Below are 50,351 nucleotides of genomic sequence, written 5' to 3'. Positions count from 1 at the left end.
TTTATCTAATATTTTGATAAAAATTATTATACGTAAATTGTTATACAAAAAAAGAACAGGTATGTATTTGTAAACATACTCTGTTCCATAATTATAATATTTATTTCTTAACTTAATGACATTGCTAGATTTAGCTTCTATTTTTTATTACGAAAAATTATTGACAATATGAATAAATTGGAATATTATATCAGTATACGATATATCGGAGGGCGATATAACATTCACCAATGAAGGGGATGACCTGAAATAAATGAAAGATGCTAAAAAATATATTCCTTTAACAGAAGCTACATACTATATACTTTTGTCCTTAGTAGAGACTATGCATGGTTATGGCATAATGCAAAGGGTTGAGGAGATGACAAATAGTCAGGTTAAACTTGGACCAGGAACTTTATATGGAGCCATAAGTAAGTTAGTTAAGGAAGAGATAATAGTAGAAGTAATTAATGAATTTGATTCTAGACGAAAAAGCTATTCACTGACTGAGCTCGGGAAAGAGATAGTTAAATTAGAGCATAAAAGAATTGAATTACTTTATGAAAATGGCAAAAGAGTAGTATCTGGACTATAGCATTCATTATGGAGGTTAAGATGGTAGATATAAACAAATATATTAAAAAGTTTAAAATTTTCTTTGTGTGGCAGCATGAAGAAGAAGAAAAATGGTTAAGGGAAATGAGCTTAAGAGGGTATGAGTTGGTAGACGCGAGATTATTCATATTTACATTTAGAGTGTGCGAACCGAAGGATGTTGTATATAAGCTTGATTACAGAAGATTAAGCAGATACGAAGAGGATAATTATCTTACAATATTTGCAGAATCTGATTGGGAGTATGTAACAGGATGCATGAATTGGTTCTATTTCAAAAATGAAAACTATAATGAAGATAATATGGAAATTTTTAATGATGAAGAATCAAAGGCTGAAATGGTGAGCCGTGTCCAAAAGCTAATAGGATTAATTACTGTTTCAGAGCTATGTATGCTTGCATCAATAATAAGAAGCGCCAAAGAAAGTCCCGCGTTAGCAACTTTTTGGGCATTGTTAATGATGCTTTTAACTTATGGAAATATAAAGATGTTTCTTAAGCATAGAGCTTTACGCAAAAGATTTTAATTAGGGAGAGATGATATATGTTAGAGGTTAAGGAACTTACAAAAGAGTTCAAGAAAACAAAGGCTGTAAGCAAGATTAGTTTTACTGTGAATCCAGGTGAGATAGTAGGACTTTTAGGTGAGAATGGTGCTGGTAAGACAACTACTATGAGAATGGTATCTACTCTACTAAAAGCTACAAACGGTACTGTGCTAGTAAACAGTTTCGATATAAATAAAGAACCAGATAAGGTTAGAAAAGAGATAGGCATATTGTTTGGTGGAGATGTAGGTCTTTACGACAGATTAACAGCAAGAGAAAATATGTCCTACTTTGCTAATCTTTATGGATTTAGTAAAGAAGAGGCTGATAAAAGAATTAATGAATTAGCTGAAGAACTTGATATGAAAGAGTATATAGACAAAAGAGTTAGTAAGTTTTCTAGAGGAATGAAACAAAAGGTGTCTATTGCTAGATCCATTGTCCACTCACCATCAGTTATGTTGTTTGATGAACCTACAACTGGTTTGGATGTAAGAGCTACTAGGATAATTCATAACTTTATAAAAAAGTGTAAGAGAGAAAATAAGACAATACTTTTTTCAAGCCATTCCATGAGAGAAGTTGAAAAGCTATGTGATAGAGTAGTTATAATAAATAAAGGCCAATTAGTTGAAGAAGGAACTATAGAAGAATTAAAGAAAAAGTATAATAATGATGACTTAGAAGAAGTTTTTGTAGATCTTATAGGAGGTGAAAAGGATGAATAACTTTTTAACTATATATAAAAAAGAATTAATAGATATTTTTAGAGACAGAAAAACAATTATATTCAGTATTCTTCTGCCTATATTGATCTACCCAGTTATGTTTGGATTAGTTAACTATATGATGAAGGATATGCAAAGTGATATTGAAAAGAAATTAGATCTTGGAATTAGAGGAAATAAGGATTCCGCTATAGTAAGCGTACTTAAGGAGCAGAAAAATATTACCCTTCACTATGATGATAATTTGGATGATAAGCTTAAAAAGGGAAATGTATCACTTATAATAGATATACCTAATGAGTTTGATAAAAATATTAATGATTTTAAGCCAACAACTTTAAAGCTTATATATGATAAAGATTCAAATAAATCATCTATGGCAGCTAGCAGTATAAGAGCCATTTTTGATAGTTATTATAAATCAATAGTGAATGCACGAGTAGAAAGTAAAGGCTTAGATAAGGATTTCTTAAATCCTTTTGATATACAGCAAGTTACGGCTGAAAATGTAAAAGATTCAGATCAGGGCTTGGGATCTATGATGATAGGAATGCTTCCAACCTTCATAATAATATTTATGCTTACACCTACTTTAACTATAGCTGCGGACTTTATTGCAGGAGAAAAGGAAAGAGGAACTTTTGAACCACTGCTTTCAACTTCAGTAAGTAGAATGTCTATAATGTGGGGAAAACTAGCTACCCTTGCTACAGTATCTATAATAGCTTTAGTTGCTAGTATGATAGCAATGGGAGGATCTTTAAAGTATAACTTTAAGCTAGGAAGTGCATTAAATGTTACTCCTAAAGCTTTAGTTTTAATAGGGATATTCTCTGTATTCATACTCATATCAATATGTGCTGTAGAGATGGCTGTAAGCATATATGCTAAATCTATAAAAGAGGCGAACTCGTTTCTAGGTGGGATAACAGCTCCAGTATTTATATTGTCGTATATACCATTTATGATGGATGCAAAAACTGTTAAATGGATGTATTTTAATATACCTATAGTAAATGTAGTAGTTCTGATGAAAGAATTCTTAGTTGGTATATTCAACACTCAGCATATATTAGTAGTAGCTGCTTGGCATGTGGTTTATATCATTTTATCAATTCTTTTTGTAAAGATAATGTTCTCAAGAGAAGAAGTTATATTTAGAAGTTAATAAAGAATTGCGATATAGAAACTTAATTTGTACTTGCTCTAAAATCCCGACTTCTGAGGATTTTAGGGTATGTATATATTGCTTTTATTAAAAAGTTTGAGCTGAATTTTATATTAGCTCAAACTTTTTTGTTTAATTAAAATATGATTTATTAGTTAATCAAGGCCTTTAAGACCTTTGTTTAAAGTCTGAGTCAAAGATAAAATAATTACTACTATACCTAAGGTGAAGAATAATACTTTAATTGAAACTGCAGATGAAATCATACCAAAGATAAATGAACCTAATGGTGTAGCACAAAGCATTAGCGCATTCATAATAGAAGCAACTCGAGAAAGATATTCTCTATCTATTTTAGTAAATAGAGATATTTGTAGAGGCATGTTAACCAAAATAGCGCCTAAGCCTAAAAAGAAACTATTGATAGCTAATGACGGGTATAGTAAGTAGGCTGGAAGATGACCTAAGAGAGCGAAGATGGAGTAGGTTAATCCTACTATTGCAGTACCTGATAAAAGCATTAATCTTCCGCCTATCTTCTCTTTAATCTTAGGTATAAACAATACACCTAATGACATAGCTATAAGTATAGGAACCTCCATAAATGAAAGTACTTCTGAACCTCTGTTTAGAACATCCTTTGCATAAGGCGCTTGAAAAGCATTAAATGGCGTCATTAAAACATTAACCAGTGCTCCAAAGATACATATGCTTAGTACAAAACTATCTTTAACTACATAAGAAAAACCTTCTTTTAAATCATTAAGATAAACTTTAGGGCTATTATCTGTGTTTTTCTTTAGGTAATCAGTATACTTTAAAGTTAAAACTATAAATCCACAAATAAAAAATGTGCCTGCGTCTATTAGTATTGCTCCACCAACCCCTAGTATAGCGATAAATAACGGAGCAGCGGTAAGACCTATGATTTGAAGTGTGTTGGTTAAGGACGAACTAAGTGAAGTGCCTACATTAAATTTTTCTTTTGGGAGTATTAGTGGAGAGGCAGCAGTTGATGCTGGACCTCTAAAAGCTTCAAAAGATGAGTTGAAAAATGTAACTACATAAAGATGCCAAGCTCTGAGATTTCCAGTAATAAAAAGTAAAGCAATTAAAGATACGCAGAGGCCTCTGCCTAAGTCGCAGATAGCCATTACATGTTTCTTTTTAAAATAGTTTGATGCTACGCCAGAAACCATGCCAAATAATAAATTAGGTAAACCATTTACTGCAAAAAGAGCAGCTACGAGTGCTGTAGACCCTGTTACTTGGTATACAAGCCATGAGAATGCAATTGTATCTATTCCGTCACCAAATCTGGATACACTGTTGGCAATGGTGTTTTTTAAAAATTGTTTTTCTGTAAGTAAGTCTTTATAACCTATCTTAATTTTTTCTTCTTGTAAAGGGGTGTTTGTGTTTTGTTCCATTTACGTCTCCTTTCAATATAGGATTTTATTTAATTTTTAATGATTAGTTATGAAAAATAATAAATTAGATGTAAGGTGATAAGTCTTTTTATTAACAATTTAATAACTAATTATTAAAATTATATTAAAAATGGAATAATAATGCAAATTATATATATAACTAGTATTAGCTCAGAATATTACTATGTACATTCAAATTACTTTGTTCTATACTTATTTGGTGATAAAGGTTTAAAAATATAAGTATGTAACGGTTTGTTACAACATTTTGCTTTATATGTAGGACAAGCTGTGAAGTGTATAATCAAAAGTAAAATATTTATTAAATTTTATATATGTAATTAAAATGTAATTAAACCTAAATGTTACTTTGGTATATTTAAAAAGTTGGATTCTTATGATGAAAGGATTTGTGTTATGGATAAGATAAAAAAGAGGAAGAAAAAGAAGTTTTCATATAAGAAGTTTTTATTGTTTATTGTTTATATAATAGGGTTTATGGCTATAACTTCACCTATATTACTGTTATTTGGACCATATAGTGACCTTAGAAAGATGGTTCTAGGGACGGTATTAGCCACAAGGCATAGTTATCTAATAACTAAGTTTATACCAGAGGCTACTATCAATGAAATGATGGATAAAACAGACACTGCTGTTTCAGCCATGAAGGAAGATACAAGTTTAATAAAGATAAATAACACCTCTGGAAATGATATAACAAGGTATGATTTTCATACAGACAAATATGATGGATATATGCTAGAAGTAAAAAACCCTAAGAAGGTTAAAGTAGCTATGACCAAGTATTTAGGTAAAGTTGGAGAAAAAACTAGTGAGCTTGCAAAAGATCATAATGCTATTGCAGCTATTAACGGTGGTGCATTTAGTGATCAAACACCAGATGGTAAGCTGTATGAAGGAACAGGGGCAGTACCTGGAGGATTTGTAATTTCTGAAGGTAAGGTAATATATCCAACAGAAAATATAGATTATAAAGCTTCTATAAGCACAATTGCAATAACTAAAAATGGTGTGCTTCTGGTTGGAAGTTATAGTATAAATGATTTAAAAAGCCTTAATGTAAATGAAGCCATGTGCTTTGATAAAGTTCCGCTTATAGTTAATGGTGAAAGACAAATTAAAGCTAAAAATAAACTTGAAGATGGATTTAATCCTAGAACTGCTATAGGGCAGAAAAAGGATGGAACCATATTGCTTTTGGTTATAGATGGAAGAAAAAGTGTTAGCAAAATAGGAGCAACCTTATATGACGTTCAAGAGATAATGATGTCTAGAGGCGCTGTAAATGCTGGAAAGCTTGATGGTGGATACTCAAGTACTATGTACTATGATGGAGAAGTTATCAACTCACCTAATGTTTGGTCTGGTGAGAGAAAGGTAGCCACAGCTTTCTATGTGGAGAAATAGGTGATTGATTATGAAGAAATTTAGAGTATTTTTACTATGGACTGCTATTGCCCTGGTAATACAAAATGGAGTGTTTTTATATTTCGAAAAGGTATATCTTGGTGGAGACACTACTGTTAAGGCTGAAAAGGTAGAAAAGAAGAAAGTCAGTAATATGAAAGATATAAATATTCCTAGTGACGCTAAAGATATTAAGATGTCTCATAATGGAACATATATTGCCTTTATGGAAGATGGAGTCTTAAAGGTAGGGGATAGGACTAAAGGAGATATAAAGACTGTTAAGGTAGAAGAAAATATGGAAGTTAATTATGCTAAATGGGTAACTGATGGAGATTTTCTCATAATAGCTGAAAAAACCAAATCTTCTAAAAGTAAACCTTATATAGATATCCATAAATACGATGTATCTAGAGATGAAAAGGTAGAGCTTACTGACTTGGATCTGAAGAAAGATATAATTAATTTGTCTAGCAGTAAGGATAATGTTGAAGATATGGCATTTGCAACTTCTTCTAACGTAATGTATTTTAAAATAGGAAAATCATCTAATAGATCTGATATATATAAAATAAATGTTATGTCTCAATTAGAAAAGGTTAAAACCAATCTTGTGGGAATAGGTGCAATAGATATTGATCCAGTTAATGCGAATTTGCTTTATGAGCAAACTAATATGGTAAAGCTTAATACAGGTACTAAGCAAACTAAGATTAAGAATTTAAGTGAAGGTATTATATTAGGACATAATGATAATTCGGTTTTCATAGGTAAGGGAAAGTCAGATGAAATACAAGAGATAATCTATGGAGATGCAGATAAAGCAGTAAGCACCTGGGAAAAGATAAAATTAGATAATAAAGTGAGCAAGAAAGATATATTCATAACTGCTGGAGGCAGAGTGTTTATAAAAGATTCTAATAAAACCTTAACTGATGCTGTTACTAAAAAGACTATAAAGTATGAAGGTACGTTATTGGATGTAAATGATAAAGGTATACTTTGTAGTGTTGATGGCCAATCAAAAGTAATAGAAATAGAATAAACAATAAAACATGTCCATAGAAAAGGAGTTTTTCCATGGACATGTTTTATTGTTTTTAGCAAGTTATAGCATTGTATTATTTAGTTAATATTAGTTGAGTTTAAAGTTAAACAACTAATCCATCCTTCATAACTATCTTCTTAGAAGAGAATTCTGAAACCTTTGAGTCATGTGTAACAACTATAATAGTTTTACCTTCTTTTTCACTTAATTCTTTTAGAAGATTCATTATAATTTCGCCATTTTCCTGATCTAGAGACCCGGTTGGTTCATCACCAAGAATAATCTTACTTTCTTGGACTAATGATCTTGCTATAGCAACTCTTTGTTGCTGACCACCCGAAATCTGAGATACCTTTTTATCTTTTTTATCAAGTATGTCAAGCTTGGACAATATATTCAGTGCTTTTTCTTTCATCTTCTTCTTTGATATACTTCTTATCATAAGAGGTAGCATAACATTATCTATAACAGTAAGATTGTTAATTAGTGCGAAGTTTTGAAATATAAAAGATATCTGCTCATTTCTAGTGGTAGCAAGCTCATTAAAACTTAACTTACTAGTAGGTTTATCAGCAAGCAGATACTCACCATCAGTTGGCTTATCTATGCACCCTATTATATTTAGCAAAGTGCTTTTTCCACAACCAGACGGCCCCATTATTGATAGGAAGTCGCCTTCTTCTATGGTTAGATTTATTCCCTTTAGGGCATTAACAGAGACTTCTCCACTGCCATAAGTCTTATTTATATTTTCAAGTTTAATTATACTCATTCCCTGAAACCTCCTATAAGATCAATTGGATTTGACTTTTTCAATGTCAAGTTAGTTAATAGGGATGTTACTACAAATATTACGATAAGTGGGAATATAGGATAAAGGATATTATAAATCGTAAAAGTGTTTGACAGTCCGCTAACTATAAAGTTTTCATTTAATTTCAGCGATAAAACTATTCCTGATAAGTAGGAAAGTATTGATAGTAATAAATATTGTAAAGAATAAATTAAAGTTAATTTTCTTGTATTTACTCCTAGAGATAATAATACACCAAGCTCTTGCTTTTTATCAGTCACAAGGGCTAGTATAGAGCTTAATAAACCTATGAGGCAGAAAACTAATATAATAGCATCTTTTATTGTCTCATACATGATTCGTGGTTTTATTTCATTTATAAATTCAGACAAATCATCATCATAAGATTTTGCATTAATAAATAGATTAAGTTCCTTGCCTTTAGATATGATTTCGTTCTTAGTCTTTTGATCATTACTATTCTTTAGGATTACTACAAGATTGTTTATTTCCAATGTTATATCCGTTGCAAGTTTTTCTTGTGATGAATCTTTTGATGAACCCTTTATGGAAGCAAGCTTAGTAAAGTCTGTGTCCGGATTATAATCTATTAATGCTGTATCAAGACTTTTTTTATTAAGGGTAAAATAGGAGAATTCATTTGTCAACAGCATATTATCCTTCTTTAAAAATCCAATTATCTTATATTTTATTTTAAGAGCTTTACCGGTGGAAAATCCCTCTATTGTGTCATTTAACTTATAAAACTGTTTAAAAGAATATCCAGCTATAACTGGAATTGTTGGTTCATAACTCAAGGTAGCCCCGTTTTTTATATACTCGTTTATAAAATTATCATAGTTTTTATAATCCTCATTATTATAAGTTCTGCCCTCTGATATTGAACTTGAGAGAAAATCAAGATAGTCTTTATTAATACTATATATAGGAACAGAATCGTTATGTTCATTATTTTTCTTAGAATCCTTGTGAAAAACTTCATCGAACTCTTTGCTAGGACTATTAAATTTTACATCAGCTTCATAAGACCTAAGGATTTTATCTACATTTGGATTTTTATAGATATAATTATGAAATTCTAGTTTTTCGTCAAATTTTTTGTTTGTATTTTCCATAAGTTCTGCAGTATCAATGTTGATTGATACTACCTTTGAAGGATCAACAATATGCTTTAGGGTGCTGGAGGTTATGTTTTTTATAAATATCATAGAATATAAATTTACACTAGATATAACAAATAGAGTTATTTGTATATATAAAAATAAAAATAAAATCCATCTGCTTTTCATACTTTTTAAGGAAAAATTAAATAAATTCATAAATTACCTCCTAAGCTCAGAGGCTAAATTAGCTCTTAATATATATATATAATTTATCACTAAACATAAGGTTAGCAGAGCAGTTGAGAAAATCACACCTGTACAAAAGTTTTCATATTTAAATTTTATGCTAATTGATAATACTTGAGATAGTAACTCCTCTGTTGCTAGGTTGATGAAAATAGCAGCTATAAAAGCTGGAACAATGATGAATAGTAAGCTCAGCGATAAAATAAGCAATAAGTGTTTTTTCTTATAACCTAAAAGAACTAAGACTGAGAATTGTTTACGATTCTTTCTACACCAATTATAGGTGAAGTTGATTATATTAGTTATTGAAATAATAATTAACAAAGCTATAGAAGTAAGGAAGGTTCGTTTTGAATATAGAATTTCGTTCAAACTGGTTGTCTTATAACTGCCCAAAATAGAGCTGTTACTATAATCACTATTGAAGTAATTTTTAGCTCTTAGAGCTTCTTCTTTTGAGGCGTTTTTATTAAAAAACAGGTAATCGATATTTGGAATCTTTTGTTTTTGTAATGATGCTGGAATAGCTTTCATTGGTACTAATACTGAACCATTCCAATAAGAATTAGTATCTCTTCCTATATACCCGACAACTCTATATTTTTGACCTTCAATTTCTAAAAAGTCCTCGTTGCTACTTCTAATTATCAAATCTTTAAGATTATAACCTACTAAAGCTACCTTTGAAGAGTTAATAATGTCATCTCTACTGAAGAGTCTGCCAGAGAATAAAGGCAGTGATTTTAAATTAATATTATCGTTAAATGTTATACCTGCTAAAAACATTCTTTTATTATTGTTAATAAGAGAAAACTCTCCTGATACTATTGGACAATTAGCATTCTGTTTTAGGTAATCTAATACAGTTGATGTCTCGATAGGTTTATTAAAGTGAATACTTATCTTATCAGATTCTTCTGATAATGAAGCTTTGTCCATCTCGGATTTATAGAAGAAGTTAACATATTCAACACCGATGGAAAAGGATAGTATTGCGATAAGTATGCTAATACTTAATAAAAAGGTATTTATGTATGAATTAAAAATATTTTTCAGTGTTAGATTTATCATAAAATATCCTTTCTTAAGTTATCAGCAGCTATTTTATTTTTCATAAAAATCATCCTTTCATCATAAAATGGTTTTAAATTGTAATCGTATTTGTAATTATAAGGTAAATGCAAAGAAAAGAAAAATATTCCCATGATTGTTAATGGAAAACAGATTGTTTTTTTACATATATACTTACATATTCTAACAAATACATACCATATTAATCTAAAAGTAACTTTTTTTAACACAAGCCGATAATTGTGTTGATATATATAAAATAATAAAAGATTTTATAAATTATTTTTTAAAATAAAAACAAATGGTTTATAAAAGATATCTTATCTAAATAAACCATTTGTTTTTATCGGGTATAGTATTATTTTTGAAGTCCAAGCATATCTTCTGTTCTTTCGCTCATATATCTATAGGCATCACTAATTCCTTGATTATAGAACTCAGAAGATAACTCTTCAACGAAAAAATCTAGTACTGCAGAGGCAGCTAGGTTTCCTATTTCCTCGTCTCTCTCGTTATAGAAAAATTCTTGTATGGATGAAATCATTGACTCTCTTTTTTCTTTACTTAGTGTAATCTTTTTTTCTTTTCTCAAAGTTGCGATCTCCTTTAATAATAAAAATATATTCTATATTATCCTTTTAAATAGCCCATAAAATGAAGATTAGAGGGCTATATGTATCTAAAATGTAGTTTTATTGCTAATAAGTTTTAATTAGATCTGTATATAATTATAAGATATTGATTATTATAGAAGCAATAAAAGATTATTATGCTATGATTAATATTTTATTATAACTTGAATATTGAATTCTAATATGTTAAGATTATGGAAATTAAGTTTGGAGATAATGATTTATGATTAATATAAGTTTTAATTCACAAGTAAAACTACATTACCATAGATAGAAGACTTGTTCTTGGTTAAAAAAACCACAGATACAGGTCTAATCTTGTTGAGGATTTTGTATCTATGGTGATTGAGGGATAAATAGTACACCCACCTAGGTATAAATCCTTAGTGGGTGTTTTTGTTTTCCAAATAAATGATATTAACAGGAGGAGAAGAAATGGAGAAAAATTTTGTTAAACCATCAATATTACCTGGATTTATGGAGCTTACTCCAAAGGATCAAATTGATTTTAATTTTATGATGGACACTATAAAGAAAAATTATGAGAAATATGGATTTGCACCAATGGATACGCCAATTATGGAGAAAAGTGAAGTTTTACTTGCTAAAGGTGGAGGAGATACAGAAAAGCAAATATATAGATTTAATAAAGGGGATACTGACATATCCTTACGCTTTGATCTAACAGTTCCTTTCGCTAGATTTGTGGCACAACACATGGGTGAGTTAAACTTTCCTTTTAGAAGATATCAGATAGGTAAGGTTTATAGGGGAGAGAGAAATCAGAAGGGAAGATTTAGAGAATTCTATCAATGTGATATAGATATAATAGGCAATGGAAAGTTAAGTATAGTTAATGATGCTGAGATTCCAGCAGTTATATACTCCATATTTAAAGAATTAGGTTTTGAAAACTTTAAGATAAGAATAAATAACAGGAAGATATTAAATGGTTTCTTTAGCTCTCTAGGAATAGCCGAGGCTGGTGATGTTCTAAGAGTAATAGATAAGCTAGATAAAATTGGAGAAGAAAGTGTCAGAAGTGAACTTTTAAATACTCTAGATGAAGATCAAGTTGCTTCAATAATGGAATTTATAATGCTTTCAGGAAATAACAATGAACTGATTAATTCTTTAGAGCAACTTGGTGTAGAAGATGAAGTATTCTTAGATGGAGTTAAGGAACTAAAGGCAGTAATAGAATATATAGGCTATTTTGGTGTTCCAGAAAAAAATTATATAATTGATTTAAAAATTGCAAGAGGGTTAGATTATTATACTGGAACGGTATATGAAACTATACTAGATGATTATCCTTCCATTGGTTCCGTGTGTTCAGGAGGTAGATATGAAAATCTAGCAGAGTACTACACAAATCAGAAGCTTCCTGGAGTTGGCATATCCATTGGTTTAACTAGGCTATTCTATCAGCTAAGAGAAGCAAACCTATTTAAATCTAAAGGTAGAGAAACTTTTTGTGATGTTATCATAATACCTATGAATGAGGAGTTGAATTACAGCTTAGAAACAGCAAATAAGCTAAGAGCAGCTGGTATAATAACTCAAGTATATTTTGAGGGAGGAAAGCTTCAGAAGAAGATGAACTATGCAAATAAATTAGGGATTCCTTATGTAATATTAATAGGTGATGATGAGATAAAGGATAATGTATTGACTGTAAAATCAATGCTTTCAGGAGAGCAAGATAAAAAGTCTGTTGATGAAGTTATAAAGGCTTTAAGGAAGTAAAAAATATATGATGTAAATAGAAAAATTCTTATGTTTATATAATTATAAGATGTTAAAAAGATAAATTTATAAGAATTTATAGTGTTTCTGCGGGTTTACACGATTTATAAAACTTTTTATGTAAGTTATTCAAAAAAATAGTTGAATAAATTTATATGCTTGAGTATAATATATAAAAAAATATAAAAAAGGCTATGAGTAGAAAGAGTAAAGATATATTTCTTTTTAAGAGAGCTTCTGGTTGGTGTGAAGAAGCAAAGAATTTATTTTGAATACATCTATGAGCTGAACACCAAATCCTTGTAAGGTAGTAGGCTGTTTTCCCTATCCTGCGCAGGTTATAGCGCTAGAGTATCATGTTGTTAACATCGTACTCGAAAAGGTTATTGTCGTAAGGCATTAATAAATTGAGGTGGTACCGCGAAGTTTATACTCTCGCCCTCTAGAGAAATCTAGATGGCGGGAGTTTTTTTGTTTATTAACTAATATTATAAAGTTATTCTGCAGGTAACTTTATAAACGGCTTAATTAAACTGAGCTTTCATGCTTAAGTATAACTAGCTTTATCTAATATGAAACTTCAGTTGTAGTGAAATATCAGTATTAGGGTCTGATTCGAATAGATAAAAAACAGCTAAATAAATTTAAATTTAGGAGGTGAAGTTAAGTAAAAGTTACGTCTTTTTATAATAAGCAATAAGTTTTTAACTGAAAGAAAGACCTAATTTTTAAAACTTAACTTGATTAATATGATTAATATAGAAGAGCAAATAAAAATAATTTCCAAAGGTGCAGACGAGATTATAAGCTTAGTTGACTTGAGACAAAAGCTAGAAAAGTCAATAAAGGAAGATACACCATTAGTGATTAAACTTGGACTTGATCCATCAGCTCCAGATATACATCTTGGGCATGCAGTTGTGTTAAGAAAGATAAGGCAGATGCAGGAGCTTGGGCATGAAGCTGTTATAGTTTTAGGGGATTTTACAGGAATGATAGGTGATCCAACTGGAAAATCAAAAACCAGAAAGCAACTTTCTAAAGAGCAAGTTATAGAAAATGCTAAAACTTACGCAGAGCAAATATTTAAGATATTGGACAAAGAAAAGACGAAAGTTAGGTTTAATAGCGAATGGCTTTCAAAGCTACACTTTGAAGATGTATTAAATCTAGCGGCAAAATCGACAGTGGCTAGAATGCTTGAAAGAGATGATTTTAAAAAGAGATTTGAAAGTAATCAAAGTATTTCAATTCATGAATTTTTCTACCCTTTAATGCAAGCTTATGATTCTGTAAGCTTAAGGGCAGATATTGAGCTAGGTGGTACAGATCAAAGATTTAATATACTGATGGGTAGAACACTTCAAAGAGATTTTGATATAGAAAGTCAGGTTGCTATATTTATGCCTTTACTTGAAGGTGTAGATGGAAAAGAAAAGATGAGCAAAAGTTTAGGAAATTATATCGGTATAAATGAAAGTGCTAAAGATATATTTGGAAAGACTATGTCTATACCAGATGAAAATATCGTTAAATACTTTGAATTAACTACTGATATACATCCAGATAAAATTGATGAAATTAGAAGAGAATTAAATAGCGGTAAGGTAAACCCTAGAGACGTTAAGGTAAGCTTGGCTAAGGAGTTAGTTAGATTGTACCATGGAGAAAAAGCTGCTGAGCAAGAGGAGCAAGAATTCATAAATATATTTCAGAAAAAAAGTATTCCTAAAGATATAGAGGAACTTCAAGTAGATGCTGAATTGTTAGATAAAGATTTAATCTCGGTTTTATTTGAAAAAGGCTTATGTAAGAGTAAGAATGAGGCTAAAAGGCTTATAACTGGTGGCGGAGTAAAGATAAATGGAGAGAAGATTGTTAATCACTTAGAGGTTTCATTAAGTGATGAGGATATAATTCAAATAGGAAAGTTAAGATTTGTTAAAGTAAAACTTATATAATATTTACTTGAGTATAGGGGATAATTAATCATAAAACTTATATTTTTAATGAGGGTATATGGACAATGTTATTATTCTAAAAGAATAGGAAGGTATATTTAAATGTTATATGCTTTAGAATAAGGGTATCTACTTTAAATATAACTTAAAGATATAATTCTAATTGAACCAATGGGAGAGAATCATGAGAATAAACAAAGCTTTTTATGCAAGAGATGCAATAACAGTATCTAAAGAACTTTTAGGCAAAGTTTTAGTAAGGAAAGTAGGAGAAACATTTTTAAGGGGAATAATAGTTGAAACTGAAGCTTATATCGGTGCTATAGATAAGGCCTCACATGCATATGGCGGCAAAATGACAGAGAGAGTTAAACCGCTATATGGACCTCCTGGAATTGTATATGTTTTTTCTATATATGGGATGTACCATTGTTTTAATATAATAACGAAAGAAGAAGGAACTGCAGAAGGTGTACTCATAAGAGCAATAGAACCTATAGATGGTGTGGAAGAAATGGCTAAAAGAAGATTTGATAAAACAATCGATTCCCTAACTAATGCTCAAATGAAGGCTCTTACCAATGGTCCATCAAAGCTATGTATTGCTTTTGCAATAAATAAACAAGACAACTGGATAGATATGACTGAAAGTGAAGAGCTATATTTAGAAGAGCCATCAGATAATAAGAATATATCAGATGAAGACATTGTTGAAACTACTAGAATAGGTATAGATTATGCAGAAGAAGCTGTGCATTTTCCTTGGAGATTTTATATCAAGGATAATAAGTGGGTTTCTAAAAAGTAAGGTTTATCTATATATCTAAGTGAATCAAAAAGATAGATTAAAAATATAAATATGCTGGTGATTATATGAGTCCTATAATTATTTTTGATAAGAGAACAGGATATATTTTCTACTGTGAAGGTATAGAAGATATGGAATGGATATTTGTTTAAAGATGTACCAATTCAATCCGAAATCTATTTTTAAAACTCTCACGGGTTCTGGTGAGAGAATTTAAAAATAATAAATTTTATTATGAATTGGTACATCTAAAGATGAACCACTTCGAACCGCAATCTATTTTTAAAACTCTCACGGTTTCTAGTGAGAGAATTTAAAAATAATAAGTTTCATTACGAAGTGGTTCATCTATATAAAAGCTAGAGTTTAATTTGCATATCTGTGAATAATAAAAAATTAAAACTTATAAGGAGAAGAAATTATATTCTTCTCCTTGATAACTATTTAATAGCATATAAATGTATCTATTCTTCTTATGTCTATTCCGAAATAAACCCATCTATAGAACATCCATCTCCATCCGGAAACTGAGTATCGATCTACTGATGTTAGGTAAGCCCAATAAGATCGCCCGTTGTTTTGCCATATATAAGTGTATTTAAATAGGCAAGGACGAATGGAAATTGGACTCACTGCTTTTGTAGTTCCGCCTCCAATTTGAGGTCCACCAAAGGCTTGAGGTCCTTGAGAATACTGGGATCCTGCAAGAACTTTAGCTTTAGGATCGTTTTTTGAAGGATTAAATGAAGGAGGAGGGGCCATAGGTGGTGTATTTACTGGAGCAGGAGGTGGTGTTGGCCTGTCAGAAGGGCCTCTCATATCCTCTTCTAAGCTCTCATATATTGGAGCATAAGTAAAACTAACATCTACTTCATATTCTCCAACCTCATCTACATCACTTCCGTCATCATAAAATCTAAAGTGACTATTTGGATTGAAGTACTCGTTATTAAAGAAATCCATCTTGATCTCCCTTTAAAAATTTATCTCTTTATAAGAATATGAAATTTACACCACTTAAGTTACAAAATATGTAATATAAGCTTAGAAAAATAAAATTCAGCTAAATTTAAGTAAAGGCTACAATTTCTTTATATCAGTCCATTCTTATTTTAAAAATCATCACTGGTTCTTGTGAGAGAATTTAAAGATAATAAGTATTGATTTTATTATAAGGGCAAAGTATAATTTAAGTTAAGTAAAACGGTTAACTTCTTTTAAAAGATATGGATTTATTTTAGAAGGAGTGTATATTAGTGATAGAAAAAAAGTATTTAGAAAATGATTTTAATATTGTTAGTGTTGGCGCAGATATGCCTTATGACACTTATAATGCAGATGATGAAGATGAAAGCAAAGTAAAGACTAATGGTACTATTATCGGTCCGAAGACTACTTGGACAACCCAAGAAGCAGAGGCTTTTGGGAGAAGAGCAGTAAAATTAGACGCTGAAGGTCAATATGTTCAAATAACTTTGCAGGAACCTGCTAGTGGACTAGTTGTTAGGTTTTGCATACCTGATGCAGAAGAGGGAAATGGAATTGATGCTGGGATAAGTTTGTACATTAATGAAAATGCTTATAAAGATGTAATGTTGACATCAAGATATAGTTGGATGTATGGCGAGTACCATTCTCATAAAGAAACAGATACTATGAAGGTGAGATGGTCTAAAAATCCTAAGTTAGGAAACCCGCATAGATACTACGATGAAGTTCGTATAAAATTGGATAAAGTATACCCAGCTGGAACTATGATTAAGTTCCAGAGAAACAAAGATGATTATAATTTCCATCGTGCTAGATATATTATTATCGACTTCGTTGAAGCTGAAGTTATTCCAGAGCCACTTGATATGCCAGAAGGGTTTCTTTCAATAACTGAATTTGGAGCTGGTGACCAGGTTGATTGCATGGAAGCTATAAATGCTTGTATTCAGGCTGTATACAATTCTGATGGAAGGTATAAAGGTCTTTGGATACCAGAAGGAGAGTTTAATTTCAACATTGGGCGTAGAGGAGCAGGAGATGTAGAGGGTACTAGGATATTTTTAGATAAAGGAATAACTATCAAGGGCGCTGGGATGTGGCACTCAATATTGCAGGGCAGTTTTGCTAGTATTTATATAAGATCAGGAAATTGTCACATATCTGATTTTTCAATTATAGGTAATGAGACAATTAGAGATGATTATAATGGAATAGCAGGAATAGAGGGCATAGGGACAAATACTCTAATTGAAAATATATGGATAGAGCATACTAAGGTAGGTTTTTGGTTTTCTGATAGAACTGATGGAGTTCATATTAGGGGCTGTAGAATAAGAAATGTATGGGCAGATGGAATTAACTTGCATAGAGGAACCTCTAATTCCATAGTGGAACACTGCAATTTTAGAAATTCAGGCGATGACTCAATGGCTATGTGGTCTGATACTTATGCTGATGTAAATAACACCTATCAGTACAATACTATTCAAACTCCTTGCTTGGCCAATGGAATCGCTATATATGGCGGAAGAGATATTAAGTTATTGAATAATTTAATTTATGATACTGTAGATAACGGAGCAGGTATTTCTTTTGGAACAGACTTTAATCCGCCTGAAATTAGTGGGACTTTCTTGATTAAGGGAAATAGATTAGTGAGATGCGGCTCATATCAGCATGATTTTCACTACGAGGTAGGAGCTCTATGGAGTCTTTGGAAATTTGGTGCTAAGAAAGATGTTAAGGTTATAATAGAGGATAATAAAATAGAGGATAGCGTGTATTCAGCATTATTTATTTCTTGTAATGATAATGATAGCGTTGGAGCTGAACTAATATATTCATCAAATAACATCAGTAATCCTGGTACACACATGGTTCATATATCTAAATGGGCAATAGGTTCTGCTAAGTTTGTTAATAATCAAGCAACAGAGCTAAAGCTTGAAGCCTTTAAGAATGAAGGGGATTTTCAAGTTGAAGCTGAAAATAATAATTGGAAATAAGCTATAATAAAGCCCCCTGTTTTTAAACAGGGGGCAATTTCACTATACTTAGATTTTACTTTACCAGCTGTTACCTGTTCCTGATACTGTAAAACTTGATGAAGTATTTAAGAACTTTCCAGAAGGAGCTCCAGTAACTGTGTTGTTGTTAAAGATTGAAGATCCTGTAGCTGAGCCTCTTATATAAACTCCATAAGTTGCAGAGTTATTAATTGTATTTGAAGTGTATTTTACAGTTATTCCAGGGGCTGGTTCTTCTATAAAAATTCCTGAATAAGTACTGTCTTGAATTATATTATTGGATACATTAATTGTAAGGTTTTGTGCCTTTCCGCTGTTGCCAGTCCAATATGCCCAAATTGCACCTATTTCATATCCATAATCCTTGTGATAAGAACCACACCTTACAAGTTTGTTGTCGTGAACATCTAAAGTTCCTGTCATTGATGGAGGATTGAAATTAGTTCCATAAGATATTCCTGATCCATTTACTAATGTATCAGTTACTAAGTTATTAAATACTTTGTTATCCTTTCCTCCATAGATTGCAATATTGTTTGCTAAAGCAGGAAGTTGAACAGTGTTATAGCTAAAGGTATTGTTTGTATCAAGATAAGTGTCTGACCACATTGCTAAGCCATCATCACCAGAACCTCTTACAGAATTATTAGTTACAACAGTATTTGATGTACCATAGTGAAGATTTATACCATCTGCCCAGACGTCTCTTACTCTGCATCCAGAGATTGTAGCGGAAGTTGTTTGATTTGTAAGCCAAAAGCCTACTTTAGTGTGCTCAATCCATAAGTTGCTCAAGTTTGAGTTTGTACCATTACCTTCAACACCAGAAACTCCGTTATAGTCATCTCTTATTACATCATTTGCACTTATCATAAAATCTGATAGAGTAACATTACCGCCTCTTAGGTATATACCAGCAAAATTACCTTTAAGTGAAGAGTACCACATTCCAGCACCTTTCATAGAAACACCACTGTCTAAGTATAGCCTTGTACCAGAGCCGTCGTATCCAGCGCCTTTAGTTCCGTTGTTTAGATTAAAAGTTCCTGCAGGAATCCATACTCCTTTGTAGGTTCCACCTGAATTTTTTACTGCATTAATACAATTATTTATTGCAGTAGTATCATCTGCACCATCATTTGCTACAGCACCATAAGCTGTGATTGAAAGATAATTTGATGGCTGGGTTAAAGCTGAAGGTATAGCTTCAGTTTCAATTAAGTCTATAGTAACATTTGCAGTTGAACTGAAGTTTAAGTTTGATGAATTTCTTTGAAATTTAAGAACAGTTCCTGCTGGGTATTCTTTATCTAAAGTTACTGAAACTTCATCATATAACTTATGAGGAGTTGTTGGTGTAGCAGTTGGATTGTTAGACCAACGAATCTGTCCTCCCTCACTTCCCCAGTTTCCATAGTTCCAGATATACTTGGAAGTTAGACTAACATCCTTAAGTAAAGTTCCGTTTAAGTATAAACTTATAGCAGAGTCAATACCTGTGCCTGAGGAGTTATCTGGGATAGAATATCTCACCACAACCCCTTTTGCTGGTTTTGATAGAGTTATCTGAACATACTGTCCAGCAGATGTAAGCTGAACAGCTTTTCTACCAGAAGCTTCTGCAGCTATATTTCCAAAAGTAGTAGAAGGTCCTATCAAGTTTCCGGAATAGTTTGATGCTTCGGCCTCATAAGTATCATACGGCATTGTTGCGCCATATGTGCCGTTGCTAGGTGGATTTGTAGGATCAGTTGGGTTGGTGGTTCCTAAGTTTGAACCGTATGCTTCAAATTCTGAAACTTGCCCTCCAGTAGAGCCACTATTTGATGTAAAGCTTAATCTTACATATCTTGTAGATTTTGAAGTAAACTTTATAGTAACAATATTACTTGAAGTTGGATTAAAAGTGTAAGTTGCAGAGGCTGCAAGAGTAGTATAGCTTGAATTATCTGTACTTCCCAAAATTGAAAGGGTTTGTGTTCTTGATCCCCAAGAAGTAGGAAGCTTAAGAACTACTGTATCTACGTTAAGAGCACTTCCAAGGTCTACAGTAAGATTGTTTGGGTACGAGTTTGCCGCGCCTTCATAGTAAGTAGAAACATTTCCGTCATTAGCATAGTTTGCAGGGAAACCAGAATAGGAGTTATTAGCTGTTATTGACTTGTTTAATGTAAGGTTTGTACCTGAAGGAGGAGTATCTTGAGTAACGCTGCTGACTGTTAAATTATCTATATTCACATTTCCAGAATCAGTTGTATCAAATTTATATGCAACAGTATTATTCCCAGAGTTAAGCGTTACAGTTTCAACTTCAGTATTCCAAGTATCCCAGTTTGAAGTTGCTGCAAGTGAGATTTGCTTTTGTTTTGTGCCATTTAAATATAGGCTTAGAGTTTTAGTTGAGCCAGTACCATTAGCGTATTTTAAAGCTAATGTATAACTGCCTGCAGAAGAAGCATTTACAGTAAATTGGGTAGATGCAACTCCTTTATTTGTATCGGTATATCCACCTACAAAGCCGCTTCCCGTATATCCAGTATGGTCTGTTGCTTTAGTAGTTCCTCCTGATAATGTAGCTGATTCGGCTTCATAGATTTGTGAAGCTGCTAGTACTTTTACACCTAATGAAATCTGAGAAATAAAGAATGATAGAAATAGAACTACAGTGAAGAATTTGTTAGCTTTTAATCTTTTAAACAATATATATACCTCCATATATTTAATTAATTTGCTAAGAGATACAGTAATTAAAGATACTTATAAAAGCTTCACCTTCCTCTCGTTGATTTTTTGTATTTAACCATAATAAATATTTTTAACTTCATGTAAATTACTATAGTCTTAGCAATTCAGGACTACTTTGTAATAGGATATTGATTTTATTTACCATTAAAACGTATACATAAATGCGCTTAATATTTATAGAGTCCCTATCCAACCATTAATTTGTATATGTCTAAAAAGCCACATAAAACGAGGTTTTATAACAAGTAACAATTAGGTTTTTATATAGGGTTCCAACTTAAGTTTTCGTAATGGAACCCTATAGGAACTCTTTATAGGACTTCTAACTCAAATATTAAGTTATACATGTCCGATAATCCCCAGAAGTCACGATTATCGAACAAGTATAACTTAAGTTTCGATATATGAATCCTTTAGCAAATATTAACGGTGGGCTATAAGCAACTTATTTAAAGATTTAGATTAATCTATATAAACGGCATTCATAAGGATTAAGTCTTATAGAAGAAATATTGTGATCAGAAATATCATAATTTGATAATAAAAGTTCACAGTTTTCAAATTCTATATCTTCAGGTAATAGGTAGTCAGTTTCTTCACCAAAGAAATTGGCTATTATTAAGAATTTTGAATCTTCGAGAGTTCTCATATATGAGTAAACATTCTTATCTTCTCTATGTATTTCATTAAAATCACCATATATAAGAGCTAAGTTAGACTTTCTTAAGGATATAAGCTGTTTATAGAAATTTAATATCGAACTTGCATCTTCAATTTGTTTTTTTACGTTTATCTCTTTATAGTTTGAATTTACATTAATCCACGGTGTTTCAACGGTAAAGCCACTATTTGAACTTTTATCCCATTGCATTGGGGTTCTTGAATTATCGCGGGAAGTATTACGTAATCCTAATAAATAGTTTTCTTCACTTACCAATCCGGATTCTACAAAATCTTTATATTTATTAAATACTTGAATATCTCTATAATCTTCTAATTTGAATTCCCAAGCATTAGTCATTCCAATTTCGTCACCATAATATATAAAAGGAGTACCTTTTTGTGTGAATTGAAGTAGGGCAAGCATTTTTGCAGACTCTTTCCAATAAGCAGTATCATCACCTAAACGAGATACTGTTCTCGTACTGTCGTGATTTGAGTAGAATAAAGGACACCAACCCTCCGACTCATCGCGCATTTGCCAACCACTTATTATCTTTTTAAAATAGGCTAAGTCAACAGAACCTTTTTCCCAAGGATCTTTACCAAGACCAATTCCATTTATATCAAAGTGGAAGGTCATATCTAATTCGTTTCTATCTAAACCTGTATAAAGATAGGCGTTGTGAAAACTTATATTGCCTGTTTCTCCGATTATTACGTGATTTTTATCTTTAAATAAACTGTTTCGTATATCTTTAATGATTTCATGTCCCTCAGGAAGGTTTTGTATGAATGACATAAAGTCACCATAAACTTGTCCTTTGTTTATAGGGCCATCTGGGAAGGTCAAGTCCTTTGCAAGATGATTTATAGCATCAAATCTAAAACCATCCACTCCTTTATCAACCCAAAACTTAATCATATCTTTAATCTCTTCTCTAACCTTTTCATTTTTCCAGTTAAGATCTGGTTGCTCTTTAGAGAAGATGTGCAGATAATATTCATCTGTTGTTTCATCGTATTCCCAAGCGCTTCCGCCAAAGAATGAACCCCAGTTATTAACCGGTTTACCATTCTTGCCAGGGTGCCATATATAATAGTCTCTGTATGGGTTGTCTTTAGACTTACGACTTTCTTGGAACCATGGATGTAGATGAGAAGTATGATTTATTACCATATCGAGGATGAGTTTCATATCGCGTTTATGAAGTTCGCTTACAAGATTATAAAAATCGTTAATAGTACCGAACTCGTCCATGATATCCCTAAAATCACTTATATCGTATCCGTTATCGTAGTTTGGAGACTTATTTATTGGGTTAAGATAGAGTATATTAACACCGAGATCTTTAAGATAATCTAATTTTTCAATTATTCCATGGATATCACCAATACCATCTTTATTAGAATCTTTAAAACTTCTAACATACACCTGGTAGGCTATTCCCTCTTTCCACCACTGTCTATCCATTATGCATCACTCCTTTTATAACAAATAATTAAACTATTCAGTAAAACGGTTAACTATTCAGCTATATATTACACCGGTTTGTAAACATAGTCAATGAGTAAAATCGTTATTTAATAGAGTGAAAAGATATAAAAACAACTTTTAATATAATCAATAAAAAATGAGTGAGTATATATCGAAATTTGGAGTAATATGTGGTATAATAGTGATGTAAATGTTGTCAGAGTATAAAAATGATTTGAATAAATTATTCCATAAATGAGAAAAATATTTTGAATTTATTTTTCAAAACACATTGACAAACTATTTTTGCCAAACTATAATCAAAATATAAGTTAACCGATTAACAAAGGAGTGGCGATGAGAGGCAAAATAACAATAAGAGATGTAGCAGAATATGCAGGAGTTTCAGTAGCTACAGTATCAAATGTAATAAACAATATTAGTAAAGCATCTGAAGAAACTAAAGCAAGAGTATTAAAAGCTATTGAAGAAATAGGGTATCAACCAGATTATACAGCACGTACTTTAGCTAAAGGAAGATCTAATCTTATAGGGATTATGCTTCCTATAACTGAAAAAGGAGATGAACCAGGAATATTATTAAGAAACAATCCTTTCTTCAGTGAACTAGTTAGCGGAATAGAGTATGTAGCTAGAAAAAATGGTTACGATATCCTTATGTCCGGCATAGAAACAGATCAAAAGATAAAGAAATGGATAAACAGACGAAGCCTTGACGGATTAATATTACTAGGAATACATCCTAAGTCATTTTATGATGAAATGAAGAATAACAAGCTTCCTATTGTATTGGTTGATAGCTATGATAAGCACCCAAAGGCTTTTCATAGGATAATGGTTGATGATGAAGGTGGCGGATATATGGCCACAAAGCATTTGTTAGATTTAGGTCATAGAAATATAGTATTTGCAACAGGTAATGTACATAATAGCGGAGTTAACTTAAAAAGATTCGAAGGTTATAAAAGAGCTTTGAGTGAAGCTGGAATAGAATTTCGAGAAGAACTTGTTATTGAAGATCATGTCACCTCAAATGGTGGCTATGAAATAGGTAAGAAGATAATGGATATGGGTAAGAAGGTTACAGCTGTATTTGCGGTAGCTGATATACTTGCCTTTGGTATTATAAAAGCTTTCACTATTAATAAGAAAAGAGTACCAGAAGATTACTCTATTATAGGCTTCGATGATATAAAATCATGTGAATATGTCACACCAGGGTTAACTACAATAAAACAGGATATATTTAAAAAAGGAATGGCAGCAGCAAAAGCACTAATTGACGATATAGAATCTGGAATGTTATGTGATGATTGCATAATACACTCAACTGAACTTATTATAAGAGAGTCTACAAAAAAAATAAAATAAAACATTAATACAGTTAATCGGTTAATTAAATGAGTTTTATTTTTTAACAGGTTAACCGCTTAACAAAAACATATATGACAAAGTTAATTTACAGTGCGAAGAGGTTTTGAAATGTATAAAGGAATAACTAATTTTGGACTTGGTAGGTTCTGTGCTGTATTTTCGGCTACTGAGGAACTAAGTGATGGTTTTTGCAGAGGAATACAACATTTTTTTTCAAAAAATTATAATAATGACTTAATTAGAATGGCTACTACAGTAAACTGCTTTAACCGTGATGGCAAAAGAACAATAGAGTATGCCAATATATCATATGATGGAGATTGTGCACCTAGTTTAATTAAAGTAGATAAAGAAGGCTCAGAGTATATCTATGATGTGTATACCAAATATGAGGCTTCTTATGAAATTGAAAGAACAACAAGTGCATATCCTACGGTTGATGCAATTGTATTAGAAGAAATACTAGAGAATAATAGCTTGGATGATATTAGTTTTGAACAATATGCATATGTATTTTTTAATCATGCTAGTGGACAAGTAGACGTTAGGTATAACGAGATAAATAATTGTGTCATATGGACCAATAAAGCAACTTATCAAAAGCTTGTTATCGCACTTCATGAGGTTAAACCTGATACTTTGTATTTATCTAAAGAAGCTAAAGCAACAGCAGTAAATACAATTCAGAAGATACTAAAAGGTTCAACTTCTGACCGATATCACTTGAGCGGAGAAGATGGGTTATCAATGGCTCTAGGCCAAATGATACATTTAACTTCAAAAGAAAAGAAGATCTTTAAGTGGTACGTAATACCATGTGAAAATGATCAAGAAGGGATTGAGGTACTGGAGCAACTGAGAAAAAGCGATTCTAGGAGTATTGCAGAACAGCTCCATCAGGAGTTTTTTAATAAAGGAAATGTAAAGGACTTCACTGATGAATTTGTAGAAACAGCATACCTTAGAAATCTTCTGTCCATTAAGGCGGTAACGATGGATGGATTTGTTCCAGCAGATATTGTAGGACACTACTACAGTGGTTTGGGCACTCCAACAATGTATATAAGAGATTCGCTTATGGTAGCTAGAGCCTTTCTTTACGGTGGATACTTTGATGAATGTAAATCCATAATTAATTATATAAAGAAAAGACCTAGAAAAGATCGAGGAGAGTTTTACCAAAGATATGATGCAAACGGTAATCCGGCCGAAGGATTAAATAATGATGTTAATCATCAGTTAGATTCTTTAGGATATTATCTCAGCATGATATATCAATATTACATGAAAACTGATGAGGTTCTAACAAACCTTGAAGATATAGAGGATATAGTAAATTGTATTGAAGTAAATCAGACTTATATGGGGCTTATTGGACCTGAGGGAGGAGTCAATGAAGGTGTATACGGACAAGCATATATAGTATCAACTAACATGTTTATCTCAGGTGGATTATACCATATCAGCAAATTCCTCAACTTAGCTGTACAAAAAGGCATCTATAAGAATACAGATGATGTCAATCAGTTAATTGATAATATAGAAAGAATTGTGAAAGAAATAGAAAAGGGTATAGATTTTATGTGGAATACTGAAAAGGGTTACTATAACTATGGGTACTCTGCCACCAGTGAAAGCATAATAGAAAGATACGATACACCTCAATATTTTTCAGTCTTATTTGGTTATCCAAATACTGAAAAACTGGTTGAAAATAATGAATACCTTATTAATAAGGCAATGTTCTTTGAAGATGGTATAGGTTATTCACAACAAAGTTATCACCACGGTCCGTGGATATTTAATACAGCGGCCTGTGCACAATATAACCTTTTAATTGGTAAGCACAAGCAATATTTAAATAAACTTAACTGGATACTAAAACATCTTAATAATTACTATTTAGCTCCAGAAGCAATTCACGCTGAGGATGAAGATGTTTGTTTTAACAATCCATTAACTTGGGCCTGTGCTGAAGTAGTTGCTACAATTGCCTTAAAAGGCTTTTGATAAAAATTAATACTTAGGGGGGTTTATTAATGAGAAGTAAAAAGTTTATTACTATGTTAATTACAGCAGCGGTAACGATGAGTATTTTTGCTGGCTGTGGAAAGAGTAACACAACAACTGGAAAGAAAGAAACTAAAAATGAGCAAGTAACAATAAGGATTTGGCATCCATATGCGAATGCAGAGGAAACTGAATTTAAGAAGATTGTCAAAGATTTTGAAACCAAACATCCAAATATAAAAACAGAGGTGCTTGCTATACCGTTTGATCAATTAGCTGATAAGTCAAAACTTGCATTCAGTAGCCATGATGCACCTGATGTATTATTTGGTGTTCATGATGGTATAGGTAACTATGCTGAAATGGGTGCTCTTGAACCAATGGATCAATATGTAGATGATATGAGCAGCAGATTTATGGATAGCGCAGTAGAAGCTACTAAATATAAAGGTGCTTCTTTAGCAGCACCAATATCAGTTGAAGGTCCAGTATTAATATACAACAAAGATCTTGTAAAGACTCCACCAAAGTCATTAGATGAACTAGTATCAGTTGCAAAGCAAAATACCAAGGATGGTAAGTATGGTCTAGTTTTTGAGTACACTAATTTCTACTATGCATATGGATTACTAACAGCATTTGGAGGAGATGTATTCAAGGATAGAAACAATGAAGCAGCTAAGCCAAATCTTAATACTCCAGAAGCAGTAAAGACATTAGATTTCATAAGAAAGATTAAGAATGAAGATAAGATTGTTCCAGCTCAAATAGACTACCAAACAGAAATGGCATTATTTACAGAAGGAAAAGCAGCATTTATGCTCAATGGACCATGGTGCTTTGGTGATTTAGAAGCTGCTAATTCAAAGGTAAAAGGTAACTGGGGAGTAGCTTCATTGCCAGATGGAGCAAAACAAGCTAGCCCATACATGGGAGTTAAAGTAGTTTATATACCAAAGGATGCAAAACATAAGGATGAAGCAGGAGAATTTATTAAATATGTAACATCAACAGAAGTTATGACTGAGTTAAATAAGACTGTAGGATGGGTACCTGCTAATAAGAACGTAGATGTATCTGCAGACTTTAAAGCAAAGGGAGTTCAAGAACAAGCTAAAAAGGCTTATGCAATACCATCTATTCCAGAAATGGGTAAGGTATGGGATCCAATGAAGGATGCTCTTACAAAGGCAGTAACTACAAATGACGATACTAAGAAGATAATGGATGACGTACAAGCTAAGGTACAAAAGGAAATTCAAACTTTACACGGTAACTAGTTTAGTAATTAGATTTAAACAGTGGTTTCAGAGTGATGATATATTACTCTGAAACCATCATAAATTTATAACACGAGGTAGAAATATGAAGGGAAATGTGGTAACTACATCAGAAACTAAAGTTCAAGACAAAGTTTATACAAAGATATCGATGTGGAAAAAGATGAAGAAAAATAAAACAGCATATTATTTTATTCTGCCATCGATGCTAATAATTTTGTTATTATCTCTAGGACCAATTATATATGGTATAGGTTTATCCTTCACAAATTATAATATTTATACTGAAGGAGAAATGAGTAAACAAGCTTCCTTTAAAAAGGATGTTGAGAAAAAGGAAAATGAGATTAAAAATGAGGCTGACGCTACAAAGAAGGTCAAGCTAGAGCAAAAGCTAAAATCATTTGAAGACAGTCAAATAAAGATGCTAAATAATGAAAAGCTCGATCAATTAAAGAAATATTACAATAATTATAAAGATGAAAATAATATTGAAGCAATGAAAAAGGTTCAAAAAGATATAGATTCAGTAGATAAAAATATCAAAGCTGGAACACTCTACGAACCATTACAGTTTGTTGGAGTATCTAATTACATCAAAGCAATTAAAGCTGATTCTGAATTTATGACAGTGCTATTAAGAACTGTTGTATGGACAGTTATCAACTTAGCATTACAAGTTTTTACGGGCGTATTTGTTGCAATACTAATTCATAGAAAATCAATTAAGTTAAAGAAAGTTATGAGAGGTATATTGATATTGCCATGGATAATGCCACAGCTTATATCTTGTTTAGTATGGAAAGCAATGTTTAATACCGAATTTGGATTTATAAATTTTATGGCCACTAAGATAGTAGACATATTTAAGCCAGGGGCAACTGTAGGTATAACTTGGCTTCAGACACCTACTTTAGCATTTATAGCAGTTATAATCGTTAATGTATGGATTGGTATACCGTTCATAACAATGTCAGCTACAAGCGCCCTTCAATCAATTCCAGAAGAACTATATGAAGCTGGCACAATGGATGGTTGTAATGCGTTTAATAGTTTGAGATATATAACTATACCTCTATTAAAAACTGCATTAGTACCAGCTATTTTAATGGGAACGATATGGACATTCAACTGCTTCAATGTGCCATATTTGATAACAGAACAAGGATCCAACACTCCTGTATTCTTAGTATCAAACTATATGTTTAAATCAATGCGTACAGGTTCGTACAATATAGCATCAGCATATTCAGTAATAGTATTCTTAATATTATTGGTAGTAACAATAATCAACATAAGAACTTCAAAAACTTTAGAGGAGGTGTAGTGATGAAGAGCAAACATAAAAGAAAAGTTCTACTTACTGACGTTTCGATATACGCTTTTTTAGCAATATTTATAGTTATAACCATGATACCAGCATGGTGGATTCTGAGTTTATCCTTAGAAAATGGTTCAGGTATAGTATCAACCCAGGTTCATTTACTTCCGAAACATTTTACTTTAGATAACTATAAAACAGTACTTGGCAATGCGGATTTCTTAATGTGGGCTAAAAACAGTTTAATCTTCTCAGGTGGATCAACTATAGCAGCTCTTTTTATCGCTGTGCTTGCGGCATATGGATTTTCAAGATTTTCTTTCCCTGGGAAGAAATTCGGTATGCTTATGTTCATAATATTTATGATGTTGCCAATGACAGCAGCTCTATTACCTCAATATCTATTAATGCAAAAACTAAGATTGACTAATACCTATATCGGAATGATATTGATGTATACCGCAGGAGCACAAACCTTTGCTATTTGGAACCTGAAAGGCTTTTTTGATACAATTCCTAGAGATTTAGATGAAGCGGCAACAGTAGATGGAGCAAGCAGATGGAGGATATTCACGGATATTATTATACCTCTTTCAAAACCAGCTATTGCTGTAACAACAGTAATAATATTTCTAGGACCTTGGACAGATTTTGCAGGAATATTTATGTTTATATCTGATCCTGATAAATACACTTTAGCTATGGGGTTATCAAAGTGGGGCTCTGACTTCAGATCAACTCCTTGGCCGATATTCGCTGCAAGCTCATTTATAGTAGCTGGTCCAATAACAGCACTTTATATGTTATTACAGCTAGGTGTTAAAAATGGATTAACTGTTGGTGCAGTTAAGGGCTAGCATAAGAATATAGGTTGAAAGCATATTTCTACTTGAAAGAAATCCCCAGTAAATTCTGGGGAATTTTTATTATATAAACACAAGCTGAGTTTAAATACTTTTTAGGAGGGAAAATACGATGAGTTGGACTTTAAAAGAAAGTGATTTTAATAGAGAAAACTCCATTACTAATGGGAACAAGTTCATAATAGGAAATGGCTACATGGGGTACAGAGGGACCCTTGAAGAGTATACAAAGGAAGATTTAGCTGCATGTAATTTATCTGGTCTTTATGATCAAGTTGAAGGAAAATGGAGAGAAACAGTAAATGCTCCAAATGGGCTTTTCACACGTTTATACTGTAATGGTGAATTGCTACATGCTAAAAGCTCTGAGGTTTTAAGTCATGAACAGACTTTAGATATAAAAAATGCTGTACATGGGAGAAAGACTGTATTTAAAAGTTCAGAAGACATAAGTGTAGCTGTTTCTTCTGAGAGATTCGTCAGTGCTGAAGATCTTCACATGATATGCATGAGATATAAATTTAAAGTTTCGAAAGAGTGCGAGATCATAGTTCAAACTGGTATTGATGGAGATGTGTGGGATATAAATGGTCCTCATCTTGAAAACTATAAATGTGATGCTTCTAATGGTGTGATATTCATGGAAGCTTCCACACATGAGTTAAACAGAAAAGTGGCTGTAGCAGAGGTTATAAAATCTGATTTTAGAACTCAAGGAATAGGCTTTTACGATAAACAGGTATTTAGAAGCCTGAAATTCTGTTGCGAAAAGGATGTGGAGTATACTTTAGAAAAGGTTGTTTGTGTATATACAGAAAATGATGTAGAAAATCCTTTGAAGAATGCAATAAATTCCTGTGCCAAGTTTTTATACAGTACCTATGAGGAAAAATTAAAAAAACATCAACAGGTATGGGGTGATAAGTGGAAGCGTTCTGATGTTAAAATCTCAGGGGACAATGAAGGTCAATTTGCATTAAGATATAGTATTTATCATCTTTTGATAATTGCTCCGACACATACAGAGAAGGCATCTATACCTGCAAGAGGTTTGTCGGGACAGGTTTACAAGGGGGCTATTTTTTGGGATACTGAGATGTTTATGCTTCCTTTCTTTATATATACAGACCCGAATACTGCAAAGAATCTTCTAATGTATAGATATCATACTCTTGAAGGCGCGAAAAGAAAGGCAAAGGAATACGGATATGAAGGTGCATTTTACGCTTGGGAAAGTCAAGATAGTGGAGATGATGCATGTACATTATTTAATGTAACTGATGTATTCACTAATAGGCCAATGAGAACATATTTTAGAGATAAACAAATTCACATAAGTGCAGATGTGGTATATGGATTATGGCAATATTATACCATAACTGGTGACTTGAGTATTATTTTAGAAGGTGGAGCTGAGGTTATTCTTGAGTGTGCACGCTTCTTTTACTCATATGCATACTATAAACCTCAAAAACAAAGATATGAAATGCTTAGCGTAACTGGTCCGGATGAATACCATGAAAGGGTAGACAACAATGTGTTTACAAATACGATGGTTAAGTTCAGTTTAGAAGTGGCGCTTAAGGTCTTAGACATATTAAGAGAAGAGTATAAAGATGACTATGAGAAGCTAATGTTTAAGATGAATTTTGAAAAAGAAATTAATAATATTAGAGATATTTATGAAAAAATATATATACCAACACCGAGTGAGAAGTCAGGAATAATCGAGCAATTTGACGGTTATGAAAAGCTTGAAGAGCTTACATTAGACGAGCTAAAATCAAGGATTATAAATAAAAATGAATATCTTGGTGGAGGAAATGGTTTAGCTACTACAACTAAGATACTAAAACAAGCTGATGTAGTTCTTATGCTAAATCTATTTAAAGAAAGATATCCTATGGATGTAAAGAAAAAGAACTGGGAGTACTATGAACCTAGAACAGAACATGGTTCAAGCTTAAGTCCATGCGTATATGCGCTTCTAGCTTGTCATATAGGGTATTCTGAATGGGCTTATAAATATTTCAGCAAAACAGCAACTATTGATCTTACTGGAGATTCAAAGCAATTTGTTGGAAATCTATATATTGGTGGCACACATCCTGCAGCAAATGGAGGCGCTTGGATGTCGGCAGTATTAGGCTTTGCAGGTGTTAATTTTAAGAATAATTCAGTTTTGATTACACCTTCCTTACCACAACAATGGGAAGAAGTGAGCTTTTATATAAATGTAAAAAATCAAGGGTACTTTGTAACTGTAATGAAAGATAGTGCTAAGGTTATAGCAGATGAAAATAACACTGAAACGAATGCTTTTTATATCTTAGATAAGACAATAATATGTTAAAAAAATTAATAGTGTATTAGTTAATCGAATAATTTATTATCTACATAATATTAAATGAAGATTTTAATAGCAACCCATGTATATGATGTTAAACGGTTAACAATACATAAAAATTCCTAGTCTTAAATTTAGTTTGCACTTGCTCGAAGATCTTTCTTACTGAGGATTTTTGAGCTTGTGTGAATTTATAATTAAGCTAGAAAATTTATAAGGAGGGATATCATGAAATTTAGAAAGCCTCTTCAGAAAATGCTTTATTTTATATTGTCATTTATGGTCATAACGGCTCAAATGACTGGAATGTATGTGAAAAAGGCTGAGGCTCAAACAAATGACACATCCACTAACAGAAAATATGTGTGGATATCAAACAAGTGGAAAACAGATCAATATTTATTTGACGATGGAAACGGTTACGTTGCTTATGGTAGCGCAATATCTTCTGATTACAAATATCAGTGGGTTATTGAGGACTCTGATGGTCACCAAAGAATTAAAAATAGGGCCACAGGCAATTATATCAGTAGTAAAGATATCGTGGTGGCTGAAGATGCTTGGAGTAAGCATGTTCAATGTACGTCTACTGCAGATATTGATACCCAATGGGATGTAGTTACAGCACCAGATGCTGCATACAAATTATTTAAAAGTGTAAAAAATTCTAGTGGAAACTATATTCTTCATGTTGAAGCGCAGTTAGGTTACGGAGAATGTAGTTATGTAGATCCTAGTTGGGGTAGCCCCCAGTGGAAATTAACTGAGGTTCCAGATGAAAGCTATGTGAGAATAAGAAATCAGTACAAGAATGATGAATATCTTTTTGAAGATCAAACTGGTGCAGTATATTATGGCCATGCAACCATAGATGATCAAAGATATCAATGGACAGTAGAGAAATTTAATGGGCATGAAAGAATTAAAAATAGAGCTACAGGACATTATATTACAACTAATGGAGTAACTGATTGGCAAAGTAAGCTTCCTTGTTTGGATGGAGGTACAAGTCCAAATGCATTGTGGGACATGAATAGTGCTCCAGATAATCCTACTAATGGACCTGATTATAAGGTTTTTAAAAGTGTAGATAAGAGCCTTTATATGCATGTGGAAGCACAGCTTGGATATGCTGAGTGTTCTGAAGGGCCTCAGCCTAGTTGGGGATCAGCTAAATGGGAATTAGTAGATGCACTTCTACCTGTACCAGAAGTAGTTAAGCCAACTCCATACGTTCGTATTACTAATTACTTCAGAGGAATGTTTCTTTATGAGGAAGAGGGAAAAGTTAAATATGGAAATGTTTCAAGCTCGGATATGAGGTCACAATGGATAGTAGTAGATAAGAATGGCAATACAGTAGAAGATTTAAATGGAGAAAGAAAAATCAAGAATAGAGCTACTGGTGATTTTATAAATATAGCAGCACATAAGGATAATATGGAGGCAGTTAAATGCACTGCTGTAGGTGATGGGCTGACTGGTGATACATGGTCTATATCTGATGCAATAAATAGTGGGTTTAAAACAATAACTAATATAGCAGAGAATAAAGATAAAAATTATCTTCATATCGAAAATAAGTTAGGTGTTTTACAATGGAGTGAGATTCCTGCAAACTGGGGTACACCACAATGGAAGTTTGTGCCTTATTATGATTCTGATTTATCAGACTATACAAAGAATTATTTCTATATGAAAGATCACTGGAAGGGTTCATATCTTTATGAAGAAGTAGATTCTAGTAATTCCAATATGGGAGTAGCTAAGTATGGGAACAGGCCAGATAGTAAAAATTTAAATGCTCAATGGGTTTTGGTTAAAAAAGATGATAATTGGCGAATAATGAATAGAGGAACAGGTCACTTCCTTGAAGCAGAAGATGTTCATAATATTCAGGATCCTTTAACTTGTAGCGGAACAATACCAGAGTCATGGACTAGTTCCCAATGGAAAATTGCTTTGGCTCCAGATGATGCAGGAAAAGAAGCGTATAGAATTATTGAAAATGCCTACAAGACTGATCAGTACATACATGTATCTGATCAAACGGGAAGTGCTCAGTGCAGTAATATGAAAGATGCTACAGGTTGGTGGAGTGTCCAATGGATGTTTGAACCTGCTGGGGCAAGGCAAATCAACGTACCTGATGGATATGTTAGATTTAAGAATAACCAAACAGGGGCATATCTATATGAAAATTCAAGTGGAGTTTTATTATATGGAAATCCTGAAGAGAAGGATTCAGCTTCTCATTGGAAGTTAGACAATTATAATGGTGATTTAAAAATAAAGAATAAATATACTGGTCATTATATTTCAATTAAGAAAAATTCGTCTTATATTACATGTAGTGATCTAGATGATGAAGCTACCTGTGATCAATGGAAGATTGAGCAATCTCCTACAGAGGGCTATTACAATATAAGAAGTGTAGAACAAGGAAATGGACTTATTAATGTGCAAGATTCACTAGGTTTTCCTCAGTCATATTTGATTTCAAATGATATGCCAAGCTGCCAATGGGGTGTTGAAACTGCTCCTTCAACAAGTGTAGATCCTTCTTCGGATTCAGTGGGAGAAGAAAATTCTACTAGGGCTTTCGATGAAAGCAATTATATATTGATTAAAAGCCTAGTGAATGGAAAACACTTGTACGATAATAATGGAAAGTTAGAATATGATAAATTAAAAGGAAATGAATTAAATGCTCAGTGGATGATAGAAGATTTTAATGGACATAAGAGAATAAGAAATAGAGAAACTGGCAATTATATCAATTTTGATAAAGATAAAAGCAGTGTGACCATTAAAGACTCTAAAGCTTTAAGTACTAGTGTTGAGTGGAATATAGCTGAGAAGTCAGGGTATTACTATATAAACAGCACTGTATCAAAAGATAAATATATAAGTGTGGATGATAAAGAAAACAGCATTACAATGGGAACTCTAAATGGCAATGCAAGATTTTCTTTTGATAAGGTTCCAAGCGATACAAGATACGAAGCAGAAAAAGCATTTACATCAAGTGATATCAGTGTAAAGAATACACTAAGCGGCTTCTCTGGTACTGGATATATTGAACCACTTTCAAAGATTGGTTCAAAGGTAGTTTATACAATAAATGCCCAAGAAGCAAAAAGTTATACTGTAAATATAAGATATTCAAATATATCTAAGGCAAAGGGGAATTTAAATATCTATGTGAATGGAATTGAGGTTGATAAAGCACAATTTGAGAGTACAAGTTCAGAAGTGCATTGGGCTATTGTTAGTAAAAAGCTAGATTTAAGAAGTGGAATAAATACAATTGAACTTGAGAGAGATGAGACTGATGCTTCTAATATTAATATGGACTGTATAGTAGTAAAAGATAGTATTAGTACTAGTTATAGAGGGGCAACTCTACCTTATGTAGAGTATGAAGCTGAGGATGCTTCTACAAATGGAACAATTCTTGATGATAGCAGAACTTATAAAGAACTTACATCGGAAGCTTCTGGCAGAAAAGCTGTTAAGCTTGATAGTACAGGAGAGTATATAGAGTTTACATTAATAAAGCCTGCGAATTCTATTGTTCTAAGGTATAGTATACCTGATTCCGTTGATGGAAAAGGTATCACTGCTCCTATAAATATGTATGTTAATGGTGAGTATAAGAAAGCTTTAACTTTAACGTCAAAATATAGCTGGATATATGGTTCATATCCATTTAACAACAATCCTGCAGATCAGAACGCTCATCGCTTCTTTGATGAGATGCATGTTATGACGGGAGATTTACCAGCTGGATCAAAGATTAGACTACAAAAGGATGCAAATTGTAATGCAGACTTCTATGTGTTAGATTTTGCTGAGATGGAAGAGGTTGCTTCTGAGTTAGCTCAACCTAAGAACTTTTTATCAATAACAGATTTTGGAGCGATTCCAAATGATTCTAAGGATGATACAAAGGCGCTTGAAGCTTGTATTAAATCTGCTAAAGAAAAAGGCTATGGGGTTTGGATACCAAGTGGAACCTTCGACTTAATAGATGTACCAACAGAAATAAGCAATGTGACTTTAAGAGGGGTTGGTATGTGGTACTCTGTTTTAAAAGGAAAAGGCGCAGCCTTCAAGCTCAAAGGGGATAACTGTAAGTTCTATGATTTTGCGATGATAGGAGATACATCCGTAAGAGATGATAGTGCACCAGAAACAGCCTTTGAGGATAATGGTGGAATAGGCTCAGTAATACAAAACGTTTGGGTAGAACACATGAAATGCGGAGCTTGGCTAAATTCTCCAACAGATGGTTTGCATATAGTAAATAGTAGGATAAGAAATACTTTTGCTGATGGTATTAATTTATGTAATTCAACCAAGAATACCACCATTGAACAATGTCAAATTAGATATACAGGAGATGATGCTATAGCTATATGGTCTGCAAAGGATAGACAGGCAGATGTGCCATGTAGCAATAATATAGTTAAATTTAACACAGTGCAACTTCCTGCTTTAGCTAATAATATTGCGGTTTATGGTGGTGCTGATAATAAAATACAAGATAATATATTACTGGATACTATTAGCTTTGGTGCCGGTATAAATATAAGTTCAAATTTTACTCCAGTACCTTTTAGTGGCACTACTTCTGTAGAGAGAAATACTTTAATAAGATGTGGTGGACACGAATACAACTGGAATGTTGACTATGGTGCAATTTGGATAAACTGTGCTGGACAAGATATCAATGGAAAAATTAAGTTCTCTGACAATAACTTGCTCGATAGCTCTAACCAAGGAGTATCTATACATGGACCAGCTAAGATTGACTCAATTTCTTTTGATAATACAGTTATAGATAAGACTGGTACTTGGGGTATAAACTTTACTGGAGATTCTAAAGGTAGTGTAGAGTTTAATAACTTAATTGTTAGAGATGCTAAAATAGGAAATTTATTTAATGGCGCTGGAGTAAACTTCTCATACAAAATAAATAAATTATCATCACCAATATTAAATAAGGTAATTAGCATTCTAAATAAATCAGAAAATAAAGATATAACTAAATTACCATATGTAATAAAAGGTATTAGTAAGGCAGGAACTAAAGTATCTTTATTAATAGGAGATAAATCAGTAGATATTAAACCAGATAGTGATGGAACTTGGAACTATGAGCTAACTGAAATTACAAATGGCAATTATATAATTAAGGCTTTAGCAAAAAATGAAAAGGATGAAGTTCTTGGACAAGACCAAAGTGAAATAAATATAAATGTAGGGAATAGTAATCCTAATCAAGGAAATGGACAACAGCCAGGTAGTAATGGTTCAGAAGGTGGTTTGCAGCCTAGTGATGGGGGAAGTAGCTCTAATGGATCCCAACCAAGTAGTGGAGAACATAATCAAACTGATCCTAAACCACAAGGAAATAGTAACTCAAAGCCTAATACTGATACCCAAAATGAAAAAGATGCTATTCCTAAGACTGGAAGTATAGTTACTGTAGAATTTTTAATATCATTAGGACTTATACTGATTTTTGCAGGCATAGTTCTTACCAAGAATAAAAAGACTGCTAGTAAATAATATTCTACTTATTATACCATGCACAAAAGTATGGATTGATGCATAAATATACAATGGTGGGTTTATGAAAGTTCAATGAGAGATATTTATAAAATAATAATCACATTGACAAAATGCTTGGTATAGATAATAATATAATGGACTCAATAGGACAAAAAGAGTACAAGGTAAGTTATTTTAACTTACAAATACCTATAGGCAAGGTATAATATTGTTAATGGTTAAAGATTACCCGTTTGGGTAATCTTTAATCATTTCAAGAAAAATAAAAAAACTTTTATTTCTTGACATAGACTATAGGTTAAACTAGAATAGATATAAATAACAAATAATAAATAATAAGGTAGATAATACACTTTAAATTGGTCCAGAGAGGCCAGAAAGGGGTATGATTATATGGCATACAGTTTTTGTCATGGAATTAAACAAATAGCTTTGATTATAATTGAATATCCTGCTGAATATATAGGGTATCTAAGAGATTAGTGTTTTTTATTAATCTCTTAGATATCCTTTTGTTTTGTTTAAAGAGGCTAAGCTTATACAATATTTATTTGCTATATGATATAGCAGCAAATATAAACTTAATGCTGAGCTGCTAAGATAATGCTGCAGTTTTTGATACAAGTAGATTGAGTTTTATACATTTATCTTTAGTGGAGGCCAAAAAGAGTAGGTTTGTGAAAATGTTAAATGTACATTTAAAGCAGATTCTAACGGAGCAAAGCAAAAGTATACAGTCACTATTAGAATAAATCATAAAATACATGCATAAATTGTTATTGACGAATATTTATGCAATATGATTTAATAAATATACATGAGTAAGTTCGGCAGGAACCTCGCTTGTACAAGTGTATTTTCCCTAAAGGATTATAAGGAGGACTATAATGAAAGCAAAGCTTATATTGGAAAATGGTATTGTTTTTGAAGGAAAAGCTTTTGGATATCTAAAAGAAAGTGTTGGAGAGGTAGTATTTAATACCGGAATGACAGGATATCAAGAAGTACTTACAGATCCATCATATTATGGACAGATAGTTACTATGACTTATCCTTTGATTGGAAACTACGGAATAAATCTTGAAGACATGGAGTCTTCTTACCCTAAAGTTAAAGGGTTTATAGTAAGAGAAAGATGTGCTTCACCAAGTAATTTTAGATGCGAATTAGAAATAGAAACTTTCCTAAATAATAACAAAATAATTGGACTTGAAGGAATAGATACAAGAGCACTTACTAAGATATTAAGAGAAAATGGAACTATGAAGGGTGTAATAACACTAGATGAAATCTCTTCAGAAGAGGCTCTGAAGAAAACAGAACTTTATTCAAATAAAGATGCAGTTTTTAATGTTACTACAGGTGAAGCTTATGAGTTTTATGGAAGCGGAAAACATATAGCTATAATGGATTTTGGGGTTAAGCAAAATATAATAAATAGTTTTGTGAAAAGAAATTGCAGAGTCACAGTTTTTCCAGCGACCACTTCAGCAGAAGAAGTACTACAGGTTAATCCAGATCTTGTGTTTTTATCAAATGGGCCTGGAGATCCAGAAGATTTATCAGATATCGTAGAGAACGTTAAGAGCATTGTAGGAAAGAAGCCTATAGTAGGCATATGTCTTGGACACCAGATATTAGCTCTAAGTCTTGGCGGAAAAACTAAGAAACTTAAGTTTGGACATAGAGGATGTAATCATCCGGTAAAAGACATTGATAAAAATAGAGTTTATATCACTTCTCAAAACCATGGTTATTATGTAGATGTACTTCCAAAAGACGTAAGAGCAACTCATATAAGTGTGAATGATGGAACTATAGAGGGGATGAAACATGAAGTTTTACCTATTTTCTCCGTACAATTCCATCCTGAAGCTAGTCCAGGACCAAAGGATAGTGACTATATATTCGATGAGTTCATAAAATTTGCACAGTAACTATTAGTGAAGAACACTTAGGAGGTAGCCATTATGCCAATTAAAAAAGATATTAAAAAAGTATTAGTAATAGGTTCAGGGCCAATAGTAATAGGGCAGGCAGCAGAATTTGATTACTCAGGAACTCAAGCGTGCCAAGCACTTAAGGAAGAAGGGCTAGAAGTAGTTCTAATAAACTCTAATCCTGCCACTATAATGACGGATGCTGAAGTTGCAGATAAGGTGTATTTAGAACCGCTGACTATAGAGTTTGTTGAGAAAGTTATAGCAGAAGAGAGACCTGACAGTCTTTTAGCAGGAATGGGCGGACAAACAGGCCTAAACTTAGCTGTTGAACTCTATGATAAAGGGATACTAGATAAGTATAATGTAAAAATTATAGGTACCTCTGTCGAAGGTATAAAAGAAGGAGAAGACAGAGAATTATTTAGAGCTATGATGCATAGAATAGGTCAGCCTGTTATAAAGAGTGAGATAATAACAGACTTAGAGGCTGGAAAGGAATTTGCTAAAACTATAGGTTATCCTGTAATAGTAAGACCAGCATATACCCTAGGGGGAACTGGTGGTGGTATAGCTAATAATGAAGAACAACTGGAAGAAATTCTATTATTAGGTATGCAGTTAAGCTCTATAGGACAGGTGTTGCTTGAAAAGAGTGTAAAGGGTTGGAAAGAAGTAGAATATGAAGTAATGAGAGATAGCTTTGGAAATTGTATAACTGTATGTAATATGGAGAATATTGATCCTGTTGGAATACATACTGGTGATAGTATAGTTGTAGCTCCAAGCCAAACTTTATCTGATAAAGAGTATCAGATGCTTAGAAGTGCTTCTATAGATATAATAAATGCCGTTGGAATAGAAGGTGGATGTAATGTTCAGTTTGCACTTAATCCACAGTCCTTTGAATACGCAGTAATTGAAATAAATCCTAGAGTTTCCAGATCATCAGCCTTGGCTTCTAAAGCAACAGGATATCCAATAGCTAAGGTTGCTGCGAAGTTAGCATTAGGTTATGCGCTTGATGAGATAAAGAATGCGGTAACTCAAAAAACCTACGCATGTTTTGAGCCTTCATTAGATTATGTAGTTGTTAAGATTCCAAAATGGCCATTTGATAAATTCAAAAGTGCTGATAGAGCTTTAGGAACTAAGATGATGGCTACAGGGGAAATAATGGCTATAGGAAGTGATTTCGAATCAGCTTTTCTCAAGGGAATTAGATCTTTAGAAATAGGAAGGTATTCCTTAGAGTTTAAAAAGTTTAGGGAGCTTTCTATGAAAGAATTAAAAGAGATGGTGATAACACCAGATGATGAAAGAATTTTTGCTCTGGCAGAAATGCTTAGAAGAAATTATAGGATGGATAAAATTGTTGAGATAACAGGAGTTGATTTATTCTTCTTAGAAAAATTCAAGTGGATGGTTGATGAAGAGCAAAGACTAAGGCTTGCTAAAATAGGTGACGTAGATAAGGAATGGTTATATAAACTTAAGAGGAAGGGTTTCTCTGATAAGGGGATTGCAGATCTTTTAGAAGTTTCGCCAGATGATATTTATAGATTAAGAGATATCTGGAATATAAGACCTGTATATAAGATGGTTGATACCTGTGGTGGCGAGTTTGAAGCTTTATCTCCATACTATTATTCCACTTATGAGACTTATGATGAAGTTGAAGTAAGTGATAGAAGAAAAGTTATGGTAATAGGATCTGGGCCTATAAGAATAGGACAGGGAATAGAATTTGACTACGCATCAGTTCACTGTGTAAAATCACTTAGAAATCTTGGCATAGAAACAATAATAGTAAATAATAATCCTGAAACTGTAAGTACAGATTTTAATATATCAGATAAATTATACTTTGAACCATTAACAGAAGAGGATGTATTTAATATAATTGAAAAAGAAAAACCGGAAGGTGTAATACTTCAATTTGGTGGGCAAACAGCTATAAAGCTTGCAAAATTTCTTAAAGAAAAAAATATAAAGACCTTAGGAACTACAGCGGATCAGATAGATTTAGCTGAGGATAGAGAGAAGTTTGATGCTTTACTTGAAGAATTAGGCATATTTAGACCTAAAGGAAAAGGAATTTGGAGTGTAGAAGAAGGTGTAAATGAGGCGAGAGAGCTTGGCTTCCCTGTACTTGTAAGACCTTCCTATGTGCTTGGTGGTCAAGGTATGGAAATAACTCATGATGAAGAAGAGTTGAAGTTCTATTTGAATAATGCCTTCGAAAAAGATAGAAAGAATCCTATACTTATAGATAAATATCTTATGGGAAGAGAAATAGAAGTTGATGCTATATCAGATGGAGAAGATGTTTTAATACCAGGAATAATGGAACATCTTGAAAGAGCTGGAGTACACTCAGGCGACAGTATAACAATCTATCCAAGTCAAAATTTAAGTCAAGATATAAAAGATAAAGTGTTAGAATACACTAATAAACTTGCTCTTGCTATAGGGATAAAAGGAATGATAAACATACAATTTATAGAGTTTAAGGGTGAACTGTATGTTATAGAAGTTAATCCAAGAGCTTCAAGAACTGTTCCATATATAAGTAAAGTTAGTGGAGTGCCTATAGTGGATGTAGCTACTAGAATAATGCTCGGAGCTAAACTTAAGGAATTAGGTTATGGAACTGGTGTATACAAAGAACCAAGTTTAATATCTGTGAAGGTTCCGGTATTCTCTACTCAAAAGCTTCCAAAGGTTGAAGTTTCTCTTGGGCCAGAAATGAGATCTACTGGAGAAGTATTAGGAGTAGGTAGAACTCTAGAGGAAGCTTTATACAAAGGATTTGTAGGAGCATATATGTATACTCTAAGCAAGAAGAAGGGTACTGTACTTGCTACTATAAATAAACATGACAAAGAAGAATTTCTTCCAATAGCAAAAGCACTTTCTGATGTTGGATATGATTTTATAGCTACAGCAGGTACTGCTGAACTTTTAAGAACTGCAGGTATAGATGCTAGAGAAGTTAGAAAACTAAATGAAGATCATCCGAATATAATAGATATAATAAAGAATAAAGAGGTAGATTTAGTTATAAATACGCCAACTAAAGGTAATGACTCAAAGAGAGATGGCTTCCATATAAGAAGAGCAGCTATAGAAAGAAATATAGGAGTTATCACAGCACTTGATACATTTAATGCTTTAGTAAAGGTTAAAACAAGTAAAATTGAAGAAAGAGATCTTGAAGTGTTCGACATGGCAAAGAAATAGTTTACTGCAATAAAGTTATTTCAAGTTAAAATTATTGCGATGAAAACATCTAGGAGTACCTAGATGTTTTTTTATATTTACCTTAAAGACCTCAGTTTTACAATATTCTTTAAAATACAACAAAGAGTGTATAAGATATATGGAATAATATGTTGAAAAATATAAGTTCATATATTGACATATGAACGCATGTTCGCTACAATATAATCAAACGTATGTTCGAGAAAAAATAATGCATAAAAATATGTACAAGCTCATATGATTAGGTAAGGATGAAAAAAGGGAGGACTTATGAGATGAAAAAAAATGGTGGAATATTTGTTAAGATAAACTATAAGTTAGATAGTGTTGAAAAGAAAAGAATTAAAGATACTAATGCAAAGTATAGAGAGATGAATCTATCAAAATATTTATTATGTGCTGGAACTTATAATAAAAATGGAGGAACTTTTATATTTCAAGCAAATAGTTTTCAAGAAGCTGAAGAAATAATAAACAATAATCCTTTTGTTGGAACTGATCTGTACTCATTTGAAATATTAAGTAATAACTATTTAGCTTTAAACAATTAATGACTTAACAATATTACATCGTAAGGATTTTTCAAGGCTTATAATGTCATAAATAGATTTGATGAGCGTGTCAGTAAAAAGGCTTTTTATAATACATATAAGTGCATTATAAAAAGCCTTTTAGATTAGATAGATTTAATTGGTTACATAAGTCTATCTATATTTCATATTCAATTGATAATATAACTAAGGATAATTCCTTTACTAGACTGATTAAAGAACCAATAGAAGTGTCGTTATCACTTTTTATAACTTTAACTTCAGGTCTAAGAGGATAATCAGGGGGAGTGCTTTCTACCACGCAGATATCTCCATTGCTTAGCTTTACTAGAGTGCCTTCAGGATACGGGACTAGTATCTTAGTAAATGCTTTTACTATATCATAATCAAACATAGAACCAGCGTTTCCTAGTATAAATTCAAAGGCTTCATTTGGACAAAGTGCTCTTCTATATGGTCTATCAGAAGTTAATGCATCGTAAACATCTGCTACTGCAACGATTTTAGCAAGCTTATTAATCTTTGAACTTTTTTTGCCATCAGGGTAACCAAGTCCGTCTTCTCTTTCATGGTGCTGTAATACTACCATTCTAGAGAAGGATGATATATTATGTACAGTTTTTAGATAAGAGTATCCTTTCTTAGGATGATCTTTCATTATCTCGAATTCTGAATAACTTAAAGGTCCATCCTTTAAGAGTATTTCTTTCGGTATAAAAACTTTTCCAATATCATGAAGCAAGGCGCCTATGCAAAGATCTAGTAGTTCGTGTTTCTGAAGTTGAAGCCCGATACCTAAAACTAGAGATAATATAGCAACATTAACGCAATGTTGATAAGTATATGCATCCATAGTCTTTATATCAACTAAGTTTATCATTATGTTTTTATTCGAAAGTATATTTTCTAATAATTCTTCTGCAAGTCCATGAATAGATGATAAATATTCTTCTTTTTGTTTTAGAAGAATATTTTTTTTGTTTTTATTCAATGATGAATTGTGAAGATTTGAATATATTCTTTCTACATCATTAAAAGTTTCTCTAACTAAAGATATTGATTTTTGTCTTAATTCAGGCTTTATTATGTCATCAATTTCTTTTTCGCTATATTCATCCATTACGTATAACGAATAAATATGTATATCTTTTATCCTTTTTATCAAAGGAGTCGACAATTTAACTCCTTCTTTTAAAAGAGTTCGTCCATTTTCATCAAATAAAGTTTTACCTAAATAACAACCTTCTCTTACACATTCAATAGGAACTAGTCTCATTTCCTACACCTCATCTTAAGATATATAGTCAATTATACTACAAACACAGCAAAGAGTCTTCTATACTTTTATTAAAAATTCACATAATTGATAAATTTTAAACTAACAATAAAAAGTCTTTGAAGCCGCTAGGTTTAGGTGAATCTTAAATTTTATATTTTTCTTTACAGTAAAAAAGAAACCTATAGTTTATAGGTTTCTTTTTTATTCTAATTATTATTAATCTAAATGTCTATATCTAATAAATTTTTCTTGTATGAGCTATATAGATATCTTAATAAAGACATTTTATCGTCTAATTCTATTTGTAGGTTTGATGCTGTTTCAAGATCATCTGCCACTATAGCTTCTTTGATCTTTGTGAATAGACTTTTATTTGTGTAGCTATCTTTCATTATATAGTGTCTTAAATCATTTATTGCCATCCAATTTGATATGTCTAAGTCCAGTGCTTTATCAAGTGAATGTACAGCTTTAAAACTTCTTATTTCACTAGCATATTCAGAAATTACTCTGCTAGTTATTTCTGTAGTCCATCTCTTGTTTACTCCAAGCCTAAAGCTTTTTATAAGTTTATCAGTAAATACATTATTTCTCTTTAATGCTTCAACCTTTTCAGGGTACTTATCTAAAGCTAGTAAGTTTTCATAAACAGTAGCGGGTGCTTTTCCAAAGAACTCATCTCTTTCTTCTTGAGTGAAATCTTCAAAAACATCCTCTTCAGCTCTATAAGCTCTGTCCTTTTCAAGATAATCAGCATTTTCGCCTGCTTTTTTGGAAAGTTCAGCAAGTAACTCTTCTTCTGTTTTATTATTTTCTAAAGCATACAATATACCATCTAACATTGCTAAGTAAGATGTACTTAGTGCTAAATAGGTATTAGTATGAGGATTTGGTGCTCTAAGCTCGAATCTTGTTGCTAAAGGAGTGTGAGGGTCTCTTACAAGGCCAGCCAAAATAGTTCTGTTTCTTGATGGAACCTCAGGACTGTGACCTAAGGAAGTAACTATGCAAACAGGAGCTTCATAACCTGGTTTTAATCTTCTCAAAGAGTCTGCTGTTGAAGAAACAAAAGGATTTACAACTTCATAATTTTTAAGAAGTCCCATTATAGCACCATAACCTATAGCACTTAAGAAATCATTTTTAGTTGCAGCGAAGAGATTGATTCTTTTTCCATCCTTAAGCTTAACGCTAACACCAAGATGAGTATGCTCTCCGCTTCCTGCTACTCCTTCAATTGGTTTTGCAAGGAAAGTAACATCTAAGCCGTTTCTTCTAAAGGTTTCTTTTACAAGATTTCTTATGAATAATTCATTATCTGCAGATTGTATAGCATCTGAATACTTCCAATCTATCTCTAACTGTTCCATTACATGATTAAAGTTTCCTGATGAATCAAACTTCCCTTTAACTCCACCAACCTCTTTATGACCCATTTCTGGTTCAAAACCGTAGCTTTCCATTAGCATTAAGCTTTGCTCTAAGGCTGTTCTTACAACACCTTTAGTTCTAGTCCAATATTGTTCTTGTAGCACTTGAGAAGTTGAAAGTTCTTCTGTTTCAACTTTATCATTAGGGGTTTTAACCCAAAATTCAAGTTCAGTAGCAGAAGTTATTACGATTTGATCTATATCATTGAAAGTTATTCCGAAAGGTTTAAGAGTTTCTGGTTTCTTTGCAAATATATCTAATAATGTTGTTTTAAAAGTCTCAACTGCTGATTTTAATATGTGTCTTGAATCAACAGCAACTCCTTCGTGGTGAAGGAAACAAGGAATTCTTAAAGTTCCAACTGGTTTTTCAGTTTCAGAATCTATGAATTCATAATTATAATCAACAAACCAATTTGAATCTAAGTCTGTAATCATATCTACTTTAGCGTTATTTAATGTAGCTATTTCAGGCAGAACTACTGAGGAACCGTCGGTTTGAACAGCAGTACCGTTTAAAAATGACTCTATATCATCTTTGAATAAACTTACTGGGATTTTTTCGTCTGTATCATTACCTGATAAGTCAATACCTACGATTGATACGAATTTTATCTCTGGATGGGAATCGAGTAGTGATAATAAGTCCTCTTTATTGTGCTTATCAGTAGGAATAGTATAAATAAGATTTTTTGCCATAATTATTTGCACTTACTTTAAATAATAGAAAAGTAAGCACTGGTTCACTTCCTTTCATTGAAAATTTTAGTGAATTTCTAAGGCTAAATGATTGATAAAATAACATTTATATCATAGAAAAATTGTATTATAACGAAACGTATAGTGTCAATGAAATCATAGTTAAAAATCAAGACAATCAATAAAAAAAGTTTGAGAAAGTTATAAAATTATAAAAAAATAAAATGTATACGTATTAAAATGTTGATTTTACAAAAAAATAGTTGTTTTGTGTAGATTGAGCTTATTTTGATGTTTACAGCAATTCAGGGTGCTATAATTTTCAATAGTAAATTAAAAGATGAGCACGGTTTGTGTAAAATAGGTTTGAATACGAAAGGGGCTATTACGATGAGCAATTTTGGTGAATTATACGGTATAAATGTATTTAATGATGCAACTATGAAAGAACGTCTTCCTAAAGCAACTTATAAAGCATTGAAGAAAGCAGCTGCAGAAGGGGTATCTGTAGATTTAGCTGTTGCAGATGTTGTTGCTTCAGCGTTAAAAGATTGGGCAGTAGAAAAAGGTGCTACACACTTTACTCACTGGTTCCAACCACTAACAGGTATAACTGCAGAAAAACATGACTCTTTTATATGTCCAACTGAAGATGGAAAAGTTATATTAGAGTTTACAGGAAAAGAACTAATAAAGGGAGAACCAGATGCATCTTCATTCCCATCAGGTGGAAGCAGAGCTACTTGTGCTGCAAGAGGATACACAGCTTGGGACGTAACTTCTCCTGCTTTTGTTAAGGATGGAACTTTATATATTCCAACAGCATTTGTTTCTTACACTGGAGAAGCTCTTGATAAGAAGATTCCTTTACTTCGTTCAATGGAAGTTCTATCAAAAGAAGCTTTAAGACTTTTAAAAGTATTAGGAAACACTACAGCAACTAAGGTTACAACAACAGTTGGACCAGAACAAGAATACTTTATCGTGGACAAGAAGTTATATGATAAACGTCCAGATCTTATATATACAGGAAGAACTTTATTTGGAGCTAAGCCTGCAAAGGGACAAGAACTTGAAGATCACTACTTTGGTTCTTTAAAAGAAAGAATATCATCCTTCATGAAGGCTTTAGATAAGGAACTTTGGGAGCTTGGAATATCTGTAAAGACTAAGCATAACGAAGTTGCTCCAGCTCAACATGAGTTAGCACCAATATTCAGTACCACAAATGTTGCAACAGATACTAACCAGCTTACAATGGATGTTATGAAGAAGGTTGCCTTAAGACATGGTTTAGTATGTTTATTACATGAAAAGCCATTTGCAGGTGTTAATGGTTCAGGTAAACACAATAACTGGTCAATGAGTACTAATGATGGACAAAATCTTCTTGAGCCAACAGCTGCTCCTCACAAGAATAAGCAATTTTTGTTATTCTTAACAGCAGTTATTAAGGCGGTAGATGAATATTCAGATTTACTAAGAGCTTCAGCTGCCAACGCTGGTAATGACCATCGTTTAGGTGCAAATGAAGCACCACCAGCTATAATATCAATATTCCTAGGAGATCAATTACAAGATTTAATTGAACAAATAGAAAAAGGTGAAGTTACTTCATCAATTGATGCAGGTGAATTAGACTTAGGAGTTTCAACTCTACCTAAATTAGTTAAGGATCCAACAGATAGAAATAGAACATCACCATTTGCCTTTACTGGCAATAAGTTTGAGTTTAGAATGGTTCCTTCTTCAGGAAATATAGCAGATTGCAATACTGTATTAAATACAATAGTTGCTGAAGTTATTTCTGAATTTGCGGATAGACTTGAAAAGGCAGCAGATTTAGACGCTGAAATAAAAGTTTTATTAACTGAAACTGTTAAGAAACACAACAAGATAATATTCAACGGAAATGGTTATTCTGATGAATGGGTTGTTGAAGCTGAGAAAAGAGGTCTTGCAAATATAAAGACAACAGTTGAGGCTACAAAGGCTTATATATCAGAAAAGAATGTAGCATTGATGGAGAAACATGGTGTATTAAGCAAGCTAGAAATGCATGCTCGTTATGATGTTAATCTTGAAATTTATGCTAAGACTATAAATATAGAAGCAGAAACAACACTTGAGATTGCAAAACGTCAAATACTACCTGCAGTTATCAAGTTTGAAACAAGCTTAGCTCAATCAATAAGCGCTGTTAAAGCTGCTGGAGCAGGTGCTGGAGTTCAAAGCGAGCTTTTAGCTGAAGTAGATGAACTTGCAGTAGCTTTAAAGAAGAACATTGGTGAGTTAGAAGCTTCAGTAGAAAAGGCACAAGCTTTAGATGGAGATGCTTATGCTGTTGCTCACTTCTACAAATTTGATGTGTTTGAAAAGATGCAAGCTGTAAGAGCTGTTGCTGATACACTAGAAACTTTGGTTGATAAGGATGTATGGCCTTTACCAACTTACGGTGAATTGTTGTTCAACGTATAATATAGATAAACTACTTCATATTGGAATTTATCCAAATAAAGATTCGTAGGACCATCGAAGTCTTTATTTGGAGTCTAATGACTGAAGTAGTTTATCAGTTCAGTGGAATAGATATTTATTTGAGTATATATTAGAAGAGAGTTCTCACAGTTGGTTAACATTGTGAGAGCTCTTTTTAATTTAGAGGCTGGTTGAAGTTCTTTATGGATATATAGCAAAAAACAAAACTAATTGACTAAAAGGTTAGTTTAGGGAGTTTTGAAAAACATATGATTGTATTTAGTACACACGTATAAATTAATAATTAAAGTTGTGACTTTATATAGATTTATTAACTGTAAAGTAATAAAATAATTTTAGAAACTATTAGGTTGGAGTGATGAATATGAGTAACAATGAGAGTATAAAGCCAATAGGTTTTTTTGATTCAGGAGTAGGTGGCCTGAGTGTTATGAAGAAGGCTATAGAATTTATGCCTTGGGAAGATTACATATATTTTGGAGATGCTAAAAATGCGCCATACGGCACAAAGACCGTTGATGAAGTGAAAAAACTTACTTTTGATGCTACTGAGTTTTTAATAAGTAAAGGAGTAAAGGCCGTTGTGATAGCTTGTAATACTGCTACTTCAGCTGCTATTGATGAACTAAGAGCTCATTATAAAAATATCCCTATAATAG

Annotated in this window: 32 protein-coding genes and 1 other annotated feature (1 of these 33 cut by a window edge); of the genes, 22 read left to right on the top strand and 10 right to left on the bottom strand. The window is 32.4% G+C overall.

Annotated elements, in window-relative coordinates:
* The first annotated feature begins 253 nt into the window (after positions 1–253).
* Genes JHL18_RS14215 through JHL18_RS14200 form a run of 4 tightly spaced genes read left to right on the top strand, consistent with a single transcriptional unit; the run spans position 254 to position 3,042 of the window.
* Entirely contained in the window at positions 254–577 is a 324-nt protein-coding gene (locus JHL18_RS14215) for a PadR family transcriptional regulator (RefSeq protein ID WP_200270287.1), read from the top strand.
* 20 nt (positions 578–597) lie between these two features.
* On the top strand, positions 598–1,125 hold the full coding sequence (locus tag JHL18_RS14210) for a DUF2812 domain-containing protein (RefSeq protein WP_200270285.1): 528 nt from the start codon (positions 598–600) through the stop codon (positions 1,123–1,125).
* A 17-nt stretch (positions 1,126–1,142) separates the two neighbouring features.
* On the top strand, positions 1,143–1,874 hold the full coding sequence (locus JHL18_RS14205; protein ID WP_200270283.1) for an ABC transporter ATP-binding protein: 732 nt from the start codon (positions 1,143–1,145) through the stop codon (positions 1,872–1,874).
* Positions 1,867–3,042: an ABC transporter permease gene (locus JHL18_RS14200; protein WP_200270281.1), complete on the top strand. Its 1,176-nt coding sequence runs from the start codon at positions 1,867–1,869 to the stop codon at positions 3,040–3,042. The genes JHL18_RS14205 and JHL18_RS14200 overlap by 8 nt, the downstream gene beginning before the upstream one ends.
* A 155-nt stretch (positions 3,043–3,197) precedes the next feature.
* Here the strand turns inward: JHL18_RS14200 and JHL18_RS14195 are convergent, their stop codons facing one another.
* Positions 3,198–4,472, bottom strand: a complete 1,275-nt coding sequence (locus tag JHL18_RS14195; RefSeq protein WP_200270279.1) for an MFS transporter — start codon at positions 4,470–4,472, stop codon at positions 3,198–3,200.
* A 417-nt stretch (positions 4,473–4,889) separates the two neighbouring features.
* On the opposite strand from JHL18_RS14195, the gene JHL18_RS14190 reads away from it, so the two are divergent.
* Positions 4,890–5,903, top strand: coding sequence for a phosphodiester glycosidase family protein (locus JHL18_RS14190; RefSeq protein WP_200270277.1), 1,014 nt, complete (start codon positions 4,890–4,892; stop codon positions 5,901–5,903).
* Positions 5,904–5,913: 10 nt separating this feature from the next.
* The gene (locus JHL18_RS14185) at positions 5,914–6,948 is read left to right on the top strand and encodes a hypothetical protein (protein WP_200270275.1); all 1,035 of its coding nucleotides are present in this window, start codon (positions 5,914–5,916) and stop codon (positions 6,946–6,948) included.
* A gap of 106 nt (positions 6,949–7,054) precedes the next feature.
* On the opposite strand, the gene JHL18_RS14180 is transcribed toward JHL18_RS14185, so the two are convergent.
* The 4 genes from JHL18_RS14180 to JHL18_RS14165 form a co-directional block, all read right to left on the bottom strand.
* A complete protein-coding gene (locus JHL18_RS14180) occupies positions 7,055–7,723 on the bottom strand; it encodes an ABC transporter ATP-binding protein (protein WP_200270273.1) in 669 nt (222 codons plus the stop codon).
* Entirely contained in the window at positions 7,720–9,084 is a 1,365-nt protein-coding gene (locus tag JHL18_RS14175; RefSeq protein ID WP_200270271.1) for an ABC transporter permease, read from the bottom strand. The genes JHL18_RS14180 and JHL18_RS14175 overlap by 4 nt, the downstream gene beginning before the upstream one ends.
* 3 nt (positions 9,085–9,087) lie before the next feature.
* Entirely contained in the window at positions 9,088–10,053 is a 966-nt protein-coding gene (locus JHL18_RS14170) for an ABC transporter permease (protein WP_207753027.1), read from the bottom strand.
* 490 nt (positions 10,054–10,543) lie between these two features.
* The gene (locus JHL18_RS14165) at positions 10,544–10,777 is read right to left on the bottom strand and encodes a DUF2164 domain-containing protein (RefSeq protein WP_200270267.1); all 234 of its coding nucleotides are present in this window, start codon (positions 10,775–10,777) and stop codon (positions 10,544–10,546) included.
* Positions 10,778–11,252: 475 nt separating this feature from the next.
* On the opposite strand from JHL18_RS14165, the gene hisS reads away from it, so the two are divergent.
* The 3 genes from hisS to JHL18_RS14150 all read left to right on the top strand — a co-directional run bounded on the left by hisS (position 11,253) and on the right by JHL18_RS14150 (position 15,335).
* Complete coding sequence (gene hisS, locus JHL18_RS14160) at positions 11,253–12,566, top strand: histidine--tRNA ligase (RefSeq protein ID WP_200270265.1); 1,314 nt, start codon at positions 11,253–11,255, stop codon at positions 12,564–12,566.
* Positions 12,567–12,751: 185 nt separating this feature from the next.
* Positions 12,752–13,012, top strand: a binding site (T-box leader).
* Positions 13,013–13,315: 303 nt separating this feature from the next.
* A complete protein-coding gene (gene tyrS, locus JHL18_RS14155; RefSeq protein ID WP_200270263.1) occupies positions 13,316–14,527 on the top strand; it encodes a tyrosine--tRNA ligase in 1,212 nt (403 codons plus the stop codon).
* A gap of 184 nt (positions 14,528–14,711) precedes the next feature.
* Entirely contained in the window at positions 14,712–15,335 is a 624-nt protein-coding gene (locus JHL18_RS14150) for a DNA-3-methyladenine glycosylase (protein ID WP_200270261.1), read from the top strand.
* 444 nt (positions 15,336–15,779) lie between these two features.
* Here the strand turns inward: JHL18_RS14150 and JHL18_RS14145 are convergent, their stop codons facing one another.
* Positions 15,780–16,298, bottom strand: a complete 519-nt coding sequence (locus JHL18_RS14145) for a hypothetical protein (protein WP_200270259.1) — start codon at positions 16,296–16,298, stop codon at positions 15,780–15,782.
* Positions 16,299–16,591: 293 nt separating this feature from the next.
* Here JHL18_RS14145 and JHL18_RS26485 point away from each other — a divergent pair, with 293 nt between their 5' ends.
* On the top strand, positions 16,592–18,331 hold the full coding sequence (locus JHL18_RS26485) for a right-handed parallel beta-helix repeat-containing protein (protein WP_200270257.1): 1,740 nt from the start codon (positions 16,592–16,594) through the stop codon (positions 18,329–18,331).
* A gap of 60 nt (positions 18,332–18,391) precedes the next feature.
* On the opposite strand, the gene JHL18_RS14135 is transcribed toward JHL18_RS26485, so the two are convergent.
* Positions 18,392–21,052, bottom strand: a complete 2,661-nt coding sequence (locus JHL18_RS14135; RefSeq protein WP_200270254.1) for a discoidin domain-containing protein — start codon at positions 21,050–21,052, stop codon at positions 18,392–18,394.
* Between the two features lie 502 nt (positions 21,053–21,554).
* Positions 21,555–23,231 carry a glycoside hydrolase family 13 protein gene (locus tag JHL18_RS14130; protein ID WP_200270252.1) on the bottom strand — a complete coding sequence of 559 codons (1,677 nt, stop codon included), beginning with the start codon at positions 23,229–23,231 and terminating at the stop codon, positions 21,555–21,557.
* A gap of 360 nt (positions 23,232–23,591) precedes the next feature.
* Between JHL18_RS14130 and JHL18_RS14125 the strand changes: the two genes are divergently transcribed.
* From JHL18_RS14125 to JHL18_RS14080, 10 genes are all read left to right on the top strand, one after another.
* The gene (locus JHL18_RS14125) at positions 23,592–24,626 is read left to right on the top strand and encodes a LacI family DNA-binding transcriptional regulator (protein WP_200270250.1); all 1,035 of its coding nucleotides are present in this window, start codon (positions 23,592–23,594) and stop codon (positions 24,624–24,626) included.
* A 111-nt stretch (positions 24,627–24,737) separates the two neighbouring features.
* On the top strand, positions 24,738–26,639 hold the full coding sequence (locus tag JHL18_RS14120) for a hypothetical protein (protein WP_200270248.1): 1,902 nt from the start codon (positions 24,738–24,740) through the stop codon (positions 26,637–26,639).
* Positions 26,640–26,668: 29 nt separating this feature from the next.
* Complete coding sequence (locus tag JHL18_RS14115) at positions 26,669–27,919, top strand: sugar ABC transporter substrate-binding protein (RefSeq protein WP_200270246.1); 1,251 nt, start codon at positions 26,669–26,671, stop codon at positions 27,917–27,919.
* Positions 27,920–28,004: 85 nt separating this feature from the next.
* Positions 28,005–29,246 (top strand): carbohydrate ABC transporter permease, encoded by a 1,242-nt coding sequence (locus JHL18_RS14110; RefSeq protein WP_200270244.1) that lies wholly within the window; start codon positions 28,005–28,007, stop codon positions 29,244–29,246.
* A 2-nt stretch (positions 29,247–29,248) separates the two neighbouring features.
* The gene (locus JHL18_RS14105; protein ID WP_200270242.1) at positions 29,249–30,097 is read left to right on the top strand and encodes a sugar ABC transporter permease; all 849 of its coding nucleotides are present in this window, start codon (positions 29,249–29,251) and stop codon (positions 30,095–30,097) included.
* Positions 30,098–30,215: 118 nt separating this feature from the next.
* Positions 30,216–32,456, top strand: coding sequence for a glycoside hydrolase family 65 protein (locus JHL18_RS14100; RefSeq protein ID WP_200270240.1), 2,241 nt, complete (start codon positions 30,216–30,218; stop codon positions 32,454–32,456).
* Positions 32,457–32,678: 222 nt separating this feature from the next.
* A complete protein-coding gene (locus JHL18_RS14095) occupies positions 32,679–38,027 on the top strand; it encodes an RICIN domain-containing protein (protein WP_200270238.1) in 5,349 nt (1,782 codons plus the stop codon).
* Between the two features lie 890 nt (positions 38,028–38,917).
* Complete coding sequence (gene carA / locus JHL18_RS14090) at positions 38,918–39,967, top strand: glutamine-hydrolyzing carbamoyl-phosphate synthase small subunit (protein ID WP_200270236.1); 1,050 nt, start codon at positions 38,918–38,920, stop codon at positions 39,965–39,967.
* 33 nt (positions 39,968–40,000) lie between these two features.
* A complete protein-coding gene (carB, locus tag JHL18_RS14085; protein ID WP_200270234.1) occupies positions 40,001–43,213 on the top strand; it encodes a carbamoyl-phosphate synthase large subunit in 3,213 nt (1,070 codons plus the stop codon).
* 296 nt (positions 43,214–43,509) lie between these two features.
* The gene (locus JHL18_RS14080; protein WP_200270232.1) at positions 43,510–43,785 is read left to right on the top strand and encodes a YciI family protein; all 276 of its coding nucleotides are present in this window, start codon (positions 43,510–43,512) and stop codon (positions 43,783–43,785) included.
* A 157-nt stretch (positions 43,786–43,942) separates the two neighbouring features.
* Here the strand turns inward: JHL18_RS14080 and JHL18_RS14075 are convergent, their stop codons facing one another.
* Together JHL18_RS14075 and JHL18_RS14070 are read right to left on the bottom strand one after the other, a co-directional pair.
* Positions 43,943–45,061, bottom strand: a complete 1,119-nt coding sequence (locus JHL18_RS14075) for an HD-GYP domain-containing protein (protein ID WP_200270230.1) — start codon at positions 45,059–45,061, stop codon at positions 43,943–43,945.
* Positions 45,062–45,285: 224 nt separating this feature from the next.
* Positions 45,286–47,193, bottom strand: coding sequence for a type I glutamate--ammonia ligase (locus JHL18_RS14070; protein WP_200270228.1), 1,908 nt, complete (start codon positions 47,191–47,193; stop codon positions 45,286–45,288).
* A 390-nt stretch (positions 47,194–47,583) separates the two neighbouring features.
* Between JHL18_RS14070 and JHL18_RS14065 the strand changes: the two genes are divergently transcribed.
* Both JHL18_RS14065 and murI read left to right on the top strand, forming a co-directional pair.
* On the top strand, positions 47,584–49,671 hold the full coding sequence (locus JHL18_RS14065; protein WP_200270226.1) for a glutamine synthetase III family protein: 2,088 nt from the start codon (positions 47,584–47,586) through the stop codon (positions 49,669–49,671).
* Positions 49,672–50,056: 385 nt separating this feature from the next.
* Positions 50,057–50,351 carry the 5' end (the start) of a glutamate racemase gene (gene murI / locus JHL18_RS14060; protein WP_200270224.1) on the top strand. 482 nt of this gene lie beyond the right edge of the window, so the window shows 295 of its 777 coding nt (coding positions 1–295); its start codon is at positions 50,057–50,059; its stop codon lies beyond the right edge, outside the window.

Origin of the sequence: Clostridium yunnanense, from assembly GCF_016595795.1 — a bacterium.
Lineage (GTDB): Bacteria > Bacillota > Clostridia > Clostridiales > Clostridiaceae > Clostridium_AR > Clostridium_AR yunnanense.
Note: the sequence above shows the minus strand (reverse complement) of the source record. Positions and strands in the feature narration are given on the sequence as shown.

Coding starts and splice junctions, on each gene's coding strand:
- JHL18_RS14215 (WP_200270287.1), top strand. CDS start 254: ATGAAAGATGCTAAAAAATATATTCCTTTAACAGAAGCTACATACTAT.
- JHL18_RS14210 (WP_200270285.1), top strand. CDS start 598: ATGGTAGATATAAACAAATATATTAAAAAGTTTAAAATTTTCTTTGTG.
- JHL18_RS14205 (WP_200270283.1), top strand. CDS start 1,143: ATGTTAGAGGTTAAGGAACTTACAAAAGAGTTCAAGAAAACAAAGGCT.
- JHL18_RS14200 (WP_200270281.1), top strand. CDS start 1,867: ATGAATAACTTTTTAACTATATATAAAAAAGAATTAATAGATATTTTT.
- JHL18_RS14195 (WP_200270279.1), bottom strand. CDS start 4,472: ATGGAACAAAACACAAACACCCCTTTACAAGAAGAAAAAATTAAGATA.
- JHL18_RS14190 (WP_200270277.1), top strand. CDS start 4,890: ATGGATAAGATAAAAAAGAGGAAGAAAAAGAAGTTTTCATATAAGAAG.
- JHL18_RS14185 (WP_200270275.1), top strand. CDS start 5,914: ATGAAGAAATTTAGAGTATTTTTACTATGGACTGCTATTGCCCTGGTA.
- JHL18_RS14180 (WP_200270273.1), bottom strand. CDS start 7,723: ATGAGTATAATTAAACTTGAAAATATAAATAAGACTTATGGCAGTGGA.
- JHL18_RS14175 (WP_200270271.1), bottom strand. CDS start 9,084: ATGAATTTATTTAATTTTTCCTTAAAAAGTATGAAAAGCAGATGGATT.
- JHL18_RS14170 (WP_207753027.1), bottom strand. CDS start 10,053: ATGGACAAAGCTTCATTATCAGAAGAATCTGATAAGATAAGTATTCAC.
- hisS (WP_200270265.1), top strand. CDS start 11,253: ATGGAGAAAAATTTTGTTAAACCATCAATATTACCTGGATTTATGGAG.
- tyrS (WP_200270263.1), top strand. CDS start 13,316: ATGATTAATATAGAAGAGCAAATAAAAATAATTTCCAAAGGTGCAGAC.
- JHL18_RS14150 (WP_200270261.1), top strand. CDS start 14,712: ATGAGAATAAACAAAGCTTTTTATGCAAGAGATGCAATAACAGTATCT.
- JHL18_RS14145 (WP_200270259.1), bottom strand. CDS start 16,298: ATGGATTTCTTTAATAACGAGTACTTCAATCCAAATAGTCACTTTAGA.
- JHL18_RS14130 (WP_200270252.1), bottom strand. CDS start 23,231: ATGGATAGACAGTGGTGGAAAGAGGGAATAGCCTACCAGGTGTATGTT.
- JHL18_RS14125 (WP_200270250.1), top strand. CDS start 23,592: ATGAGAGGCAAAATAACAATAAGAGATGTAGCAGAATATGCAGGAGTT.
- JHL18_RS14120 (WP_200270248.1), top strand. CDS start 24,738: ATGTATAAAGGAATAACTAATTTTGGACTTGGTAGGTTCTGTGCTGTA.
- JHL18_RS14115 (WP_200270246.1), top strand. CDS start 26,669: ATGAGAAGTAAAAAGTTTATTACTATGTTAATTACAGCAGCGGTAACG.
- JHL18_RS14110 (WP_200270244.1), top strand. CDS start 28,005: ATGAAGGGAAATGTGGTAACTACATCAGAAACTAAAGTTCAAGACAAA.
- JHL18_RS14105 (WP_200270242.1), top strand. CDS start 29,249: ATGAAGAGCAAACATAAAAGAAAAGTTCTACTTACTGACGTTTCGATA.
- JHL18_RS14100 (WP_200270240.1), top strand. CDS start 30,216: ATGAGTTGGACTTTAAAAGAAAGTGATTTTAATAGAGAAAACTCCATT.
- JHL18_RS14095 (WP_200270238.1), top strand. CDS start 32,679: ATGAAATTTAGAAAGCCTCTTCAGAAAATGCTTTATTTTATATTGTCA.
- carA (WP_200270236.1), top strand. CDS start 38,918: ATGAAAGCAAAGCTTATATTGGAAAATGGTATTGTTTTTGAAGGAAAA.
- carB (WP_200270234.1), top strand. CDS start 40,001: ATGCCAATTAAAAAAGATATTAAAAAAGTATTAGTAATAGGTTCAGGG.
- JHL18_RS14080 (WP_200270232.1), top strand. CDS start 43,510: ATGAAAAAAAATGGTGGAATATTTGTTAAGATAAACTATAAGTTAGAT.
- JHL18_RS14075 (WP_200270230.1), bottom strand. CDS start 45,061: ATGAGACTAGTTCCTATTGAATGTGTAAGAGAAGGTTGTTATTTAGGT.
- JHL18_RS14070 (WP_200270228.1), bottom strand. CDS start 47,193: ATGGCAAAAAATCTTATTTATACTATTCCTACTGATAAGCACAATAAA.
- JHL18_RS14065 (WP_200270226.1), top strand. CDS start 47,584: ATGAGCAATTTTGGTGAATTATACGGTATAAATGTATTTAATGATGCA.